The sequence below is a fragment of the Sphingomonas sp. BRN-1R genome (genome assembly GCF_057748035.1).
Genome location: NZ_CM173236.1, coordinates 4,285,367 through 4,340,773, shown reverse-complemented (window position 1 = coordinate 4,340,773; position 55,407 = coordinate 4,285,367). Strand labels below are relative to the sequence as shown.

Genomic DNA, 55,407 nt, shown 5'->3' with positions numbered 1-55,407 from the left:
AGCTTCACCGGACTTGCCGGTGCCAGCACCCCTGGTTTTGCTCTTCAGATCAATCAAGCCGTCAACGCCCCGAGCGCCAAGATGGTTCCTGCGGTCCTCGTCACCGAGACCTCCCAAGATTCCAGCCAGGACGCCAGCAATGCCGCCGCGGTCGATCGTACCGATCCCGCCGCCGTTCAGCCCGCTCCCAGCCCCACCTACGCCTCGCTCGACGAAGCCGTCGCCGCCCAGTCCGATTCGCTCGACGCCGGCGATGCCGCACGCAGCGACGACTTGCAGTGCCTTGCCGGCGCGATCTATTTCGAATCCAAGGGCGAGCCGCTCAGCGGCCAGCTCGCCGTTGCCGAGGTCATCATCAACCGCAGCAAGTCGGGCCGCTTCCCCGGCTCGATCTGTTCGGTGGTGACGCAGCGCGGCCAGTTCTCGTTCGTGCGCGACGGCCGCGTTCCCGAGATCGACGCGAACCGCAACTATCGCACCGCGCTCGCGGTCGCCCGGGTCGCGCTCAACGATGCGTGGGACAGCCCCGCGCCCAAGGCGCTGTTCTTCCACGCGCGCCACGCCAGCTTCAGCGCAAACCGCACCCAGGTCGCGATGATCGGCAACCACATTTTCTATCGCTGAACGCTCGGCCGGGTTTGACCCGTTCGTGAAATGTTCTAGGATCGGGGGATGCTCGCCGTCCCCGATGTCGCCCCCTCCGATCCCATAACCGCTCGCGATTCGCTGTGCGCCGCCGAGGTGGCACGCGGCACGGTGCGAATGCTGCTCCGCCACGATCTCGTCGCCATAGCCGAGGTGCCGCTCGATGGCGGGCGCCGTGCCGACCTGATGGCGCTCGATGCGCGCGGCAACGTCGCCATCGTCGAGATCAAGGTGTCGCGTGCCGATCTGCTCGGCGATTCGAAGTGGACCGATTATCTCGGCTGTTGCGACCGCTATTATTGGGCGGTGCCTGCGGGGTTCGACGCGTCGCCGCTGAACGGCGCGGCGTTCCTGCCAGAGCGCACCGGCATCATCGTCGCCGATCGCTATGATGCGGTCATCACGCGCGAGGCGCACACCACGCCCCTGCCCGCGCCGACGCGCAAGCGCATCACGCTCGCCTTCGCCCGCCGCGCCGCGCGCCGGCTGACCGTCGCGCTCGACCCGGAGGCGGACGGCGCGTTCTGAAGCGTTACAGCTTGGGGCCGGACACCGCGCGCCGCGTCGCCTTGGGCGTCTCGTCGATCAGCTTGGCGATCGCGGGCGAGCGCGTATCCTGATGCGCATAGTCGCGCGCCGACATGCCGGCGACGTTATCGGACTGATCGGGATCGGCCTTTTCACTCAGCAACGTGCGCACGGTGGCGAGATCGCGGTGCTGCACCGCTCGGATCAGCGGCGTCTCGCCGCTGTTGTTGGCGAGGTTGACGTTGGCACCCGCCTTCTTGAGGATTTCGAGAAGATCGCTGCGGCCGTTGCCGGCGGCGATCAGCATCGCCGTCTCGCCCTTGTTGTCCTTCAGGTTCGGATCGGCTTGGTTGGCGAGCAGATAGTTGAGATACTGCACATCACCGCGCTTGGTGACGATGTGGATCGCGCCCTCGCCAGTGTTGAAATCCTTGGTGTTGATGATCGTCTGCCCCGGTTTGGACAGGATCGCGATGACATCGTCGTTCTTTGCGTCGCGGATCGCCTGGAGGAATTTGTAACCGGGCGATTGGCTGAACTGGGCGGCCGCCGGTGCGGCGGGAAGCGCCAGAGCGGCGACGATGAGCGAGAACCCCGCGAGACGTGCGTTCATTGGTGGATTCGACCTTTTGCCTGTACGGTCCGGACTTGCGCCTGTGCCGCTATCAGATCAAGGCTGCCTGCATCATGAACACACATCTCCGCGCTTTCGTCGCGTCGCTGGCCGCCGTGGTGGCGGGATCGCTGCCGGCCGCCTGTTCGCCGCCCGCCGCCACGGCCGAGGCGCCGCTGGCCGGCGCGAAGATCGGCGGGCCTTTCACGCTGACCGATCAGGACGGCCACACCGTCACCGAGGCGCGCTTCGCGGGCAAGTACCGCGTGATGTACTTCGGCTACACCTTCTGCCCCGATGTCTGCCCGACCGACATGCAGACGCTCGGCGCGGGGCTGCGCGCGTTCGAGGGGCAGGATCCCGCGCGTGGCGCCAAGGTGGTGCCGGTGTTCGTCTCGGTCGATCCCGAACGCGACACGCCGGCGGTGCTGAAACCCTTCGTCACCGCGTTCCACCCGCGTATGGTCGGGCTGACCGGCAGCGCGGGGGCGATCGCGGCGGTCGCCAAGGAATATGCGGTGTTCTACCAGAAGCAGCCGCCTGCCCCCGGTGGCGGCTATATGATCCAGCATTCGCGCGTCGCCTATCTGATGGGCCCGCAGGGCAAGCCGATCGCGCTGATTCCGGTCGACAAGACGCCCGATGCCGTCGCGGCCGAGCTGGCGCGGTGGGTGCGGTGAGCAACCGGTTCTGGGAAGATACGCCGATCGAGAAGCTCGACCGCGCGCAATGGGAGGCGTTGTGCGACGGCTGCGGCAAATGCTGCCTGCACAAGCTGGAGGACGAGGAAACCGGCGAGCTGTTCCCGACCAACGTGTCGTGCCGGCTGCTCGATCGCAGCACCGCGCAATGTTCGGATTACCGGCACCGCCACGCCTATGTCAGCGAATGCGTGCGGCTCAACCGCGACAATGTCCACACGATCGACTGGTTGCCCTCGACCTGCGCCTATCGCCTGCGTGCGGCGGGCGAGCCGTTGCCGGGCTGGCATTACCTCGTCAGCGGGGATCGCGACGCGGTGCACCGCGCGGGCGAGTCGGTGCGCGGCTGGACGATCTCCGAGGATGACGCGGGCGATTTCGAAAACCACGTCATCGATCGGGAGCTATGAGCGAACCGCTCGAGGTGGTGCGCCACCCCAGGGCGCGGCGCGCGCGGCTGTCGGTCGATCCGGCGAGCGGGCGAGTGCGGCTGACCCTGCCGCCGCGTGCCCCCGTCAAGGCGGCGCTCAAATGGGCGGCGGAGCAGCAGGCGTGGATCGATGCACAGCGCGCCCGCCTGCCCAAGCCGCGCCCGTTCGTGCCCGGCGCGACGATCCCGATCGGCGGCGACCCGGTCACGATCGACTGGGATGGTGCGCGCGCGCGCAGACTCGCGCTGGACGGCGAGCGGCTGGTGTGCGGCGGCCCGATCGAGGGGCTTTCGCGCCGGATAGAAGTGTGGCTGCGGCGCGAGGCACTACGTGTACTGACGCTCGAAACCGCCGAATGCGCCGCGCGCGCGGGGGTGAGCGTCACCACCGTATCGGTCGGCGATCCGCGCGGGCGCTGGGGGAGCTGCGCGTCGAGCGGGGCGATCCGCTATAGCTGGCGGCTGATCCTCGCCCCTGCCTTCGTGCGCCGCTCGACCGTCGCGCATGAGGTCGCGCACCGCGTCCACATGAATCACAGTCCGGCATTCCACGCGCTTGCCGCGACGCTCGACACGCACGACCCCGCCGAGTCGCGCGCGTGGCTGCGTGCGCACGGTGCGGCGCTTCACTGGTTCGGGTGCGAGTCCGAATAGTTCGGCTGCGGCCGCGCCGGGGGCGGTGCGATCACCGGACGATCACCGCGCGGGCGGTTGGGCTGCTGATCGCGGCCGAGCACATGATCCATCCACTGCTGATCGAGCTTTTCGGGTTTCGGCTGTGAGTCCTCGTCGGGCGCGACTGACCCGTCGCCGACCGGATTGCCGTCCTCATCGACGCGCTGCCCGCGATCCTGGCGCGGCTGCGCGGCGCCGCCCTGCACGGGATTGCCGTCGTCATCGACGAACACGCCGTTGTCGGGGCCGCCGAAGTACGACTCCTCGTCGGGCTCGACGGTCATGTCGGGCAGCGTCACCTGCGTGTCGAACTGCTCGACCGGGCGCTGCGCGACCGCGACCGCCATGAAGTCGTGGAACGCGCGTGCCGGCGCGGTGCCGCCGTGGAGGCCGGCGATCGGCTTGGAATCGTCGCGGCCCATCCACACGCCGGTGGTCAGCCCGGAGGAGAAGCCGATGAACCAGCCGTCCTTGCTCGACGTGGTGGTGCCGGTCTTGCCCGCAACCGGGCGGCCGATCTGCGCGGCCTTGCCGGTGCCGGTGTTGACCGTGGTCTGGAGCAGATCGGTCATCTCGGCGGCGACATAGGGCGCGACGAGGACGTGGCTGGTGTCGATCTGTTGCGTGTAGATCGTCTCGCCGCCCGCCGTCACCTTGGTGATGCCATAAGGCGTCACCGCGACGCCCTTGTTGCCGACGCTGGCGAAGGCGCGCGTCATGTCGAGCAGATGCACCTCGGACGAACCCAGCACCATCGACGGATGCGTGTTGACCGGCGTGGTGATGCCGAAGCGCCGCGCCATGTCGGCGACGGTGCCGAAGCCGACTTCCTGCCCGAGCTTCGCCGCGACCGTGTTGATCGAATAGGCGAACGCGGTGCGCAGCGTCGTCTGGCCGATATTGTGGCGCGCGTCGTTGCGCGGGCTCCAGCCGTCAATCGTGATCGGCTCGTCCACCACCGCATCGTCGGGCTTATGGCCCGCTTCCAGCGCGGCGAGATAGACGAACAGCTTGAACGCCGAGCCCGGCTGACGCACCGCCGTGGTCGCGCGGTTGTAGATCGAGGAGACGTAATCCTTGCCGCCGACCATCGCGCGCACCGCGCCGTCCCGGTCGATCGCGACCAGCGCACCCTGCGCGCCGGCCGGCGCGTTGGTGCGCACGGCGGTGTCGGCCGCGCGCTGCATGCCGAGATCGAGCGTGGTCCACACCTCGAGCGGGCGGGTCGGCTCGTCGATCAGGGTGGCGAGCTGCGGCAGCGCCCAGTCGGTGAAGTAGCGCACGCTGTTCTGCTTGGGCTCGGGCGCGAACTTGACGTTCTGAACGCCGGCGTCGGCAGCCTCGCCGGGTGTGATCGCGCCGGTCTCCTCCATCAGCGAGAGCACCACGCCCGCGCGATCCTTGGCGGCGGTCTCGTCGGCGGTCGGCGAATAGACCGAGGGTGCCTTTACGAGACCGGCGATGATCGCGGCTTCGGCAAGCGTCAGGTGATCGGCGCCATGGCCGAAGAATTTGCGGGCGGCGGCGTCGATCCCGTACGCGCCACCGCCGAAATAGACCTTGTTGAGGTACAGTTCGAGGATCTGGTCCTTCGAGAATTTGCGTTCGAGCGCGAGCGCGAGGAATGCCTCGCGCAGCTTGCGGCTCACGTCGTATTTGTTCGACAGGAAGATCGTGCGCGCGACCTGTTGCGTGATGGTCGACGCGCCCTGCTGGCGTCGTCCGGTGCCGCGATTGGCGATGCCGACGCGGACCGCGCGCGCCAGGCCGACCGGATCGACGCCGATGTGCGAGCGGAAGCGGCGATCCTCGACGGAGACCATCGCATCGCGCATCACCGCCGGGATCTGATCGTAGCTCAGCCAGTCGCCATAGCTTGGCCCGAGCGACACGATGACGGTGCCGTCGGCGGCATGGACGCGAATCATCTGCCCGTTGGGCGAGGATTTGAGCTGTTCAAAGCTCGGCAACTGCGCACGCGTGACGTACACGGTGATGGCGAGCGCCGCGAGGGCAAGCGCGGCCAGCCCCACGCCGATCTGGATCAGCAGGACGAGACGCCGGCGCCACAGCGGCTTGGTGGAGCGCACGGGCGCGCGCGAACGGGGCGTGGAGGGTCTGGCCATGCGATACGCCCTTGCGATTACGCGCTTAACCGCAGCCGAACAAGCGGCTCTTGCGCGACTGCCCCGGAAGGAACCGTTTCGGCGTCGCTACCGACGCATCGCCGTTGTTTGCTGCGTTGCAATGTGAGAGGGCGATGTGCGAGGGCGACACGGTTCGCAGCAACTAGCGGGAAGATCGCAGCATGCAGATTACGATGATCGGCACGGGATATGTCGGACTGGTATCGGGCGCTTGCTTCGCCGATTTCGGGCATCGCGTGACATGCGTCGACAAGGACGCCGGCAAGATCGAGCGGCTTCACCAGAACATCATGCCGATCTACGAGCCCGGGCTCGATGCGCTGGTGGCGGACAATGTCGCGGCGGGAAGGCTGACCTTCACCACCGACACCGAAAGCGCGGTGGCGGACGCCGACGTGATCTTCATCGCGGTTGGCACGCCGTCGCGGCGCGGCGATGGCCATGCCGATCTCTCCTATGTCTATGCGGCGGTGCGCGAGGTCGCAGGCGCCGTGAAGAAGCCGGTCGTGATCGTCAACAAGTCGACCGTGCCGGTCGGCACCGGCGACGAGGTCGAGCGGATCGTGCGCGAAGTCGCGCCGGATGCCGACATCTGCGTCGTCTCCAACCCCGAGTTCCTGCGCGAGGGCGCAGCGATCGACGATTTCAAACGACCCGACCGTATCGTCGTCGGCACCGAGGATGCGCGCGCGCGCGAGGTGATGTCGGAGGTGTACCGGCCGCTGTTCATCAACCAGTCGCCGCTGATGTTCACGTCGCGCCGTTCGTCCGAGCTGATCAAATATGCCGCCAACGCCTTCCTCGCGGTGAAGATCACCTTCATCAACGAGATGGCGGACCTGTGCGAGGCGGTCGGTGCGAACGTCCAGGACGTGTCGCGCGGCATCGGGCTCGACAACCGCATCGGCTCGAAGTTCCTCCACGCCGGGCCGGGCTATGGCGGCTCGTGCTTCCCCAAGGACACGCTGGCGCTGCTCAAGACGGCGGAGGATTTCGAATCGCCGGTCAAGATCGTCGAGGCGACCGTGGCGGTCAACGACAGCCGCAAGCGCGCGATGGGACGCAAGATCGTCAAGGCGATGGGCGGCGAGATCCGAGGCAAGACGGTCGCGCTGCTCGGCCTCACCTTCAAGCCCAACACCGACGACATGCGCGATTCGCCCGCCATCGCGATTGCGCAGACGCTGATCGACGAAGGCGCGAAGGTGCGCGCCTACGATCCTGAGGGGATCGAGCAGGCCAAGCTGGTGATGAAGGAGGTCGAGTTCGCGACCGACGCCTATAGCTGTGCCGAGGGCGCGTCGGCGCTGGTGATCGTGACCGAGTGGAACGAGTTCCGCGCGCTTGACCTCACCCGCATGAAGTCGATCCTTGCCGAGCCGACGCTGGTCGATCTGCGCAACATCTACACGCCGGCGGAAGCGCGGCGGATCGGGTTGAACTACACGTCGGTCGGGCGCGGCTGAGCGCTTTATCCGTGTCGGAACTAAGAAGGGCGGCCCTGAGGGTCGCCCTTTTTGCTGTAGCCTAACTCTCCAACCGTTCGCCCCGAGCGAAGTCGAGGGGCAGACCGGAGCGCAGGTGCCTCGACTTCGCTCGGCACGAACGGTTCTGAGCTCGGGGCGGGCCCGCGTGAAACGCACGAAAAAAGGGCGCCCGCGAAAGGACGCCCTTTTTTCAAACCCGTACGACAGGCTCAGCCGTCGTAATCGGCGCCCAGATTCTGGTTGCGCGGCGGCGCAGCGGCGGTGAGGCGCAGCGCCTCCGCCGATGCCGCCAGCGAACCGACCTCGTCCGGCGCGTCGTCGTCGTCGACCTGGACCTTCTGCATGCTCGAGATCACCGATTCCTCGAGATGATCGGGGCGGACGCGCTCCTCGGCGATCTCGCGCAAAGCGACGACCGGGTTCTTGTCACGATCGCGGTCGAGCGTCAGCTCGGCGCCGCCGGAAATCTGCCGCGCGCGCTGCGCTGCGAGGAGCACCAGATCGAACCGGTTCGGAATCTTGTCGACGCAATCTTCGACGGTGACGCGCGCCATGAACGGCTTCCTTCGGGATAATGCTGGAGGATAAGCCCCGCGCCTTACGCACACCACGCCCCCGAGTCAAGAAATGCCGGATTCGTTACGCAGTGGATATTAGTCGCACACGCGGCGTTATGCGGCCGTGGAAACCGAAACCGAACACCGCCCCGCGCCCAATTCCGCCGATCCGCGCCACGACGTGGCGATGGCGGGGTCGCCTCCGCAGCCGACCTTCACCGTGGATGGCAATCGCCTGCGCATGCTCGTCACCGGGCCGGAGCGGCTCGACACGCTGATCGCGCTGATCGACGAGGCGAAGACCACGCTGCGCATGCTCTACTACATCTATGTCGACGATCGCGCCGGCGAGGCGGTGCGCGCTGCGCTGCTGCGTGCGGCACGGCGCGGGGTGAAGGTGTCGCTGATCGTCGACGGGTTGGGCAGCGAACATGCCGAGCAGCACCATTTCTTCGAACCCCTGCGCGAAGGCGGTGTCCACGTCTGCCGCTTCGTGCCGCGCCTGGGGCGGCGCTATCTGCTGCGCAACCACCAGAAACTCGCGCTCGCCGATGGCGAACAGGCGGAGACCGCGCGCGCGATCATCGGCGGGTTCAACGTCGAGGACGGGTATTTCGGCACCCCCGCCGAACAGGCGTGGCGCGATCTCGGATTGCTGGTGGAAGGCCCCGCCGCGCAGCGCATCACCGGCTATTTCGATGCGCTGTCGAATTGGGCACAGCGCCCCAAGCCGCCGCTGCGCGCGCTCGGCCGGGCGCTGTCGAACTGGAGCGAGCCGCAGGGCAATGCGCGCTGGCTGTTCGGTGGCCCGACCCGGCGGCTGTCGCCGTGGGCGCGCGCGGTGAAGAAGGACATGGACGCGGCGCGCGACATCGGCCTGATCGCCGGATATTTCGCGCCGAGCCCGGGCATGCTCAAGCGGCTCGACCGGGTGGGATTGCGCGGGCGGGTGCGGATCGTGCTGGCGTCGAAGAACGATCATGGCGCGGCGATCTGGGCATCGCGCTTCACCTATGCCGGGCTGCTGCGCAAACGCGTCGAGATCTACGAATACCAGCCGACCAAGCTGCACACCAAACTCTTCGTGATCGACGATACCGTCTATATCGGCTCGGCCAATTACGATGTGCGCAGCCTGTTTCTCAACCTCGAGATGATGCTTCGCATCGCGGACGCCGGTTTCGCCGCGCACGTCCGCAGCTATTTCGACGGCGAGGTGGCGGATTCGGAGCGGATCACCCCCGAACTCTATGCGCAGCGGACGAGCCCTTGGACCAAGGTGAAGCAGGCCGGCGCGTTCTTCGTGATGACCGTGCTCGATTACAACGTCACGCGCGGGCTCAACTTCGGGCGCGGGCGGCAGGAATGATCGGCCGGGTCGCGAACGACCCGGCCGAACGATTCATTTGGTGCCGATGAACGGCAGCGGCGCGCTCGCACCGGTATAGGTCGGCAGGCGACCGTCCCACTTCTCCACCGCGCGCAGGTTGACGATCTCGGGATTGGTGCGGATCGCCTCCGCCTCGACCTGGATCGCCTTGGCGTCGCCCTGCGCCTTGGCGACGCGCGCCTGCGCATCGGCGGTGGCGGTGGCGACGTTGGCCTGTGCGGCGAGCGCCTGTTGCTCGTTGGCGATCTTGGCGTTGATCTGCGCGAGCACCGCGTCGGGCACGACGATGTTGCCGGCCCAGTAGAGTTGCTCGATCTGCAAGCCGACCGGAGCGAAATAGGCCTGAACGTGGCGCAGCGCGGTCTGGATCAGTTCGCTTTTATGCGGGCCATAGATCTCCTCGACGCCGAGTTGCGCCGCGCGTTCGACCACCGCGTTGCGGATCGCGTTGCGCACCGGGCCGGCGATGATCGCGTCCATCTCGGTACGGTAGCGCTGGAACAGCACCGGCGCGCGCGTCGCATCGACGTGATAGGCGACCGCCACGTCTGCGGAGAGACCGAGGCCGTTCTTGTCCTGAAAGCTGAAGGCTTCGTCGGTGGCGTTCTGCTCGTTGGTCGAATGGGTCCAGGTGTAGGTGCGCGTGAACACCGGATATTCGTAGATGTTGGTGCCGGGAGGCGCGAAATACCAGCCGACCGGCAGCGGTTGCGATGCCACGCCCGCGCCGCTGCCGATATTGTTCACGCGAATGCCGACATAGCCCGGCTGAACCCGCGCGAACGCGCCCATGAGGAAGATCGCGACGATGCCGAGGGTGATGACCATCATCACCGTCGTGCCTGTACGCCGGACGGCGAGGCGGTGGAAAAGTCCGCCCCGGTTCCCGTCATCCTCGAACTGCATGTGTCACTCCTGTTCGTCCAGCAGCGTGCGGACGATCCGCGCAAAGACGCGCGCAAGACCCGACGGGACGAGCAGGACCAACAGGATGGAAAGCCAAAGGCCGGTCGACGTATGCGCATTGAACAGCGCAGGCGCGACGAAAAGCAACAGCCAGAAGGCGGCGACCACGATGAGGGTCGTCCCGATCCAAAGGCCCGTGTCACTCCGTCTGATGTCCTGTTCCAGTCTTCGAATGCTGCGTACGCATCTATACGCCTGTCCGGATCGCCCCAAAAGCGAATCCGCTCATCATGCAGTTTCCGCACGTTCGATTGTTTCGGACGCAGCATGACGGTTTCGCTCGCGAGGGCGACACGATCGGGTAGAACCGGCGCATGACCAGGACGATCTCCAAACGCGCGCGCTCGGTGTTGCGCCACTTTCTCCGGCAGGAGGCGGCAGGCGGCATCGTGCTGATGGCGGCAGCGGCGCTTGCACTGGGGATCGCCAACTCACCGCTCGGGCCGGGCTATTTCGCGCTGCTCCACTATGCCACCGGGCCGGTGCTCGCGCCGGCGGTCGGCGCGATGACGGTGCATCTGTGGATCAACGATGCGCTGATGGCGGTGTTCTTCCTGTTCGTCGGGCTGGAGATCAAGCGCGAGTTGGTCGATGGGCGGCTGAGCAGCCCCGCGCGGCGGCGGCTGCCGGTGATCGCGGCTGCGGCGGGAATGGCGGTGCCGGCGGTGCTGTTCCTGCTGGTGGCCGGCGGCGATGCGGCGCTTAGGCCGGGCTGGGCGATCCCGGCGGCGACCGACATCGCTTTCGCGATCGGGGTAATGGCGCTGCTTGGCGACCGCGTGCCGCCCGCGCTGAAGCTGTTCCTGACGACGGTGGCGATCGTCGACGACATGGGCGCGGTGGCGATCATCGCGCTGGTCTATACCCACGGCATCGACTGGATCGCGCTGGCCGGGGCAGGGGGGATGCTGCTGACGATGCTGGCGCTCAACCGGCGCGGGGTGGTGCGGCTCGCGCCCTATCTGCTCGCGTTCGTCGCTTTGTGGTGGCTGGTGCTGCTGTCGGGCGTGCATGCGACCGTCGCCGGGGTGCTCGCCGCCGCGCTGATCCCGATCACCCGTTCGCCGGGCAAGCCCGATGCGGCGGGCTCGCCGCTGCACCGGCTCGAACATGCGTTGTCGCCGTGGGTGGCATTCGGAATCGTGCCGCTGTTCGCCTTCGCCAATGCCGGCATCGCGCTTGGCGGGTTGCCCGCGCATGTCCTGCGCGCGCCACTGGTGATCGCCGTCACGGTCGGGCTGTTCTTCGGCAAGCAGGTGGGCATCCTCGGCGGGGTCGCACTCGCCGCACGGCTCGGCATCGCCGAGCGGCCGCATGGCGCGAGCTGGACCCAGCTCTACGGGGTCGCGCTGCTGGCGGGGATCGGCTTCACGATGAGCCTGTTCATCGGCGGGCTCGCCTTTCCCGGCGCCGCGGCGTTGCAGGACGAGGTGAAGATCGGCGTGCTGCTCGGCTCGGCATTGTCGGCGGTGGCGGGTTACGCGGTCCTGCGGTCGTCGAGCACCGCCAGGCCGAGCACGCCCAAGCCCGCCAGCGCAAGCGCCGCGCCGACCCAGCCGGTCGAGGTCCAGCCGTAACCGGCCGCGATCGCGATGCCGCCGAGCCACGGTCCAAGCGCATTGGCGGTGTTGAACGCGCTATGATTTAGCGCGGCGGCAAGTGCCTGCGCCTTGCCGGCGACGTCCATCAACCGCGTCTGCAACACCGCGCCGAGCGCGCCGGTGAAGCCGATCGCGAACACGTCGAGGCAGATGGACCAGAAATGCCCGGCGGCGAGCGGGTAGAAGGCGAGGCTCACCACGCTCCCGATCAGCAGCGCCGCCGCCGTCGGCATCAGCGCGCGATCGGCGAAAAGCGGCGCGATGATGTTGCCGACCGTCAGGCCGACGCCGAACACCGCCAGCACCACCGGCAGCATCGCCGCCGACACGTGCGTCACGTCGAATAAGGTCGACGCGAGATAGGTATAGACGCAGAACATGCCGCCGAAGCCGATCGCGCCGATGCCGAGCGTCAGCCACACCCGCTTGTTGGCCAGCGCGCCAAGCTCGGTAAGCGGGCTCACCCCCGGCTCGACCCGGTCGCGCGGCGCGAAAAGTGCGACGAGCAGCACCGTCAGCAGCGCGAGCATCGCGACCACCCCGAAGCCCCAGCGCCAGCCGACCGCCTGCCCAAGCCAGTTGGCAAGCGGCACGCCGAGGATCGTCGCCACGGTCAGACCCAGCATCACCCGCCCGACCGCCTGCGAGCGCTGGTTGGTCGGCACCAGCGACGCCGCCACGAGCGCGGCGATGCCGAAATACGCGCCGTGCGGCAGCCCGCTGAGGAAACGGAACAGCAGCATCCAGTGGTACGAGGGCGCGAGCGCGGACAGGCCGTTGAACAGCGCGAACGCGGTCATCAGCAGGATCAGCAAGGTGCGCCGCGACAGTTTCGCCGCCGCCACCGCGAGCAGCGGCGCGCCCACCACCACGCCGAGCGCATAGGCGCTGATGACATGACCGGCGGTCGGCGCGTCGATGTTCAGTCCCTTGGCGAAATAGGGGACCAGGCTCATCGTCGCGAATTCGGTGGTGCCGATCGCGAAACCACCCATCGCCAGCGCGAAATGAACGAGCGCGACAGGCGCGTTCGGGCGAACGGTGTCGACGGCGATAGGGCTGGCGGAGGCGTGCATGCGCTCCAAGTGGCGATGCTGCGGTGCAGCGTCAACCGCAGCGCGTGCAACCATTGTCGCGCGGGTGGCAATCGCGCGAACAGTATGCGACGCGCAGAGAATGCTGCCGTTCCTGTACCTCACCATCGCCGGCGTCTTCTGGGGACTGGGCTTCCCGCTCGGCAAGATTGCCCTGCACGAGATGGCACCCGCGCATATGGTGCTGCTGCGCTTCGCAGTCGCCGCGCTCGCCTCGCTGCCGTTCGCGCTGGGTACGCGGGAGGCGCGCGCGCTGTTCCGCTCGCCTGCGGTGGTGGGGGCGGGGATCTGCTACGGCGTGGCGTTCATGGTGCAGTTCGAGGGGCTGGCGCGCGTCACCGTCACGCTCGCGGCGCTGCTGGTCGGGGCGATGCCCGCGCTGATCGCGATCACCGCCTTCGTGCTGCGCGAGCGGGTGAGCCGGGCGTCGTGGGTGGGCGTGATCGGCGCGACCGCCGGCGCGGTGCTGATCGCGGGTAAGCCCGACGGCTCGGGTTCGCCGCTCGGCATCGCGCTGTCGCTGATCTCGCTGGCGATCTTTCTCGGCTGGCTGCTCGCGCTGCGCCGCGCGCCCAAGACGACGAACGCGATGGCGGTTCCCTCGGTCACGGTCGTCGTCGCCGCGCTGACCGTGCTGCCGCTCGCGCTGCTGCTCCACGGGGCACCGCCGCTGCATGTGTCGGCGGCAAGCTGGGCGGGAATCGTCGGGCAGGGGCTGCTCTCGACCTTCCTCGCCACCGCCGCCTGGAACATCGGCGCAGCACGCGTCGGCAGCGCGGCGGCGGGGGTGTTCATCAATATCGAGCCGCTGGTGGGTTCGATCCTCGGCATCGGCTTCTTCGGCGATCCGGCGGGCGCGACGATCATCGTCGGCGGGGTGATGATCATCGCCGGCAGCATCGTCACCGTGCTGGGCGAACGGCCGGGGCAGGGAGACCTGGCCGAGGCCGCGCACGGCCTCTCGATCGACTGACCTAGCCGAGCGCCGCGGTCAGCGTGGCGCGCACGCCGCGATGCGCAACGTCATATTCAACGATCGAGTGCAGGCTCTGCGCCATCGCCCGGATCAGCTTGGTGCCGACGCCGGTGCCACGTGCGGGCGCGGCGGTGTCCATGCCGATGCCGTCATCCTCGACGGCGAGGCGGAACTGATCGCCCTCGAGTTGCGACAGCGCGATGCGGACCTCGCCGGCCTGCATCGGATAGGCGTATTTGCAGGCGTTGCTGACCAGTTCGGTGACGATCACGCCGAGCGACACCGCGCGATCGGTCGCCAGCCGGATCGGCGCGGCATCGAGCGTCAGCGTGCGCGGCTCCGCCTCACTCGACCAGGTTTCGCCGAGTTCGTCGACCAGGGCACGCAGATATTCGCGCATGTCGACCTGCTCGACATCGTTGGTGGTGTAGAGCCGGCGGTGGACCTGCGCGATCGCGGCAATGCGACGCTGGGTATCCTCGAGCGCGGCGCGCGCGCTTTCGTCGGCGAGCGCGGTCGATTGCAACCGCACCATCGCCGAGACGATCTGGAGGCTGTTGGCGACGCGGTGGTTTACCTCGCGCAGCAGCGCCTCGAGCCGGGCGTTGCTTGCGCGCAGCATGTTCTCGGCGGCATGCTTGTCGCGTTCGAGCTTGGCGCGTTCGAGCACCTGCGCGAAGGCGGTGGCGAGCAGATCGAAGAAATCCGCGCCGACCGACTTCACCACATAATCCGCCGCCCCCGCCTTCAGCGCGGCAACCGCGATGCGCCCTTCTTCCGATCCGGTGACGTACACCACCGGCGGCGTCTCCGGCAGCTTGCCGAGTTCGGCGAGCGTCTCAAGCCCGTCCATGCCGGGCATGTAGTGATCGACCGCGATCAGATCGTATCGCTTCTGGCTGGCGAGTGCGACACCCTCCGCCCCGCCTTCCGCCACCGTGACGATGAAGCCATGACGCGCGAGCGTACGCGCGGCGAGCCGGCGCAAGCCGGCGTCGTCGTCGATGTAGAGCACATAGGAGGGCGGCGGCGTGTCGGCCATCAGTCGGCTTCGATCTCCGGCACCTGAATCACCGAGAGGAACAGGCCGAGCTGGCGGATCGCCTGCGCGAAGCTCTCGTAGTTGACCGGCTTGGTGATATAGACGTTGCAGCCGAGATCGTAGCAGCGCTGGATCTCGATCTTGTCGTCGGTGGTGGTGAGCACCACGACCGGCGTGCGTTTGAGCGCGGCGGTGCCCTTGATCTTGGCGAGGATGTCGGTGCCGCTCATGTCGGGCAGGTTGAGATCGAGCAGCACCAGCGCCGGGCCGTTGCGCGCCGGGCCTTCCTCATGGTTGAACAGGTAATCGAGCGCGGTGGTGCCGTCGGTGAAATGCTTGATCGCGTTAAGGATGCCGGCGCGACGGATGTTCTTCTCGATCAGGCGGGCATGGCCCTCGTCGTCCTCGATCATCACGATGCTGACGGAGCGGTGGTCGGTCATGCTGGGTCTCGCTCGCTTCGGTTCTTCTGGGTTTCGACATAGACCAGGGGCAGGTTGATCCGGAAGGTGGAACCCCGGCCAAGGTCTGACGCTACGTCGATAGTCCCGCCAAGCCGGTACGCCAAGGCACGGACGTGCGCCAGCCCGATCCCTTCGCCGGGCTGGTCCTGCGTGCCCGAGCGGCGGAACAGATCGAAGATGCGGGCATGGTCGGCGGCGGCGATGCCGCGGCCGTTATCCTCGATCTCGAAGATCGCGCGCAGCCCCTCGCGGCGGCCGCGCACGACGATGCGGCCGGGGCGTTTGGGATCGAGATACTTGATCGCATTCTCAACCAGGTTCGACAGGATCTGCTCCAGCGCGAGCCGGTCGCTGACGATGCCGACCATCGGCTCCTCCACGATCATCTCCGCGCCGCGATCGTCGAGCAGATGCTGGAGGCTGGCGCGGATCGTCGTGGCGAGCGCGGCAGTGTCGAGCGGTTCGGGCGCGATCACGCGGCGGCCCTGACGCGACAGCTTGAGGATCGCGTTGATGAGCCGATCCATCTTCTGCGTGGAGGTGCGGATGAAGCCGATCGCCTCGGGCAGATCCTCGCGCGCCGCCAGCCGCGCATCCTCGGTGACGATGCCGGGGGCCTCCGTCTCGGCGCGTTCGATCAGTTCGGCGATCGTCGCGGTCGCGGTCTCCAGCTCGGCGGTGAACCCCATCACGTTGACCAGTGGCGAGCGCAGATCGTGGCTGACGATATAGGCGAAGCGCTGCACCTCCTCGTTGGCGCGGGTCAGCTCGGTGGTGCGCTCCGCAACCAGCTCCTCCAGCGAATCGGCGAAATCGCGGATCTGATCGCGTGAGCTGGCGAGGTCGCGCGTGTAGCGCAGCACCGTCGCGATTGAGAGCAGAGCGACGAGCGCGAGCAAGACCCCGGCGACCGCGAGCACGCCGTAGAAGGCGCGCACCGCATCGCGCTGCTCGGCATCGCGAATCGTCAGCAGGCGCGTTTCCTCGTCGCCCATCCGCGTCAGCAGGGCACGCAGCCGGAACATCCGCCGCGCCGCCTTCTCCGCGGTGAAATCGCGCACCGCATCGGCTGCCTTGCCGTTCGCGACCAGCGTGTTGGTATGGGTGCGCTGTCCGAGCAGATCCGCCACCAGCGGGCGCAAGGTCGCGACGTTGGCGCGCTGGACGGGGTTATCCGACGTGAGAGTGGCGATATGGTCGATTTCGGGGCTGGTCTCCCTTGCGGCAAGATCGTAATTGCGGCGATAGTCGAGATCGCCGGTCAGCAGATATCCGCGCCGCGCTGTCTCGCCCTGTTCGATCAGCGTGCGCGTGCGCGCGATCGCGAGCTTCACCGTGTAGGTGTGGTTGACCGCGTCGGTATGCGCCTGGTTGCGCATCGTCGTCCACACCGCCGCCACGCCCGCCACGAGCAGCGCGGCGAAGCCGATCGTCATACAGGCGATCAACAGGCGGCCGATCGACTCCTGCGTTCCGCCGAACACCCGTATGACACGTCCCATCATCGCGGGCGGTGGTAGAGCGCACCGCCGCAAAACACCAGTGACCCGAAATTGATGCAGATCAAGGCTGTTGGCCTACAGCAAGCGCTCCTGCAACGTCTGCCGGCCGACGAAGCCGCCACCCTGTCGCCGCGCCAGTTCGGTCTCGGCGGTGAAGCGCACGTCGATATCGCGATCACCAAGGAACTTGGCGAGCGATTCGTCCTCGATCTCGTGCCATTCTTTGCCGCGATCGGGGCCATAGCGCACGCGCGGCAAGAGGCCGGGCATATTGGACCATTCCAGCAACTGCGCCACGCTCGCCTCGTTGAGCATGTCGCGCAGGTGGAAGGCGGTGACATAGGCGTCCGGAAAGGCACGGTGCGCGGGCAGGCCGCGTTCGTGTTCGATTCCCTCGGGCTTGCGCCAGTAGCGCAGCACCTGATTGGAGAAGCTCGGCGCATCGGGCCACAGCCGCATCGCGCATTTCCAGGTGCAGATCCATTCGGCGCTGCGGGTGAGTGCGGGGGTGCAGAATTGCTGCTCGAAATCGGCGCGGTGCGCGGCAAGCGCGACGCGGCGCGGCCACGGATCGAGCGCCTGGCGCGCGACATCGTGCCACATCGGCGCATCGGCGACCTGTTCGTCGAGGATATGGTGGATCGCCTGCGTGATCGGCGGCATCGACCGGCCGGGATTGACCAGCCGCGAGCCGCCTTCGCCGACCAGTTCCCAGCGGCCGTCGGGTTGCAGCGCGACGTCCTGCCAGCCGATCTCGCACACGCCATGCGCGGGCGGGGCGGGGCCGGTGGTTTCGAGATCGACGACGCGGATCATCGCGGGGGGCGGGGGAGGAGGCATGGTGCCTAGGTGGCGGCTCGTGTGCCGAAAAGCCAGACCCTAGCGCGCCCGCGACACCCCGCTCGCGGCGAGGTGCGCGTCGATCTGCGCGAGCAACCGGTCGAGCCCGGCGGCGTCATGCGCTTCCGCGCGCGCGGTCAGCATGTCCTGCGTGTGTGAGGCGCGCAGCAGCCACCAGCCGTCCGCCGTATCGACGCGCGCCCCGTCGGTGCGATTCACCGCCGCGCCTTCGGCTTCGAGGCGAGCGAGCACTTCCTCCACCACCGCGGACTTGCGTGTGGCAGGCACAGCGAAGCGCAGTTCGGGCGTGTTGACCATCGATGGCATCGCGTCGCGCAACGCGCTCAGCGTGCGGCCGCTGGCATGCACCGCCGCGATCAGCCGGACGGCGGCATAGTGCGCATCGTCCGCGCCGCCGAAATCGCCGCCGAAATAGATATGGCCGCTCATCTCGCCGCCGATCGGCGCACCGGTTTCGCGCATCTTGGCCTTCATCAGGCTGTGGCCGGTCTTCCACATCACCGGTTTGCCGCCGAGCGCGCGGATGCGATCGAACAGCGCGCTGCTCGACTTGACGTCGCCCAGCACGGTCGCGCCGGGCGTCTCGGCGAGCGCGGATTCGACCAGAATGGACAGGACCTGATCCGCCGCGATCACCCGCCCAAGCGCGTCGACCACGCCGATCCGGTCGCCGTCACCATCAAAAGCCACTCCGAAATCGAGCTGCTTGGCCGCGACCAATGCCTTGAGATCGGCCAGATTCGGGTCTTCGGAAGGATCGGGATGATGGTTGGGAAAATTGCCGTCGACATCGGTGAACAGCAGGTGATGCTCACCCGGCAGACGCTGCACGAGTTGCTCGATCACCGGGCCGGACGCGCCGTTGCCGGTGTCCCAGCCGATCCGGTAGGCGCCGCCGGTGTGGCCGGCCAGCAGCCGCTCGACATAGCCGCCCAGCACCTCGGCCTGCGTGACGCTTCCCGCCCCCTCGATCCAGTCGCCCGCCTGCGCCAGTGTGCCGAGGTGCTGAAGGTCGCGCCCGAAAAACGGCGCGTGCTGCAACACGAACTTGAAGCCGTTCTGATCGGCGGGATTATGGCTGCCGGTTATCTGTACGCCGCCATCCACCTCTAGCGTGCGTTCGGCGAAGTAGAGCATCGGCGTCGGCCCGAGCCCGATCCGCACGACATCCACCCCGCTCGCGGTAAGCCCGCCGACCAGCGCCGCTTCGAGCGCCGGCGAGGACAGTCGCCCGTCATACCCCACCGCGACGCGCGCGCCGCCGGCACGCCGCACGCCGGTCGCGAAACCACGCCCGAGCGCATAGGCGTCGGCTTCGCCCAGCGTCTCACCCACCACACCCCGCACGTCATATTCGCGCAGGATCGACGGGTCGAAACGGTGCGTCACCGTTTGAGCAGCACGTCGCGCGCGGCGTTGATCCGCCGCGCCAGCTCCGCCGAACCGCCGCGATCGGGATGCACCGCCGAGACGAGGCGGCGGTGCGCGGCGCGGATCGCATCCGCATCCGCGCCCGCGCCAACCCCGAGGATCGCGCGCGCTTCCTGCTCGTCGATGCGCGGAGCCGCGGGCTTACGCCGCAGATAATACCAGCCGAACGCGAGCAACGCCGCGAGGACGAGGAACTTCGCCACTATGCGACCAGCGAGACGGCGGGATCGGGCAGCGACAGCGCGTTCATCATCTCGCGCAGTTCCTGCCGCGCGGCGACGTGGCTCAGCCCCATTTCGCCGAACGCGCCGGCATCGAGCATGGTCAGCCCCTGCGGGAACAGCTCGCGGTAGATCACGCGCTCGCCCAGCCCCGGAATGATGCGGAAACCGACCCGCTTGGCAAGCTGGTCGAGCGCGGAGGACACGCGGCGCATGTTGCGCGCCTCGATATGCTGGACGCGGTTGCGCAAGACCACCCAGTCGATCGTCACGCCGTCGGCGCGCGCGCGGACCTTGCGCGCATCCCAGATCAGCTCGGCATAGAAGCTCGGCCGCGTCACCTTGTAAGTGTCGGGGTCGACCTGGCCGATCAGATCGAAGTCGACGAAACTGTCGTTCATCGGCGTCACCAAGGTGTCGGCGCGCTGCGCGGCGAGCCGTGCGAACGGGTCGTCGCGGCCCGGCGTGTCGATGACGAGGAAGTCGCTGCCTTCGGACAGTTCCTCGAACAACGCCTCGAACTTCGCGTCGGTCACGCCGTCATGCGTGGCATGGCGTGGCGTGACGAGATCGCGCCCGGTGCGCTTGGCGGTGGTGGCGCGATTGTCGAGATAGCGGCCCACCGTACGCTGGCGATGGTCGAGATCGAGCGCGGCGACCCGGCCGCCCTTCGCGGCGAGCGCGATCGCGACGTGGACCGCCGTGGTCGATTTGCCCGTGCCGCCCTTTTCGTTGGCGAACACGATGATGTGCGGCTTTTTTGCGTCGCCCGGCAATGTCTTATGATCCCCTTGTTGCCCGTATCGGCCATCGCCCATAGAAGGCGCGGCCATTCTTACCGGAGGCTCGACGCCCGTGCAAACCATCCGTCAGATCGCGCCGTTGCGCGATGCCATCGCCGCCTTCCGCGCCGCCGGAGAGAGTGTCGCGCTGGTGCCGACGATGGGCGCGCTCCACGCCGGGCACATGGCGCTGATCGAGGCGGCCAAGCGGCCCGGCCGGCGGATCGTCGCGTCGATCTTCGTCAATCCGCGTCAGTTCGGCGCGGGCGAGGATCTGTCGCGCTACCCCCGCCGCGAGGGCACGGATTCGCAGATGCTCGCGCGCGCCGGCTGCGACGTGCTGTGGGCGCCACCGGTGGAGGAGATCTACCCGGACGGTTTCGCGACCAACATCTCGGTCGGCGGAGTGAGCGAGGGACTCGACGGGGCGGCGCGGCCGGGACATTTCGACGGGGTTGCCACCGTCGTCGCCAAATTGTTCAATCAGGTGCGGCCTGACGTGGCCTTGTTCGGCGAGAAGGACTTCCAGCAGCTCGCGGTGATCCGCCGCATGGTCGCCGATCTCGACTTCGGCATCGAGATCATCGGCGTGCCGACCCAGCGCGAGGACGACGGGCTCGCGCTGTCGTCGCGCAACATCTATCTCGACGAGAGCGAGCGGGTGCGCGCGGTGGCGCTGCCGCGTGCGCTGGGCGTTGCGGCGCGCGAGATCGGCCGGGGGGGCGACGTCTCCACCGCGATCGCGGGCGCGCACGACATGCTGAGCGCGGCAGGGTTCGCGATCGACTATGTCGCGCTGGTCGATGCCGAGACGCTGACCGAACATCCCGAGCCCGGCCGCCCGTTGCGCCTGCTCGCCGCCGCGCGCCTCGGCGCGACGCGGCTGATCGACAATATCGCGGTCGAGATGCAGACCGCCTGACAGCACGCCCGAATCGTTACGCGATAGTATCGATTCGGGCCGCTGAGGATCTCGGCCCTGCTCATCTTGCGATTCGCCCAGTCGAGCACACGTAATCGTGCGGAGTTGCTTGGCCGCGCGAAAAGACCGACTCGCGTTTTGGCGATCCTCCTGCGCGGAAACCCGGTCAGGGCTTATGCTTAATCGCCGTTAACCGATTTTTTAACGATCATGCGCGACACTGGCGTCACACAGATGATCGAAAAATCGGGGATACACGGAACATGGGCAGCAGCCTGAAGAGTGCGCAGTTTCTCATCGACAGTCGCGTCGCCGATGCGGCGCGCGGCGATGCCAACGCGCTGTACGATCTCGGCATGGTCTATTCGAGCGGCGCGTCGGGCGTCGGCATCGATCTGGTCGAGGCGCACAAGTGGTTCAACCTCGCCGCCGTCGCCGGCAGCGAGGAAGCGATGGCCTGCCGCAGCGAAATCGCCGAGGACATGTCGCCGCGCGAAATCGCGGTGGCGCAGAAGGCCGCACGCGCCTGGCTCGCGCTGAGCAGCGCCCGCCCGCGCCACGCGGCCTGAGGTTCGGCCGACCCAATACCCAACCGTTCGTGCCGAGCCCTTCGGCTGGCTGGCAGGCCAGCCGCTCAGGATACACTTCGGCCAACGGCCGAAGTCGAGGCACCTGCGCTCGGGGCCAACCCTCGACTTCGCTCGGGACAAACGGTTTTCGGGACGCTGCCGCACATCCACCGTTCGCACTGAGCGCAGTCGAAGTGCGCGCCACCAGCGCGCCGCCTCGATCATGTCCTTCGACTGCGCTCAGGACGAACGGGTGATGCGGTAAGCAGTTACGCCTCTTTGGCGGCCTTCGCTGCCGGCTTCTTGGCAGGCGCCTTCTTCGCCGCCGCTTTCGCCGGAGCCTTTGCCGCCGCCGCTTTCTTCGGGGCAGCCTTCTTGGCCGGCGCCTTCTTCTTGGGCTTGGCCGGAGCCGCCGCCGCGCGCGCGTCGATCAGTTGCGCGGCTTCCTCAAGCGTCAGCGCATCCTTCTCGATTGACTTGGGCAAGGTGGCGTTGGTTTCGCCATCGGTGACATATGCGCCGTAGCGGCCCTCCATCAGCTTGATCTCGGCCTCGGTGCGCGGATGCTTGCCGAGCACCTTCAAGGGTTCGCGCGCAGCGCCGCGCTGCGGACGCCCGCCACCCGCCGCCGCTTCCGCCAGCTTGACGACCGCCGCGTTCATGCCGGTCTCGAACACCTCCTCGGTCGAGGTGAGGCGCGCATATTTGCCGGCATGTTGCAGATACGGACCATAACGGCCGATCGAGGCGGTGATCGGCTCGCCTGTCTCAGGGTGCGTGCCGATCGTGCGCGGCAGCGACAGCAATTTGATCGCCCATTCGAGATCGAGTTCGGGCACATCCTTGGGGATCGAGGCGCGCTTCGCCTCCTTGCCGTCGCCGAGCTGGATGTACGGGCCGAACCGCCCCGACTTGCGTTCGACCGGCAGGCCGGTGTCGGGATCGTTGCCGAGGATCTCGTTTTCCAGCGCGCTGCCGTCCTCCGCCGCACCACCCTGGCCGAAGCGGCGGGTGTATTTGCAGTCCGGGTAGTTCGAACACGCCACGAACGCGCCGAACTTGCCGCCGCGCAGCGCGAGCTGGCCGATGCCGCAGCTCGGGCACAGCCGGGGATCGCCACCATCGGCGCGCTCGGGGAACAGATAGGGCGCGAGGAACTTGTCGAGTTCCGCCGTCACTTCCGAAGGCTTCTGCTCCATCACCTCGCTGGTGCGCGGCTTGAAGTCCTTCCAGAACGCCTCCAGCACCGCCTGCCACTCGGCGCGGCCGCCCGATACCTCGTCGAGTTCGTCCTCGAGTCCCGCCGTGAAATCATAGCCGACATAGCGTTCGAAGAAGCGTTCGAGGAACGCCGTCACCAGCCGCCCGCTCTCCTCGGCGAAGAAGCGGTTCTTCTCGGTGCGGACGTAGCTGCGGTCCTTGAGCGTCTTGATGATCGACGCGTAAGTCGACGGCCGGCCGATGCCGAGTTCCTCGAGCCGTTTAACGAGGCTGGCTTCGGAGAAGCGCGGCGGCGGCTGGGTGAAATGCTGCTCGGCGTCGACCGCTTTCTTGGCGGGCGCATCGCCCTCGCGCAGGCGCGGCAGGCGGCGCGCGTCCTCATCCGCGCTGTCGTCGGTGCCTTCCTCGTACAGCGTCAGGTAGCCGGGGAACAGCACGACCTGGCCGGTGGCGCGCAGCGCGGTGCGGTCGGTGCCCTCGGCGAGCTCGACCGTGGTGCGTTCCAGCCGCGCCGACGCCATCTGGCTGGCGAGCGCACGCTTCCAGATCAGATCGTACAGCCGGCCGTGATCGCCCGAGCCGGCGCGATCCTTGCCGAAATCGGTCGGGCGGATTGCCTCATGCGCTTCCTGCGCATTCTTCGCCTTGGAGGTGTAGTGGCGCGGCTTGTCGGGCACGTAGCTCGCGTCATAGCGGTTGGCGACGGCGAGGCGCGCGGCCGAGATCGCGCTCGAATCCATCTGCACGCCGTCGGTCCGCATGTAGGTGATCGCGCCGTCTTCGTAGAGGCTCTGCGCGATCCGCATCGTGTGATCCGCCGAGAAGCCGAGTTTCCGCGATGCCTCCTGCTGGAGCGTCGAGGTGGTGAACGGCGGCGGCGGGTTGCGCGTGGCGGGCTTGGTCTCGACCGATTGCACGGTGAAGTGGCCCGCCGCGACATCGGCCTTGGCGCGCATCGCGGTGGCTTCGTCGCCGATCGACAGCCGGTCGATCTTGTCGCCGTTCCAGCGGGTCAGGCGCGCGGTGAAGGGCGTGCCGTCCTGCTCCATCTGCGCGGCGACCGACCAATATTCCTGCGCGCGGAATGCTTCGATCTCGCGCTCACGCTCGACGATCAGCCGCAGCGCGACCGACTGTACACGCCCGGCCGACTTCGCGCCGGGCAGCTTGCGCCACAGCACGGGCGACAGCGTGAAGCCGACCAGATAATCGAGCGCACGGCGCGCCCGGTAGGCGTCGATCAGATCGGTATCGAGTTCGCGCGGATGCTTCATCGCCTCCGTCACGGTCGCCTTGGTGATGGCGTTGAACGTCACGCGCTGCACGTCCTTGGGCAGCGCCTTGCGGTTCTTGAGCACCTCCTGGACGTGCCACGAGATCGCCTCGCCCTCGCGATCCGGATCGGTCGCGAGGATCAGACGGTCGGCACCCTTGGCGAGATCGGTGATCGCCTTGAGTTGCTTGGTCTTGTCGGCGTAGTTTTCCCACTCCATCGCAAACCCCTCGTCGGGGTTCACCGACCCATCCTTGGGCGGCAGATCGCGGACGTGGCCGTAGCTCGCCAGCACGCGGTAATCGGAGCCGAGGTACTTCTCGATGGTTTTCGCCTTGGCCGGCGATTCGACGATAACAAGCTGCATGGCGTTCGGTCACATCCTTACGTGTACGCGCGAGGGTGAAAGGGTCGGCCGGGTGGCGTCAAGTGGGGTGCCGATAGCGGCGGGCGCGGCGTTCGTCGCGGCGGATGATCGCCTTGACTCTTGGATGGCGCGCCGCTAACCGCCCGCCTTCGCATTTGGTCCCGCACCCCGGTGAAGCGGTGGCCCCGACATGTGTCGGCGCGATGACCGGGTATCGATCGGCTTCCCGCCGGTCTTGTTGTTGGCACTTGTTTAGGAAATATCATGTCGAAGCGTTCCAGCGCCAAGCATAAACTCGATCGCCGTATGGGCGAGAACATCTGGGGCCGTCCCAAGTCCCCGGTGAACAAGCGTGAGTACGGCCCCGGCCAGCACGGCCAGCGCCGCAAGGGCAAGGTTTCGGACTTCGGTCTTCAGCTCCGCGCCAAGCAGAAGCTCAAGGGCTATTACGGCGACGTCACCGAGAAGCAGTTCCGCGCATGCTACCATGAGGCAGCACGCATGAAGGGCGATACCAGCCAGAACCTGATCGGCCTGCTCGAACAGCGTCTCGACATGATCGTGTACCGCGCCAAGTTCGCGCCGACCGTGTTCGCCGCGCGCCAGCTCGTCAGCCACGGCCACGTCCGCGTCAACGGCGTGAAGTGCAACATCGCCTCGCGCCGCGTGTTCGCCGGCGAGGAGATCACGCTGGGTTCGAAGGCGCAGGAAATGGCGCTGGTGATGGAAGCGCAGGCCCTGTCCGAGCGCGAGATCCCCGATTATGTCGCTCCAGATGGTGCCGCCAAGGTCACCTTCACGCGCGTTCCGACGCTCGACGAAGTGCCCTATCCGGTGAAGATGGAACCGAACCTGGTGGTCGAGTTCTACTCGCGCTGATCGAGATTTAGCGAAGCTAAATCGAGCATTTTTAGCGCGAGCGGCCGGCGGCGCTACAGCGCCGACCGACGGCGCGGACTTCGCCCGCGACGCGATCCGAAAAGAAGAGGGCGGCCCGCAACGGCCGCCCTTTTTCGTTGCCGGCCCGTTTCTCGATCGTTTCCGCACGGCAACACATCTTTTCACACGTCCGCTTCGGCCAGACAGGAACATCCCGGCACCGGTCACGTTGCGCGTGCGTAAGGAGTTCCGAATGCCTCAAAACAGATCACGCCGCCCCTGGTTCACAGGAGGTGTATTCCTCCTCGTAGGGATCATCCTCGCTCTCGGCGGCGTGTATCTGGCGGCACTGGGCGGTTCGCTCTACTATCTCATCGCCGGTCTTGGCGTCGCCGCGACTGGCGCGCTGCTGCTGCGCCGCGACGTGTCGGCGCTGTGGCTGTACGGGCTCGTGCTGCTCGGCACGGTGCTGTGGGCGATCGCCGAAGTCGGCTTCAACGGCTGGAGCCTCGAACCGCGCCTCGTCGCGCCGATCGTGCTCGGCCTATGGCTGCTGATGCCATGGGTGCGACGCTCGCTGAGCCCGGCCTCGACCAGCCCCGCCAAGCGTTACGCCGCGTTCGCACCGGGCCTGACCGCCGCGCTGGCGATCCTCGTGCTGATCGTCGGCTTCCTCCAGCCGGTCGGTGTCGACGGCACCGCCGCCCAGCGCAACGTCGCGGGGCAGGTCGACAACAGCGTGCCCGCGAGTGACTGGTGGTTCTACGGTCGCACGCCCAAGGGCGACCGCTTCTCGCCGCTCGCGCAGATCAACGCGGGCAACGTCGGCAAGCTTAAGGTCGCGTGGACGATGCACACCGGCGACACGATGCGCCCCGGTGAGGATGTCGGCGGCACCGATGCCGGCCACGAATTCAACTTCGAAGCGACGCCGATCAAGGTCGGCGACACCATGTACGTCTGCACCGGGCATAGCTGGGTCGAGGCGATCGACGCCGCTACCGGCAAGATGAAGTGGAAGTTCGATCCGCACGCCAACACCAACCCCGACGTGTACCTCGCCTGCCGCGGCGTAGCCTATTACGCCGCCCCCGCCGACAAGGCGACCGATTGCCCGACGCGGATCATCGCGCCGGTGCTCGATGCGCGCGTGATGGCGCTCAACGCCGTCACCGGCAAACCGTGCGAGGATTTCGGCACGCACGGCTTCATCGACCTCAAACAGTATCTCGGCCATGTGCCGGCAGGTTTCCACTTCGTCACATCGCCACCGCTGGTGCTGCACGATCGCATGATCCTCGGCGGCTGGGTGTATGACAATCAGGCGCGCGGCGAGCCTTCGGGCGCGATCCGTGCGTTCGATCCGATGACCGGCAAGATCGTCTGGGCGTGGGACGTCGGTCATCCCGATCAGGTCGTGCATCCCGGCGACGATACCGTACTCACGCGCGGCACCCCCAATGCCTGGGGCGTCTATACCGCCGACCCTGAGCTCAACATGGTGTACCTGCCGCTCGGCAACGCCACCCCGGACTATTTCGGCGGCGGCCGTCGCCCGTTCGACGATGCTTACAACTCCTCGATCGTCGCGCTCGACATCACCACCGGCCAGCCGAAGTGGCACTTCCAGACCACGCACCACGACGTGTGGGATATGGATCTGCCGGTCGGCCCGTCGCTGGTCGATCTGCCGATCGGCGGCAAGCTCGTGCCCGCGCTGGTGCAATCGACCAAGCGCGGCGAGTTCTTCGTGCTCGACCGTACCAACGGCCGGCCGCTGGTGCGCACGGTCGAGAAGCCGGTGCCGCAGGACGGCGTGCCCGGCGAACGTCTCTCCCCCACGCAGCCTTACCCGGTCGGCATGCCGTCGTTGACGCCCGCCGATCTGGTCGAAAACCATCTGTGGGGTGCGACGCCGATCGACCAGATGCTGTGCCGCATCCAGTTCCGCTCGGCGGCCTATGAGGGACAGTTCACCCCGCCGCATACCAAGCCGACCATCGTCTATCCCGCGTTCGACGGCGTGATCGACTGGCATGGCGCCTCGATCGACCCGACGCGCAAGCTGCTCGTCGCCAATTCGAACTACATCCCGTTCATGATCACGATGAAGCCGCGCGCGCCCTATGAGAAATCGGGCAAGGTGCCGGCCTGGAACGGGCAGGGTAACGAGCCCAAGATCGCGACCGGCATCGCTCCGCAATATGGCACGCCCTATATCGGCATGGTCCACCCGTGGCTCAACCCGATCGGCGTGCCGTGCAACCCGCCGCCATGGGGCACGCTCACCGCGATCGATCTGACGACGCAGAAGATCGTGTGGCAGCACGCGCTCGGCGATACGCGCGCGACCGGGCTGTTCGGCACGCACGCCAACCTGCCGATGAAGACCGGCATCTTCAACATTGGCGGCAACATGATCACCGCCGGCGGCCTCGTCTTCATCGGCGCGACCGCGGACGACATGTTCCGCGCGATCGACCTCAACACCGGCAAGACCGTATGGAGCGACGGTCTGCCCGCAGGCGGCAACGCGACGCCGATGAGCTATGCGGTGAACGGCAAGCAGTTCATCGCGATCGCCGCCGGTGGCCACGGCGGGCTCGGCACCAAGACGGGCGATGCGGTCATCGCCTACGCGCTGCCCAACGGCTGAGGTGCGCCGCCCGCACCCCTCAAGGTGCGGGCGGCAGCTTCAGGTTGGTGCGCAGGAACGCGTCCATCTTGTCGAGCATGGCCGCGCGTGCGCCGCTGTCGTCGAGCTGATGGTCGAGCCCGTGGAACTCGGTAAACTCGACGCGCTTGCCTGCACCCTTCAGGCGTGACGCCATCAGCCGCGATTCGCCGATGCCGACGTTGCGGTCCTGATCGCCGTGGAACAGCAGCACCGGCGCGACGAAGCGGTCGGCATGCTGCGCGGGGGAGCCGGCGAGAATATGCGGACCATGCCCGATCTGCGCGTCGACGATCGTGAAGTTGGTGAAGTCGCGATGTTCCTGCCGCGCCGACTCGAGATCGGTGACGGGCGCGACCGCTACGATCGCCTTGAACAACTGCGGATCGACCACGGCGGATTGCAGCGCCGCATAGCCGCCGTACGACCAGCCGACGATCGCCAGCTTGGCGGGATCGGCAATGCCCTGCTTGACCAGCCAGCGCCCGCTGTCGTTGACGTCGCCGATCGCGATCGGCCAGGATTGAAAGCCGTTCTTCTCGAAAAAAGCCATGCCATAGCCGGTCGAGCCGCGAAAATTGGGCTGGAGCACCGCATAGCCGCGATTGGCGAAGAACTGCGCCAGCCAGTCGAACCCCCATTCGTCGCGCGCATCGGGGCCGCCGTGCGGCATGACGATCGCGGGCAAGCCCTTGCCGTCACTGCCTGGCGGCAGCGTCAGATAGGCGGGGATGGCGGTGCCGTCGGCGGCGGTGACGCTGATCGCCTTGACCGGGGCGAGCTTCGTGCTGGTCAGCGCCTGCCGCACCGGCAGAACCTCGGCCAGCTTGCGGGTGGCCTTGTCGTACAGGTAGTAATGGCCGGGATCGACATCGCTGCCGGCGAACATCAACAGCTTGCTCTCGTCCGCGCTTGCATCGACGATGTTGACCAGCGGCAGCCCCGGCAGCGCCTTGGCGAGTGACGCCGCAAGAGTCTTGAGTTCGGGATCGAAATAGACCGTCTGGCGCTTGTCGGTCGCGAAGCTGGCGCCAACCACGCGGCGTTGGCGGCCGATCTGCACGACGCCGTCGACATCGACATCGGGCCGGGCGAGCACGACGTCGCGCTTGAGCGTCCCGTCGAGCGCCACCGAATAGAGCGCGGTGCGTCCGTCCACCGTGTCGAACCCGTAGGCGAGGTTGCGGTCACGATCGACCGCGACCGGATCGAAGCCGATGCTGGTGCTGCCGGTCTGCTTGACCGTGCCCAGCACCTTCCACTGACGGCTGTCGGCCATGCGGTACAGGACGCTGGCCGTGTCCTTCATATAGCCGCCGTTGGACGAGCCGCGTGTCTCCATGATCCTGACGGTGCCGTGCCCGTCGGTGATGTAATCCTCCGCACCGATGCGCGGCGGCTCGACGTTGATACGCTTCAGGGTGACGGTATCGACCCGGTCCACGCCGTATCCCTCGCGCGTGTTGGCGAGATTGGTGCCGGTCGTGTTCTCAGGGATATAGGTGTGCGTCATCAGCACGCTCCCGTCTCCGGCGTCGGTCTGCCAATCGATCACGTCGCCGCCGTCGGTCGCGATGCCGAGCGAGCGATCGGTGTTGCGCGCGCTGAGCATCGTGATCTTCTGCCCATCGGCGTTGACCGCGACCATGCGGGTATAGCCGAGCGAATAGCGGCCGTCGCTGACGATCATGTATATGGTGCAGACCAGCCGAGTGTCGGTCGTCCAGCGACACGATTGCAGCCGGTCGGGGTTGCCGGACGAACTCAGCACCGCCTTGAGCGCGCCGGTCGCGACCGTGGCGATCACCACCGCCGCGCCGCGATCGCCATTGGGCTGGATAAAGGCGATCTGCTTGCCATCGGGCGACAGGCTGATCTGGCCGATGCCCTCACGCGCGCCAAACCGTGTGGCCGCGTCGCTCGCCGCCTCCGCTTGCGCTGCGATCGCCGCCAGCGCCATTACGGCGTATGTTCCCCGTTTCATGCAACCTCCCCCAAGGTGGACGGCGGCATAAGCGGCGGAACACGCGGCGTAAAGTGGCGCGAACGCAAACCGGCCCGCGCATCCTCGGACACGCGGGCCGGTTTCACGTGGAACGAAGAAGAAGGTTCAGCGCGGCGCGACGGACAGTTTGTAGATCGACTCGCTGTGATATGGCTTGCCCGGATCCACCCGCGCCGAGACGAAGTCCGGGTGGTTGGGTGAGTCCGGGAACTTCTGCGGCTCGAGCGAGACCGAGTCACCCATGCGATAGACGTGGCCGTGCTTGCCGACGAAGGTGCCGTCGAGGAAGTTGGCGGTATAAACCTGCACACCCGGCTCGGTGGTGAGCAGTTCGAGCACGCGGCCCGAAGCCGGATCTTCGAGCCGCGCGGCGAGCTGCGGCGTCGCGGTGAGCCCCTTGTCGAGCGCGAAATTGTGGTCGTAGCCCTGGCCGAAGCGGATTTGCTCGTCGCGGCCGTCGCGGATGCCGTCGGCGATGACGCGGGGCGCGCGGAAATCGAACACCGTGCCCGCGACCGCGCGACGTTCGCCGGTCGGGATCAGGTGCGCATCGACGGGCGTGTAAACGGCAGCGGGCACCATCAGCGTGTGGAAGGTCGCGCCGGCGGGTGATCCCTCACCCGCGAGATTGAAGAAGCTGTGGTTGGTCATGTTGACGACGGTCGGCCTGGTCGTCTTCGCATCGTAGCTGATCCTGAGTGCGCCGCCTTCGTCCAGCGCATAGGTGACGGTCGCATCGAGTGCGCCGGGATAGCCGGCGTCACCGTCGGGACTCGACAGCGCCAACACCACCGAGGCGACCGGCCCCGACTTGACGGCCACGATCTTCCACAGCTGCTTGTCGAAGCCCTTGCCGCCGCCATGCAGCGAATTGGTCTTGTCGTTGAGCGGAAGTTGATAGCCTTTGCCGTCGATCGAGAAGCGGCCGCCGGCGATGCGGTTGGCGTAGCGGCCGATCGTCGCGCCGAAGTAATTGGGGTGGCCCTGATAGGTGGCGGCATCGTCATAGCCGAGCGCGATATCGGCGAGCTTGCCGTCGCGGTCGGGGGCGATCAGCGCTTGCAACGTCGCGCCGTAGTTGAGGATGCGCGCCGAGATGCCGTGCGCGTTGGAGAGCGTCACCGCCTCGACCGGCGAACCGTCCGCGAGCTTGCCCGCCGCTTCGCGTTTTGCATCGGCCGCGTCGGCGGTGCAGGCGGTGAAAGCCGCGGCCACGGCAAGAGCCGCCACGCCGGCGCGCCAGATCATCAGCATCCTCTATATCCCTTCATGACGGCCGCAACCGACGCGGTTTGCATGAGAAAGCGTATAGTCGGACAAGAATCCCGCGGGCAAGAGGTCGGCTAGTCGGGCTTGCGCATCGCGCTCGCGGTGTCTTCCAGCGCGAGATCGACCAGCACGCGCATCGCCGCGCTGGCGGCGGCGGCGTCACCCGCAGCGATCGCATCATAGACGCGGGCGTGATCGGGAATCGGGTTGCGCGGCAGTTCCCGCGCGCGCTGCTTGTACTGCGTCGTCCAGCTCACCGCCGCGCCGATGCTCGCCGCCAGCACCATCATCGCGTCGTTTCTGGTCGCGCGCAGGATCGCGTCGTGAAAGTCGCGATCGGCGGCGCGACCCGCTTCGGTGGCGAGCGAATGGCGGCGCATGCGGCCGAGCGCCTCCTTCATCAGCCTGAGATCGTCACGGTCGCGCCGTTCCGCCGCGAACCCCGCCGCTGCGGGCTCGACCACCGCGCGCAATTCGAACAGGTTGCGCACGAATTGCGGGTCGGGTTCGCCCGCGAACGCCCAGGTCAGCACATCGGGATCGAGCAGGTTCCAGCGCGCGCGGGGCAGCACGCGCGTGCCCGCCTTGGGGCGACTCTCGACCAGCCCCTTCGCGGCGAGCGCGCGGATCGCCTCGCGGTAGGCGCCGCGCGATACGTCGAGCGCTTCGGAGAAATCCACCTCGCTCGACAGGATATCGCCCGGCGCATAGGCGCCCGACACGATCGCGATGCCGAGCTTGTGCGCGATCGCGCCGTTCAGGCGCCGCCCGGTGCCGCGCGGCGCGCGTTCGGCCGATTTGTCTTCGCCTTCGTCTGTGCGATCGGTCATCCGTGTCTCCCGTCCCGGCCTTAACAGCCGGCGCACGGTTTCAAAACGCGAGATTGCGTTTGACGGGGCTCGCAAATAAGTAGGAGTAAACCCTCAACGGGTACAGCCGGCGTGTTTTGGAAGACTGTTCATGCCAGCGCGGGCGAGATCGCGAACCGCGCGGCCGCCTAGAGCCAGATGACGATCAAAGGGAGGATGAGAATGCGCAAGGTCCTGCAAACGATACTGGCCGGTGCGGCGCTGGTCGCCGTCGCCACCGCCGGTGTGGCGCAACGCGCGCCCAAACCGGTGACGCCGCCGCCCGCCGGCACCGCCGTCGCCACGCTGCACGCCGATGCGCCCGGGCCGGTGTATGACCACCGCATCTTCACCCAGTTCGCCGAGCATCTCGGCAACGGCATCTACGGCGGCCTGTGGGTCGGCAAGGATTCCAAGATCCCCAACACGCGCGGCTTTCGCAACGACGTGGTGGCTGCGCTGAAACAGCTCGGCGTGCCGGTCGTGCGCTGGCCGGGCGGGTGTTTCGCGGACGAATATCACTGGCGCGAAGGCATCGGTGCGCCCGCCAAGCGCCCGGTCAAGGTCAACACGCACTGGGGCGGCGTGACCGAACCCAACGCGGTCGGCACGCATGAGTTCATGGACCTGATGGACCAGCTCGGCTCCGAACCCTATATCTCGGGCAACGTCGGCAACGGCACTCCGCGCGAGATGGCCGAGTGGGTGGAATACATGACCGCGCCCGCCGGCAGCTTGGCCGACGAGCGTGCGAAGAACGGCCACAAGGCGCCGTGGAAGGTCCCGTATTTCGGTATCGGCAACGAGCTATGGGGCTGCGGCGGCAACATGCGCGCCGAATATGCGGCGGACGAGACCAAGCGCTACGCCACCTTTGTCGTCGCGCCCAAGGGCACCAGGATCCTCAAGATCGCATCGGGCGCCAATTCCGACGACTATACGTGGACCGAGACGATGATGCGCGAGGCCGCCGGCCAGATCGACGGCGTGTCGCTGCATTATTATTCGGTGCCCGGCGGTGGATTTCCGCCGAGCGCATCCTCGACCGAATTCGACGAGGCCGGCTGGGCCGACACCTTGTTCCAGGCCGAGCATATGGAAGAACTGGTGGCGAAGCACGCCGCCGTGATGGACAAATACGATCCCAAGAAGCGCATCTTCCTCGCGGTCGACGAATGGGGCACCTGGTACAAGGATGATCCGGGGACGCACGTCGGCTTCCTGCGCCAGCAGAACACGCTGCGCGATGCTTTGGTCGCGGCGATCCACCTCGACATCTTCGCGCATCATGCCGACCGCGTGCGGATGTCGGCGATCGCGCAGATGGTCAACGTGCTCCAGGCGATGATCCTCACCGATGGCGCGAAGATGGTGAAGACGCCGACCTATTACGTCTATCAGATGTACAAGCCATACATGGACGCGACGGTGTTGCCGCTCGATCTCAACGCGCCGTGGTACGGCAAGGACCGGTGGACGATGCCGCAGGTGAGCGCCTCGGCGGTGCGCGACAAGGCGGGCAAGGTCCATGTCGCGCTGTCCAACCTCGATCCGAACAAGGCGATCACGGTCAGCGTCTCGCTCGCCGGGCTGTCGGCGAGCGCGGTGTCGGGGCAGATCCTGACGGCGGAAGCGATGAACGCGCACAACGATTTCGCCACGCCCGACGTGGTCGCTCCTGCCGCCTTCACCGGCGCGCGGATCAACGGCACGACGCTCAGCGTCGCGCTGCCGGCGAAATCGGTGGTGATGCTCGACCTGCAATAACGGGTGAGGGTGAGGACCATGCGGAAAGCCGCTCTCGGCATGGCAGCGCTGGCACTCGCAGGGATCGCGAGTGCCCAGCAGCCCGCCGCCACGACGCTTAACGACCGGCTGAGCGGCGATCTCGTGCCGACGCACGATCCGGTGATCGCGCAGCAGGGCGGCACCTATTACGTGTTCGGCACGGGGCTGTCGGCGAAGACCTCGCCCGATCTCGTCCACTGGACCAACGCCAAGCCGCCGCTCACCGCGCTGCCCGATTGGGCGACGAAGGCGGTGCCAGGTGCGAAGGGCATGTGGGCGCCCGACATCTCGTATGAGAACGGGCGCTGGCGGCTCTATTACGCGGTATCGACCTTCGGCTCGAACCGTTCGGCGATCGGGCTCGCCACCAGCCCGACGCTCGATCCCGCCGCGCCCGGCTACGGCTGGCGCGACGAGGGGCTGGTGCTGATGTCGATGCCCGCCGACGATTACAACGCGATCGACCCTAACCTCGCGGTCGATGCGCAGGGCCGGCAATGGCTGAGCTTCGGCAGCTTCTGGAGCGGGCTCAAGCTGGTCGAACTCGATGCGAAGACCGGCAAGCCGCTCCACCCCGGCGCGGCGCCGATCGCCATCGCGCACCGCCCCGCGCCGGCGGGTGCGCCCGCGCCGGTCGAGGCGCCGTTCATCCTGCGCCACAGCGGGTATTATTGGCTGTTCGCCAGCTATGATTACTGCTGCAAGGGCGTGAACAGCACCTATTACACCGTCGTGTCACGCGCGAAGGCGATCACCGGCCCGTACCTCGGCAAGGACGGCAGCAGCATGCTGAACGGCGGCGGCACCGTGTTCCTGCGCGCCGATCTGCCCGAAAAGGGGCGGTTTCGCGGGCCGGGCCACCCCGGCTTCCTGCACGATACCGATGGCACGGATTACGTCGCCTACCATGCCTATGACAAAGACAATAAAGGCGCACCGACGCTCAGGATCGCCCCGATCCGCTGGGGTGTCGACGGCTGGCCGCACGCGGAGGAATGACCATGCAGAATTTGACTCGTCGCGGCTTCGTCGGTGCCGCCGCCGCGCTTGCCGCCACGCCCGCGCTGGCGCGGGGCGCGGCCAAGCCCGTCATCACCAACCCGCTGGTGAAGAACCGCGCCGACGCGCAGGTCTTCCGCCACACCGACGGCAGCTATTACATGACCGGATCGGTGCCCGAATACGACCGGCTGGTGCTGCGCCGTTCGAAGACGATCGCTGGCCTTTCCACCGCGCCCGAGCGCGTGCTGTGGCGGCATGAGAAGACCGGTCCGATGTCGGGCTTCATCTGGGCGCCCGAACTCCACCTCGTCGATGGCCGCTGGACGATGTACTATGCCGCCGGCCCGAGCGGCGGCGGTGACGACGTGTTCCACATCCGCACCTATGCGGTGGTGTGCGACGGGCCGGACCCGATGACGGGCAATTGGAAGGTCCTCGGCCAGCTTCAGACCGACTGGGACAGCTTCACGCTCGATTCGACCTCGTTCGTCCACAAGGGGCAACGCTACCTCGCCTGGGCGCAGCGCGAGGCCGGAATCGACACCAACAGCAACCTCTATCTCGCACCCTTGAAGACGCCGCTCACGCTCGCCGCCAGACAGGTGCGGCTGTCGGTGCCGACGCTCGACTGGGAGGTGCGCGGCTACAAGGTCAACGAAGCGCCCGCCGTGCTGGCGCGGAACGGCCGGCTGTTCATGACCTATTCCGCCAGCGCGACCGACGCGCGTTACTGCATGGGCATGCTCACCTGCCGCGCCGATGCGGACATCATGGACCCGGCGAACTGGACCAAGTCGCCCGTGCCGGTGTTCGAATCCTCACCCGAGCATCATGTGTTCGGCCCCGGCCACAACAGCTTCACCACCGATGAGCGCGGCCGCGATCTGCTGGTCTATCACGCCCGCGACTATGCCGAGATCAAGGGCGATCCCTTGTTCGACCCCAACCGTCACACCCGCGTCCAGCCGTTCCGTTACACGGCGGATGGCGTGCCCCATTTCGGCGCGCCGGTCGCCAATGGCACACTCCGTCTATAAACGACCCGACACTCGGTTGCGCGGGTGCGAGCGCGCTGCCAGAACGGACGCACGTCGTTTCGGGGGGGATTGTGATGCGCGCTGCTCTGCTTGGCCTGTCGTTGCTTGCCGCGCCGGCGATCGCGCAGACACCCGCCATCTCGGTGCAGACGCTGAAAAACGTCACGCAGACGCTCTCCTCCGACGCGTTCGAGGGCCGCAAGCCGACCACCCCGGCTGAGGACAAGACCACCGCCTATATCGTCGAGCGGTTCAAGGCGGCGGGGCTCAAGCCCGGCGTCAACGGCGACTGGTTCCAGCCGGTGCCGCTGGTCGAGATGACCGCCACCAACGTCGCGCCGCTGACCATCACCGGCGGCAAGACGCCGTTAAGCCTCGCCTATCGCACCGACATGGTGGTGAAGACCTACCGCGTCGCGCCGCATATCGCGGTGAAGGACAGCGACGTCGTGTTCGTCGGTTACGGCATCAACGCGCCCGAGCGCGGGTGGAACGACTATGCCGGGCTCGACGTGAAGGGTAAGACGGTGGTGATCCTCGTCAACGATCCCGACTGGCAGAGCCCCGCGCGCACCGGCCTGTTCGAGGGCAAGGCGATGACCTATTACGGTCGTTGGACCTACAAATACGAGGAAGCCGCGCGGCAGGGCGCGGCTGCCGCGATCATCGTCCATGATACCGAGCCCGCCGCTTATGGCTGGGGTGTCGTCCAGTCGAGCAACACCGGCGCGCAGCTCGAACTCGACGAGCCGGGCGATCACATGAGCGAGAGCGCGGCGATCGGCTGGATGCAGCTCGACAAGGCCAGGGCGCTGTTTGCCAGCGCGGGCAAGGACTTCGCGAGCCTGAGCGAGGCGGCCAGGCACAAGGGCTTCCGCGCGGTGCCGCTGGGGGTGAAGGCGTCGGTGTCGTTTGACAACACGATTCGCCGGCAGGCCTCGAAGAACGTCGTCGGTATCCTGCCCGGCACCGCCAAGCCGAACGACTATGTGTTGTATTCGGCGCATTGGGATCACCTCGGCCATTGCGATCCGGTCAAGGGCGATGGCATCTGCAACGGCGCGCTCGACAATGCGAGCGGTGTCGCCGGGCTGGTCGCGCTGGCCGAGGCGCAGGTGAAGGCGGGGCCGGCGAAACGGTCGATCGTGTTCCTGTCGGTGACGGCGGAGGAGGCGGGGCTGCTCGGTTCGCGCTATTATGCCGAGCATCCGGTCTATCCGCTCAGCGCGACGGTCGGCGGCGTGAACATGGACGTGCTCAACGTGAAGGGGCGCACCCATGATTTCGAGATTACCGGCGCGGGCAAATCCGAACTGGAAGACATGATGAAGACGCTGGTCGAAGCGCAGGGCCGCGTCGTCAAGCCCGAGCCCAACCCGGAGCGCGGCAGCTATTTCCGTTCGGACCATTTCAGCTTCGCCAAGCTGGGCGTGCCGATGTTCGACGGAGCGGCGGGCGAGGATCTCGTCGTCGGCGGCGTCGCGGCCGGCCATGCCGCCACGCTCGACTATATCGCCAACCGCTACCACAAGCCGCAGGATGGATATGATCCCAACTGGGATTGGTCGGGTGCGGTCGAGGATCTCACCCTCTATTACCGGCTCGGCCGCGAACTCGCCGATGGCGACCAGTGGCCGAACTGGTACAAGACCGCCGAATTCCGCGCGATCCGCGACAAGGATCGTGGCGGCGCGCACTAAGGAATCCGTCATGCCGAACATTCTCCCTCCCGCCGAATGGGCGCCGCACACGGCCGTCTGGATCGGTTTCCCGAGCCACCCCGATCTGTGGGAGGACGATCTCGAACCCGCACGCGAGGAGGTCGCCGCGTTCGGCCGCGCGGTTCATGCCGGGGGCAAGGGCGAGCGCGTCATCCTCGTCGCCGCCGATGACGAGGCGGCGCGGGCGGCGGTGCGCGTGGCGGGCGATTTCGCCGAGATCGTCGTGCAGCCGTTCGGCGACATCTGGCTGCGCGACACCGGGCCGATCCTGCTGTCGGACGGCAGCGCGCGCGCGTTCACCTTCAACGGTTGGGGCGGCAAATACGATCTGCCCGGCGACGACGATGTCGGCCTGCGCCTCGCCGGTTCGATCGGCGCGCCGGTCGAACGGCGCGATTGGGTGCTCGAAGGAGGCGCGATCGACGGCGACGGCGCCGGCCGTGTCGTCACCACCCGGCAATGCCTGCTCAACCCCAATCGCAATCCGGCGCTGTCGCAGGATGATATCGCGGCGCGGCTGAAGACCGACCTCGGCTTCCGCGAGATCGTGTGGCTCGGCGACGGGTTGCTCAACGACCATACCGACGGCCATGTCGACAATCTCGCGCGCTTCGTCGCGCCCGGCGTCATCGCTATCCCTGAGGCGACCGAGAACGATCCCAACTGGCTGGTCTATGCGCATGCCGCCGATGCCGCCGCGGCAGCGGGTCTGGAGGTCAAGCGCATCCCCTCGCCCGGCCGCGTGCTGCGCGACGACGAGGTGATCCCGGCGAGCTACATGAACTTCTACATCGGCAACGCCGCCGTGGTGGTGCCGCTGTACGGCGCGCCCAACGACGAGGCTGCGGTCGCGGCGATCCAGGCGCTGTTCCCGACGCGCGATGTGGTGGGGCTGCGCGCCGACGCGATCCTGACCGGCGGCGGCAGCTTCCACTGCATCAGCCAGCAGATTCCGGCCTGAGTGGTTCGCGCGGCTGAGCCGCCGCGCGTCCGTTGCTCCGGCCCCACCACGAACGTCACTCCAGCGAACGCTGGAGTCTTTCGTGGTGACGCGATCCGGCCGCCGCGAGAGACCCCAGCTTGCGCTGGGGTGACGATGGGTGCGCGGGCGCGGGAGCGCGCGCCCTTGCGATCAGTGGCGGAAGTGGCGGACGCCGGTGAACACCATCGCGAGGCCCGCCGCATCGGCGGCGGCGATCACCTCGTCGTCGCGGATCGAGCCGCCCGGCTGGATCACCGCCGTCGCACCCGCCTCCACCGCCGCGAGCAGCCCGTCGGCGAACGGGAAGAACGCATCCGACGCGACTGCCGAGCCGATCGTGCGTGGGGCCGCCCAGCCGGCCTTCTCGGCGGCGTCCTTGGCCTTCCATGCGGCGATGCGTGCCGATTCGAGCCGGTTCATCTGGCCTGCGCCGATGCCGGCGGTCGCACCGTCCTTGGCATAGACGATCGCGTTGGACTTGACGTGCTTGGCCACCGTCCAGGCGAAGCGGCAATCCGCCAGCTCGGCCTGCGTCGGCGCACGCTTGGTGACGACCTTCATGTCGGGTGCCGACGCATTGTCGCGGCCCTGCACCAGCCAGCCGCCGGTGATCGCCTTCGCCAACAGCCCGCCACGGGCGGGATCGGGCAACGCGCCGGTCAGCAGCAGCCGCAGGTTCTTCTTGGCGGCGAACAAAGCGAGCGCCTCTTCGTCGGCATCAGGTGCGATCACGACTTCGGTGAAGATGCCGGTGATCGCGCGTGCGGTCGCGGCGTCGAGCGGGCGGTTGAGCGCGATGATACCGCCGAACGCCGACACCGTGTCGCACGCGAACGCATCGGCATAGGCTTGCTCGATCGTGGCGGCGGTGGCGACACCGCACGGGTTGGCGTGCTTGACGATGACAACGCTCGGATCGGCATCGCGGAACTCGCTGATAAGATCGAGCGCGGCATCGGCATCGTTGAAATTGTTGTACGACAGCTCCTTGCCCTGCACCTGCCGCGCCTGGCCGACGCCATTGGCGGACGGCTTGTACGTCGCGTAGAACGCGGCTTGCTGGTGCGGGTTCTCGCCGTAGCGAAGCGCCGAGCCGAGCGTCAGCGTGACGGGCAGCACCTGCGGGAACGAGTCGCGCTGATCGACGAAGGCGAACCATTGCGCGATCGCGCCGTCATAAGCGGCGGTGAGCGCGTAGGCCTTGGCGGCGAGGCGCTTGCGATCCTCCAGCGTGGTGCTGCCGCCCGCGACCAGCGCATAATCGGCGGGATCGGTGACGATCGCGACATAGGCGTGGTTCTTCGCGGCCGAGCGCACCATCGACGGGCCGCCGATGTCGATATTCTCGATCACCTCGTCACGCTCCGCTCCTCGCGCGACGGTTTCCTCGAACGGATAGAGATTGACCACGACCAGATCGATCGCGCCGATGTCGTGCTCCTGCATCGAGGCGGCATGCGCGGCATCGTCGCGCACCGCGAGCAGCCCGCCGTGGACCTTGGGGTGAAGCGTCTTGACGCGACCGTCCATCATCTCCGGGAAGCCGGTGAGGTCGGAAATGTCGCGCACCGTCAGGCCGGCATCGCGGAGCGCCTTGGCGGTGCCCCCGGTCGAAACCAGTTCGACGCCCGCCTGCACCAGCGAACGGCCGAGATCGACGATGCCGGTCTTGTCGGACACGGACAGCAGGGCGCGGCGGATGGGGATGGTGGTCATGGGCGAACTCCGAGGGACAGTTTGCGCTCCCCTTACAGCATCGCCATGCTGGCGAAAGTCGGGATGGCCCGAAATCCCCGTTCGTCCTGAGTAGCTGCCGAGTAGCCCGCAGGGCCTATCGAGGCGGCGTATCGAAGGACAGGCCCTGCGCGAAACTTGTGCTTCGATACGGGCTCTCGATACGGCTTCGCCTACTCGATCCCTACTCGGCACGAACGGAGTGGCGCGAAATCACCCCGCCCGTTTCAGCACCCAGCCGACATTCGCGCCGCCCGCCGGCGTTTCGCCCGTGATAACGAGCTGGAAGGTCGATTGCGGCCGCCCGTCGCCGTCGATCCACAGGCTCGGCTCGACCGCCAGCGCGCCGCCCTTGCAGCGGAACTGCCACAAAGCACCGCCGGGCAGCCGCAGCAGCGCCGCCATGCCGTCGGCGGTCGGCGACACCTCCACCCCCGCGCCGAGGTGGAAGCGGATGACGAAGCCGGTCGCGGCGATCCGCCCGCGCTTCTTCGCGGGCAGCAGCATGTCGTCGCCGCGCAGCTCGCGCCCGTCGCCGGTGAGGATGAGCTGGCGGCGGTGGAGGAAGCCAAAGCGCCGGGCGTAGCCGTCGTGGCTCGCCTCGACCCGGCTGGCGTTCTCGCTCTCCTGCCGCGCGAGTTCGACCTCGCCGACCCCGCGTCCCAGCGTGCCGTCGGGGTGGACGGCGGTCGAGTTGCTGTCGCCCATCGCCAGCGTCGAGTGTGCGGCGGTGGTGCGCAGCCCTTCCGCCAGCGCGACCGGCACCTGCGCGACCCCGGCGCGCGCACCGCCGCAATTGACGACGATGCGGTGTGGCCCGTCGGAAAACTCGAACGCCAGCGTGGACGCGCAGCCGCCCTTCACCATCCGCGCGACCGGCGGCGGGGCGGCATCGAACACCAGCACGGCCTGCGCGGCGGCAAGCCGCTGATAGCCCCATTCGCGCGCCTGCCGCAGCGGCCGCGTGCGCACGCCGGTCGCCGCGACGATCTCGGCGACACGGTCCCCCGACACCGGCCCGCCACCCTGCCAGCTCGACAGTCCGCCGTCACCCAGACACACGCCGAGCAGCGCAGGTACGAGCCGCGCGAGCGTCTCGGCGACCAGTTCGGGCGGCTCGATCCGGCGCGCCTCATAGACTTCGCGCAACTGCGTGAGCAACATTAGGACGTCGAGCTGCGCGGCCGGGCTGCGCGACACCACGCCGCCATCCTCGAACACCGAAACGGAGAGTGCGCGCGCCAGCGCCGCCTCGCTGGCCAGCCGACGCGGATCGCCACCGGGCAACAGCATGCCGCCCGCCACCACGCCGCACAGCGTCGCCACCCGCGCCGCGCCGGGCGCGACCTTCTCCGCACCGCGATCGAGATGCCGCGTGCCGCGTGCGAAGGTGTTGAGCACCTTGCTGCGATAGACCAGATCGGTCGAGGACAGGATCAGCGGCGCGTGCGCCGACCACGCCAGAATGCGCCGCGCGCACAGATCGGGGCGCCATGCCGGCTCGCTGATGGTATCCGCGTGCGCGGCGAGCCATTGCCGCATGATCGCCTCGGCGACGGGCACGCCCTGCACGCGCGTCGCCACGGTGGACAGGTCGCGCAGCCAGCCGGCGCCGTGCAGATAGTCGGCGAAGTCGGCGGAGAAATCAGGCTTGGCGAGGTTGAGCGACTCGATCGTGCGGGTTTCGCCACGAAACATCACCGAACCGCCGAGCAGCGCGCGCCCGCGCTTCACATCGCCAAGGAACGGATCGTCGGGCACCGCCAGCAGCTTGAGCGGATGCCGGCCCTTCAGCCGCATGCCGTGCAGCGGCGTGCGCCACGTCAGCCGATGGAATTGCTCGCTCACGCGTTCGGCGAGCGAGAGGCCCTTGTCACCGCCGGCGCGGACCAGCCACTTGCCGCCCTCGACCGGCTCGAGGCGTTCGAGATCGAAGGTGTCGTCCACCTCAAGGCGAGGTGCGTCGCTCACGCGCCCCGCAGCGCCCGGATGTTGTCGGCATAATGCTCCGGCCCGCCCCGAAAGGTGGCAGTGCCCGCGACCAGAGCGTCCGCACCCGCCGCGATCGCGTCGCGCGCGGTCTCGACGTCGATGCCACCGTCGACCTCGAGATCGACGCGGTAGCCGCCCTTGTCGATCATCGACCGCACCGCCGCGATCTTGCGCAGCGCGCTCGGGATGAAGCTCTGCCCGCCGAAGCCGGGGTTCACGCTCATGATGAGCACGAGATCGACCGAGTCGATGAGATATTCGAGCGCCTTGGCCGGCGTCTGCGGGGTCAGCACCACGCCCGCGCGCTTGCCGAGCTTGCGGATGTGCTGGAGGCTGCGGTGGGTGTGCGGCCCGGCCTCGATATGGATGCTGATCGTATCCGCCCCCGCCTCGGCGAACGCGTCCAGATAGGCATCGACCGGCTGGATCATCAGGTGGACGTCGAACGGCTTGGTCGTGTGCGGGCGCAGCGCCTTCACCACTTGCGGGCCGATCGTGATGTTGGGGACGAAATGCCCATCCATCACGTCGACGTGGATCCAGTCCGCCCCCGCCGCGTCGATCGCGCGGACCTCCTCGCCCAGCTTGGCGAAGTCGGCGGAGAGGATCGAGGGCGCGATGCGGACGGGATATGCCATGCCGGAATCTGTAGGCATGGCCGCGACCACCCGCAAGCTACGTATCAACCGCGATGGTTAAGCGCGGCGTAACCGCGCGATGAAGAAGCCGTCGTTGCCGCCGGGCGAAACCTGCCCCGGCAACAGCCGCACCCAGCCGCGTTCGTGCGGGGCGACGCCGGCGGGGAGTTCGTCGGCATGCACCGGATCGAGGGTGAAGTCATCCCGTTCGGCAAGGAACGCCTCGATGCGTGCTTCGCCTTCCTCGCGCTCCAGCGAGCAGGTGGCATAAACGAGCGTACCGCCCGGCTTGACCCAGCCCGACGCGCGCGCGAGCAGCTTGGCCTGCGTGGCGGCCATCTGCGCGATCACCGAGGGGCGGGTGCGGTACAGCACGTCGGGGTGGCGGCGGAAGATGCCGGTTGCGCTGCACGGTGCGTCGAGCAGCACCGCGTCGGCGCTTTCCTGCGGGCTCCAGTGCAGCACGTCGCCGGTGATGACGCGCGCCTTGGTATCGGTGCGTTCGATGTTGGCGCGCAGCCGGGTGAGGCGCGCTTCGGACGCGTCGACCGCGATTACCGACCAGCCGGCGGCGGCGAGCTGCATCGTCTTGCCGCCGGGCGCGGCGCACAGATCGAGCGCGGTGCCCGTGCCCCCCTCGCTTTTAGGCCCGATCAGGCGCGCGGGCAGCGAGGCGGCGATGTCCTGCACCCACCACGCGCCTTCCTCGAAGCCGGGCAGTTCGGGGACATGCGCCGATTCGAGCCGGACATGCCCGGGCAGCAGCGAGGTGCCGCCGAGTCGCTCGGTCCATTCCGCGGTCGCGGCGGGATCGGCGAGCGTCAGGTCGAGCGGCGGCGGTGCTGCGATCGCGTTCTCCGCCGCCTCGATCATGTCGTCGCCCCAGGCGGCGTGCCAGCGGATCGCTACGGGATCGGGCAGCGCGGGGATCTCGGGCAGCGTATCGCCCCGGCGGGAGAGCGCACCGAATACGCCGTGGACGAGCTTTTTCGGCCCGCCGTCGACCAGCGGCAGCACCGTCGCGATCGCGGCGTGCGCGGGCGTGCCGAGGGACAGCACCTGCACCAAAGCGATGCGCAGCACGAAGCGCGCCTTGGCATCCTCGGGCAGCGCGCGCGGCGTCGCCGAATCGATCAGCGCGTCGAGATCGGGCAGGCGGCGCAGCACCTCCGCCGCAATCGCGTGGGCGAGCGCACGATCGTCGGCGCGCTCGATCCCGGCGGTGGCGCGGCCGAGCGCAGCCTCAAGCGGCAGGCCCTGCCGCAGCACCGCATCGAGCAATTTTAGCGCGGCACGGCGCGCGGGGACGCCGGGCGGATCGGCGGGTCTGGTGGAGCGTTGGTCGGACACGGGGCTTGAACTCTCATGCTGCGCGCGCGATCTCGTGAGACCCCGCATCAAAGGAACCTTCCATGAGCCGCCGACCGCCGCATGTGAAGCCACCCGCCTATCTTTCGCCCAACGTGCCCGTGCCCGCGCCCGAGCCGAAGCGCGAAACCAAGGATCCGCTCAACCTCGATCCGACCCGCTATGGCGACTGGACGCTCAAAGGCATCGCGGTCGATTTCTGAAGGCGTCAGCCGAGCAGCGCCTCGCCCGCATAGGGCTTGCGGTGCGCACGGAAGGCGAGCGCACCGCCAGTCACCGGCAGCAGCACCGCGCAAAGCTGCATCCACAGCGGATGCGGCAGCGTCGCCACGGTCACGATGGCGGCGACGATCACCACCGCGACCACAACCCAGCCGACGATGTAGCGATCGCACACGCGCAGCCCCAGCCACGCACCGCCGAACGCGCCGAGCAGCCAGCCGATCACGACCAGCAGCTTGGCGGGCACGGGCATGTCGTTGACGACATCCGCCAAAGTGGCGGCATCGGCGGACTCGAGCGCGGGAAGCGGATAGAGCGACGTTTCGACCCACTCCACCCCGGCGACGATCGCCAGTGCGGCGACCACGCCAAACAGGATTCCGAGGACGGTGCGCATTGGATCTCCGCCGGGGCTGCGGCGGGGAGGCTATAGCGTTTCGGTGCGGCGCGGCAATCAGCCGTGCGCGCGGGTGCCACGGTTTTGCGCAAGCCGTTCGCCATGCGCCTGACAGGCGGCGGAGACGACCGGGTAGTCCAGGTCGCTGTTGCGCGCGAGCACCGCCGGCATCGCTGCCTGGCATTGTTCGATGGAATGATATTGCACACTCTCGATACGCGCCTGCGCGCACTGTGCGCTGGCATCGCCGCAACCCATGATCGCCATGACGTAGAAGAGCGGTTCCATAGCGTTTCCGTCTCTGTCTGAAGGTTCGGACTCAACTGTCCGGTGTCATTGGTAAAATCCATGGACCGGCCGAGTTGTTCCATGAACGCTTTGGATTCGGCTTGACTATGCCTACATCCGCTGTCGATGCCCCCCGAAACCTTCACCTCCGATACGCGCGAACGCCCGCTGCTGCCGACGCTCCGGCGTTTCCTGCCCTATCTGTGGCCCGCCGACGCGCCGATGCTGCGGCTGCGGATCGTCGCGGCGATGCTGCTCGTCCTCGCTTCCAAGCTGGTGCAGGTGTATGGCGCGCCGTTCGCGCTCCAAGGCGCGATCGACGGCATGGCCGGGCACCGCCCCGCGCCGGACCTGACGCAGCTCGTCGGGCTGATGGTGATCGGCTATGCCGCCGCGCGCTTCGGCTCGGTGGTGTTCGACAACCTGCGCAACGCGGTGTTCGAACGCGTCGGGCAGGATGCGACGCGGCGGCTGGCGGCGACGGTGTTCCGCCATCTCCACCAACTCTCGCTGCGCTTCCACCTCGAACGCCGCACCGGCGCGGTGACCAAGGTGGTCGAGCGCGGCACCAAGAGCATCGACACGATGCTCTACTTCCTCTTGTTCAACATCGCGCCGACCGTGCTCGAACTCGCGCTGGTGCTCGGCATCTTCTGGACCAAGTTCGGCGTGTGGCTGGTGGTCGGCACGGTGGTGATGGTGGGCGCGTACATCTGGTTCACGCGAGTCGTCACCGACTGGCGCTCGTCGCTGCGCACGCGGATGAACGATCTCGATACCGGCGCGGTCGCACATGCGGTCGATTCGCTGCTCAACTTTGAGACGGTCAAATATTTCGGCGCGGAGGAGCGCGAGGCCAAGCGCTACGACCGGGCGATGACGCTCTATGCAAATGCGGCGGTATCGTCGGAGAACTCGCTGGCGTGGCTCAACATCGGGCAGGCGGCGATCACCAACATGATGATGGCGGGCGGCATGCTGCTCGTCGTGATCGGCTGGAGCCAGGGGCGCTTCACCGCCGGCAACGTGGTGCTGGTGTCGACCCTGCTCAGCCAGTTGTTCCGCCCGCTCGATCTGCTCGGCATGGTGTATCGCACGATCCGGCAGGGCGTGCTCGACATGGGGGCGATGTTCGATCTGGTCGATACGCCCTCCGAAGTGACCGACGCGCCGGGCGCGCCGGCGCTCAGCGTTGCGCGCGGACATGTGCGGTTCGAAGGCGTGCGCTTCGGCTACGACGCCGGGCAGCCGATCCTCAAGGGCATCGACCTCGACATCCCGGCGGGCGCGACGCTCGCGGTGGTGGGGCCGTCGGGCGCGGGCAAGTCGACGCTCGCGCGGCTGATGTACCGTTTCTACGATCTCACCGGCGGGCGCATCACCATCGACGGGCAGGACATTTCGGCAGTCACGCAGCCGTCGCTACGCGCCGCGATCGGCATCGTGCCGCAGGATACCGTGCTGTTCAACGACACGATCGGTTACAACATCGCCTACGGTCGCGAGGGCGCGGGCGAGCCTGAGATCGAGGCGGCGGCGCGGGGTGCGGCGATCGCCGGCTTCATCGAGCGCCAGCCGCAGGGCTACCAAACCCGCGTCGGCGAGCGTGGGCTGAAGCTGTCGGGCGGCGAGAAGCAGCGCGTCGCGATCGCGCGGACGTTGCTCAAGAACCCGCCGATCCTGATCCTCGACGAAGCGACCAGCGCGCTCGACAGCCGCACCGAGGGCGAGATCCTCGATACGTTGCAGGCGATCGAGCAGGGCCGCACCACCATCGTCATCGCGCACCGCCTCTCCACGGTAGTCCACGCCGACGAGATCGTCGTGCTGGAAGCGGGCGAGGTTAAGGAGCGCGGCACGCATGCCGAACTGCTCAGGCAGAACGGGCTGTATGCGGAGATGTGGAACCGACAGGCGCAGGAACGCGCCGACGCGGACGAAAACGGAGCGCTGGCAGCCGAATAAGTGCCAGCGCTCCGGCGAAGGGCGTGACGATCTGCGCGCGCCAGCCATGCGGGTGCGCGACTTCGTCGCCAACTCCGAAGGCGAGCCGTTCCCGCTTCGCAGCGGGCATGTGCAGCGTACCGAACAGCCGGTCGAAGATCGCGAGCGTATTGCCGAGATTGGTGTCGAAATGTTTCGGATCGGCGGAATGATGGATTTGGTGATGCGCCGAGCCGAGCAGCCAGCGCCCCCAACGCGGTCCAAAGGTGATCCACAGATGCGAATGCTGAATGTTGGTGAACACGACCGAGACGAACAACGCGAGAATACTGGTTCCGCCGATCAGAATCGGTTTCGTGTCCGGGCCGAGCAATCGTGCCGCGAGCGCGGTGCTCATTCCCATCACCGCTGCGATGATGTTGGCGAACACGATCGTATCGACCGGATGAACGCGGAAGTTGGTGAGCAGCGACAGGCTGTCGGCGGCGTGATGGACGCGGTGAAATTGCCACAGCAACGGCACTTTGTGGCTGAGCCAGTGATCGAACCAGTAGGCGAATTCATAAGCGACGAACAGGCCGACCGTCACGACCACCGCGCCGAGCGGCATCGGCAACAGCGGCGCGGCTGGCGCTCCCAGCAGGTCGGTGAGCAGCCTGCCGGCCGTCGCAGCGATCTGAGCCGTTGAAAACACGGCTCCGCCGATCACCAGTCCGGAGAAAAAGAGGCTGAACAGCAGATAGCCGATGTCAGTCCGACCCGAAGCGCTTGTGGCGAGGCGATCGGGAAAGAGCGCCCGCCGCCACACCTTGAATGCCGGCATGTGCCGACGCCCGCGCGGCACCGCCAGGAACGCGGCGAGCAGCAATGTCAGGATGAGGTTGCCGAAGCACAGCGGCGATCCGACCGCGAGGAACGTGCCGCCGAGTTGGTTGATCCAGAAATGCCACACGCGCAGCGCGGCGGTTGCGACCATCCCGTCCATGTCGCGAGTCTAGCCATGGCCGGTTGAAGACGCCGTTAACGCGGCTTCAGACCAGATCGCGATATTCGGGATGCCGCTCGATATAGGCGGCGACGAACGGGCATTGCGGCACCACCTTCAGCCCGCGGTCGCGCGCGGAATCGAGCCCGGCCTTGATGAGCTTCGACGCGACACCGCGCCCCTCGATCTGCTTGGGGACGACGGTGTGGGTGAACACGATCGTGTCGCCCTCCATCTGATAGGCGGCGACGGCGCGGTGACCGTCGACGACGAGTTCGAACTCATATTCGGCGCGATTATCGGTGACGTCAGGCATGCCATGCGCTGTCGCACAAAAGCCGCGCGCCTGAAAGTCAGGCCGCGCGCCCCGCCTCGATCCGCGCGCGTGCCGACAGGAACGGCCCGCGCGGGTCGCGCGCTGGGGCGAAGTGGCCGAAGCCGACCGGGGCGGGCATGTCGACATAGACGCCCTCCATGCCGCCGCTCATCCGGTACGCCTCGTGCCAGAAGCCGGCGCCGCCGCTGTCGCGCAGGAAGTCGCGCCACCAGGTCGCGTGCGGCTCGCTGCGGGTGAAGCGTTCGAGGCTCTCGTAATCGCGCCAATATTGCCGCATGCCAACATGGGTGAGCGAGAAGAAATAGTGTTCGTGGAGCAGCAGACCGTCGGGCCGATCGCGCTGGATGGCGCCGAGCCCGCGCCCGATCCGCAGCATCGCCAGCACCCCGCGCCAGCGCCGGATGCGAAAGCCCAGCATCACCACCATCAGATCGGGCGTGGCGGAAAGATCGACCGACTCGCGTTTGACCGGTTTTTGCATGGCACATCTCCAATGTGTATGCCGTAAACATAAACGAACAAGTGTACGATGTAAACATGGTTGAGAACTATCATCATGGTGCGCTGCGTGAGGCGCTCGTCACCGCGGCACTTGGCCTGCTCGATGCGGGCGGCAGTGCGCCGAGTCTTCGCGAAGTTGCGCGTGCGGCGGGCGTGTCGGCGATGGCGCCTTACCGCCATTTCGCCGATCGGGGTGCGCTGCTCGGCGCGGTGGCGGATCGCGGCTTTGCAACCTTGCGCGAGGCGCTGCTCGCCGCCGACGCGGCCGAAACCCCGCGTGCCGCGCTGATCGCGCAGGGGCGCGCGTACGTCGATTTCGCGCTCGCCCGCCCAGCGCTGTTCCGGCTGATGTTCTCGGGCGAGAAGACCGGCGGCATGCCGGAGGGCGAGACCGCCTACACCGTGCTCGCCCGCCGTGTTGCGGGGATCGCGCCCGCGCGTGCCGAGGTCGCCACGCTCGCCGCCTGGGGAATGGTCCACGGCCTCGCCACGCTGTTGCTCGATACGCGCATCGGCGCGCTGCCGCCGGCTGCGGTCGACGCCGCGCTCGACCTGCTGGTTGATGGGATCGAATCATAGGGGGCGTAGCGCTTGTACGCCCGGCGCGTTACGCGTAACGTAACGCAATGAACGTCCAGCGCCCCCTCACAGGTGCCGAGCGCGCCCGGCGCTGGCGCGCGGCGATGCGCGCCAAGGGCCTGCGCCCCAAGGTGTTCTGGGTGCCCGATACCTCCAGCCCGGAGTTCATCGCCCGCGCCAAGCGTGACACCGAGGCGTTGAAGCAATGGTATCGCGAGCATGAGGACGAGTTTCTCGACGTGACCTCGATCCAATATTGGCCGGACGAAAACGACTGACATGACGATCGAACCGCAGCGCGGCGATGTCGTCATCGCCGCGACGGGTAGTGGCTTCGGTGGCAAGCCGCGCCCGTTCGTCGTGATCCAGTCGGATGCCTATCCGACCTCGACCATCATCCTCGCCGGGTGCAGCACGATGCTCGACAGCGAGCCGATGTTGCGTCCGCTGCTGGAACCAAGCCCGGCCAACGGCCTCTCGCAGCCCTGCCGCGTCATGATCGATATTCTGGTGACGAGCCCGCGCGCGAAGATCAGCCATGTCGCCGGCCGCTTGAGCCCGGCGCAAATCGAAGAGGTCGATGGCGCGCTGCTGGTTGTGCTAGGGCTGGCCGCATCACGATGATCGATCCGCTTCCCATCCTCGAACAGACCTTCGGCTTCCGCGGCTTTCGCGGCGTGCAGGAGTCGGTGGTCAGCCGGGTGCTGGCCGCCGAGAACACGCTGGCGGTGATGCCGACGGGCGCGGGCAAGTCGTTGTGCTACCAGCTTCCCGCCGTCGCGCTGGAGGGCACCTGCATCGTCGTCTCGCCGCTGATCGCGCTGATGCACGACCAGTTGCGCGCCGCCACCGCGATCGGCATCCGCGCCGCCACGCTCACCTCGGTCGATACCGATCAGATGGAGACGATCGCGCGTTTCCGGCGTGGTGAGCTCGACCTGCTGTACGTCGCGCCCGAGCGAGCCTCGAACGAGTCGTTCCGCAACCTGCTCGGCCAGTCGAAGCTTGCCCTGTTCGCGATCGACGAGGCGCATTGCGTTTCGGAATGGGGGCATGATTTCCGCCCCGATTACCGGCTGTTGCGCACGATGCTCGATGCGTTTCCGGACGTGCCGCGTCTCGCGCTGACCGCGACCGCCGACGCGCATACCCGCGCCGACATCCTCGAACAGCTCGGCATCCCGCACGACGGCATGATCGTGGCGGGGTTCGACCGGCCCAACATCCAGTACCGGATCAGCCCCAAGGACAATATAACCCGTCAGATCGCCGATATCGTCGCCGAGAATCCGGGGCCGGGCATCGTCTATGCGCAGACCCGCAAAGGCGTCGAGCAACTCGCCGAGCGGCTGGCCGCGACCGGGCGGAAAGTGCGGCCCTATCACGCCGGGCTAGATCCGGCGGTGCGCGCGCGCAACCAGGCGGCGTTCGTCGCGTCGGAGGATATGGTGATCGTCGCCACGGTCGCGTTCGGCATGGGCATCGACAAGCCCGACGTGCGCTTCGTCGCGCATGCCGGCCTGCCCAAGTCGATCGAGGGCTATTATCAGGAAACCGGCCGTGCGGGCCGCGACGGCGATCCGTCGATCGCGCATCTGTTCTGGGGCGCGGAGGATTTCGTACGTGCGCGCCAGCGCATCGCCGAGGTCGAGCCGCATCGTCAGCCCGGCGAGCGCGCGCGGCTGACCGCGCTCGGCGCGCTGGTCGAGACGCCGACCTGCCGCCGCCAGATCCTGCTGCGCCATTTCGGCGACCCCGCGCCCGACAATTGTGGCAACTGCGACAATTGCCTGAGCCCGCCGGGTGCGATCGATGCGACGGAGGTGGCGAGGAAATTCCTCTCCGCGGTGTTTCGCACGGGCCAGAGCTTTGGTGTCGGCTATATCGAGAGCATCCTGACCGGCCAGTCGACCGAACGCAGCCTGATGAACGGGCACGAGGCGCTCGGTGTGTTCGGCATCGCCTCCTCGCCGGAAGAAGCCGCGCTCATCAAGCCGGTCAGCCGCGCGCTGCTGCTGCGCGATGCGCTGCGCACCAACGATTTCGGCGGGCTCGAGTTCGGCCCCGAAGCGCGCGGTATCCTCAAGGGTGAGACGGCGGTGTCGCTGCTCGTCCCGCCCAAGCGCGAGCGCCGTCGCGGTCGTGGTGGCGCGGCGGAGAACCCGGCGGGCGATCCGCTGTTCGAGGCGCTGCGCACCAAGCGGCGCGAGCTTGCGGCGGCGGCGAGCGTGCCGCCTTATGTCATCTTCCACGATTCGGTGCTGCGCGAGATGGCGACGCTCAAACCCACCAGCCGCGCCGCGCTCGCCCACATCACCGGCGTCGGGGCGCGCAAGCTCGAGACCTATGGCGACGCCTTTTTGGAGGTGTTACGCGGATGAACGAGAGGACTGCCATGCTACGCAAAATCGATGATTCGGTCTCGGTCTCGCCCCAGATCACCCCCGATGAGGTCGCGGAGATCGCCGCCGCCGGCTTTGTCGCGATCGTCAACAACCGCCCGGACGGAGAGGATGCCGGCCAGCCCGAAGGTGCGGCCGTCCGCGCGGCGGCGGAGGCGGCGGGGCTGTCCTATACCGAGATCCCGGTGACGCAGGCCGGCTTCTCGCACCCGCAAATCGACGCGATGGTTGAGGCGCTCGACAGCGCGGGCGGGCCGGTGCTGGCCTATTGCCGCTCGGGCACGCGGTCGTGCAACCTGTGGGCGCTCGCGCAGGCCAAGCAGGGGCGCGACCCCGACGTGCTGATCGCGAAAGGACGCGAGGCGGGCTACGACCTGAACGGCCTGCGCCCGCTGCTCGAGGCGCTGTCCGGCCGCGCCTGATGGAGCTGCCGCTCGATCTGCGCTGGTATCAGCTTGCGCTGGCGGTGCTGGCGCTGGTCGCGCTCGGCCTGCTCGCGCGCAAGCTGCGGCGCGATGAGAGCAAGATCACCAGCGACGACAAGGCGCGCGAGCTCGCCGAGGAGCGGCTCGCCGGCTTCATCGCCCGCGCCGCGCTGCTGAGCGGCGACGCGAGCGCGGCGATCGTCGCGGGCAACGGCACAATCGCGGTGCTGCGCCGCGTCGGCGTACGCGTCGAGGCACGCCGCCTGCTCGCCCCGCTCGCGCTCAGCGCCTCGATCGAGGGCGTGCGGATCGACACGGGCGAAAGCGTGCTCGGCCAGGTGACGCTGTTCGGCGTGTTGGAAAGCGACGTGCGCCGCATCGAGGGGATCGCCCAGGCGGGGAACGTGGTGGATATCCGGCAGTTCCGGGCGTCTTGAGCGGGGGCCGGAGGCTGATAGTCTAATGGCGGGGGCGGTGGAAAGCGACCGCCTGACGTCCTTCGTCACCCCGGTCTTGTGCCGGGGTCCACCATTCGGCAAGCCATGTCGCATGACGATCGAGCGAACGCCATGCGTCTATATTCTCGCCAGCAAGTATAATGGCGCTATCTATGTGGGTGTCACCTCGAACCTGCACAGTCGCATTGCCCAACATCGCGACGCCGTAATGGGTGGTCACACCGCGCGCTACGGCATCGATCGGCTGGTATATTATGAGGTCGCCGACACTATGGACGCCGCGATCGCACGAGAGAAACAGTTGAAGCGATACAGGCGCGAATGGAAACGTAATCTGATCGAGCGCGAGAACCCGGCTTGGAATGATCTCGCGGTGGGTTTGGGATTCGAGCCGATAACACGTCCGCTAGTCTGATCGTGGACCCCGGCACGAGGCCGGGGTGACGAATGTTCTTCAAGACCGCAATCGAAGCGAAGTCGGGTGCGTTCAACACGCCTCAATCATCCTCATCCTCATAGCCATGCAGCGCGAGCGCCTTGGCGCGAATCTGGTGGGTTGCGCACCAATGGACCAGCGCTTCCTCGCGGCCGTGCGTGACCCACACCTCCTGCGGGGCGAGTTCGCGCAGCGTGTCGGTCAGTTCGTCCCAGTCGGCGTGATCGGACAGGATCAACGGCAGTTCGACGCCGCGCTGCACCGCGCGCTGGCGCACGCGCATCCAGCCCGACGCCATCGCGGTGATCGGATCGGGCAGGCGGCGCGACCAGCGGTCTCCCAGCGCCGAGGGCGGGGCCATCACGATATGCCCGGCCAGCTCGGCCTTGCTCGCACCCGCCACCGGGCGCAGCTCGCCGAGGTCCACGCCGTGCGCGACATAGAGGTCGCACAGCCGCTGCAACGCGCCGTGCAGGTAGATCGGATCGTCATGCCCGCGCACGCGCAGCTCGGCGATGACGCGCTGCGCCTTGCCGAGCGCATAGGCGCCGACCAGCACGCACCGTTCGGGATTGGCGCGCAAGGCGGCGGTCAGCTTGTCGATCTCGTCGCCGGTTTCGGGATGGCGGAACACGGGCAGGCCGAAGGTCGCCTCGGTGATGAACACGTCGCACTTGGTCGGCTCGAAGGGCGCGCAGGTCGGATCGGCGCGGCGCTTGTAATCGCCCGAGACGATGATGCGCTCGCCCCGGAACTCGAGCACGATCTGCGCCGAGCCGAGCACATGCCCCGCCGGCACGAAGCGCGCGGTCACGTCGCCGAACCGCACCGTCTCGCCGTAAGGAACCGGATGCGCGTTCTGCTCGCCGTAGCGCGCATCCATGATCGCGAGCGTCTCGGGCGTCGCCCACACGGCGCCGTGGCCGCCGCGTGCGTGATCGGCATGGCCGTGCGTGACGAGCGCGCGCTCGACCGGCTGCGACGGATCGACCCACACGCCGGCAGGGTGCACGAAAATGCCGTGCGGTTGCGGATCGATCCAGTCGCCGAGCTTTGCCATCGTCCCTATATGGGTGGGATGCGGCTTGGTTCCCACTGTCTTGCGATGTCACCCGCGCGGTGACTCTTCCTGCTCCTCTCGAGCAATGGTTCGCGCAGCGCGGCTGGGCGCCACGGCGGCATCAGCTCGAGATGCTCGACGTCGGGCGCGCGGGGCGGCACGGGCTGCTCGTCGCGACCACCGGTGCGGGCAAGACGCTCGCCGGTTTCCTCCCCAGCCTCGTCGATCTGATCGAGCGCCCGAGCGAGGGGCTCCACACGCTCTACGTCTCGCCGTTGAAGGCGCTGGCGACCGACGTGCAGCGCAACCTGCTCACCCCTATCGAGGAGATGGGGCTCGACATCGGCGTCGAGACGCGCACCGGCGACACCTCGTCCGATCGCAAGGCGCGCCAGCGTGTGCGGCCGCCGCAGATCCTGCTGACCACGCCCGAATCGCTCAGCCTGCTGCTGTCCTATCCCGACAGTTTCACGATGTTCGCCAGCCTGCGCACGATCGTGGTGGACGAGGTGCATGCCTTCGCCACCGGCAAGCGCGGCGATCTGCTGTCCTTGTGCATGGCGCGGTTGCAGGCGATCGCGCCGGGGCTGCGCCGGGTCGCATTGTCGGCGACGGTGGCGGACGCCGATGGCTACCGCGCGTGGCTCGCGCCCGATGGCGACATAGATCAGGTCTCGCTGGTGCAGGGCGAGCCCGGCGCGGCGCCCAACATCGCGATCGTGCTGCCGGAGGGGAAAGTGCCGTGGGCGGGCCATTCCGGGCGCTACGCCGCCGCGCAGGTGATGGCGGAGATCGCCGCGCACCGCACCACCATCGTGTTCTGCAACACGCGCAGCCTCGCCGAGCTGATCTTTCAGGATCTGTGGAAGGTCAACGCCGACAGCCTGCCGATCGGCGTCCACCACGGCTCGCTCAGCCTCGAGGCGCGGCGCAAGGTCGAAGGGGCGATGGCGGACGGCAAGCTGCGCGCG

Annotated in this window: 54 protein-coding genes and 1 pseudogene (2 of these 55 only partly in view); 28 read left to right on the top strand and 27 right to left on the bottom strand. The window is 67.5% G+C overall.

Features of this window, described 5'->3' with window-relative positions:
• Positions 1 to 624: the 3' portion of a cell wall hydrolase gene (locus AC3ANX_RS20305; RefSeq protein ID WP_488335017.1), read on the top strand. The gene continues 45 nt to the left of window position 1, outside the view; the window shows 624 of its 669 coding nt (coding positions 46-669); its start codon lies beyond the left edge, outside the window; its stop codon occupies positions 622 to 624.
• 48 nt (positions 625 to 672) lie between these two features.
• Positions 673 to 1,173, top strand: a complete 501-nt coding sequence (locus AC3ANX_RS20300) for an MmcB family DNA repair protein (RefSeq protein ID WP_488335016.1) — start codon at positions 673 to 675, stop codon at positions 1,171 to 1,173.
• Between the two features lie 4 nt (positions 1,174 to 1,177).
• Here the strand turns inward: AC3ANX_RS20300 and AC3ANX_RS20295 are convergent, their stop codons facing one another.
• Positions 1,178 to 1,786: an ankyrin repeat domain-containing protein gene (locus tag AC3ANX_RS20295; protein WP_488335015.1), complete on the bottom strand. Its 609-nt coding sequence runs from the start codon at positions 1,784 to 1,786 to the stop codon at positions 1,178 to 1,180.
• 74 nt (positions 1,787 to 1,860) lie between these two features.
• Here AC3ANX_RS20295 and AC3ANX_RS20290 point away from each other — a divergent pair, with 74 nt between their 5' ends.
• Genes AC3ANX_RS20290 through AC3ANX_RS20280 form a run of 3 tightly spaced genes read left to right on the top strand, consistent with a single transcriptional unit; the run spans position 1,861 to position 3,571 of the window.
• Positions 1,861 to 2,466, top strand: coding sequence for an SCO family protein (locus tag AC3ANX_RS20290; protein WP_488335014.1), 606 nt, complete (start codon positions 1,861 to 1,863; stop codon positions 2,464 to 2,466).
• Positions 2,454 to 2,897 (top strand): YcgN family cysteine cluster protein, encoded by a 444-nt coding sequence (locus tag AC3ANX_RS20285; RefSeq protein ID WP_488335013.1) that lies wholly within the window; start codon positions 2,454 to 2,456, stop codon positions 2,895 to 2,897. The genes AC3ANX_RS20290 and AC3ANX_RS20285 overlap by 13 nt, the downstream gene beginning before the upstream one ends.
• On the top strand, positions 2,894 to 3,571 hold the full coding sequence (locus AC3ANX_RS20280; RefSeq protein WP_488335012.1) for a M48 family metallopeptidase: 678 nt from the start codon (positions 2,894 to 2,896) through the stop codon (positions 3,569 to 3,571). Before AC3ANX_RS20285 ends, AC3ANX_RS20280 begins: the two co-directional genes overlap by 4 nt.
• On the opposite strand, the gene AC3ANX_RS20275 is transcribed toward AC3ANX_RS20280, so the two are convergent.
• Complete coding sequence (locus AC3ANX_RS20275) at positions 3,544 to 5,718, bottom strand: transglycosylase domain-containing protein (RefSeq protein ID WP_488335011.1); 2,175 nt, start codon at positions 5,716 to 5,718, stop codon at positions 3,544 to 3,546. The genes AC3ANX_RS20280 and AC3ANX_RS20275 overlap by 28 nt on opposite strands.
• A gap of 182 nt (positions 5,719 to 5,900) precedes the next feature.
• Here AC3ANX_RS20275 and AC3ANX_RS20270 point away from each other — a divergent pair, with 182 nt between their 5' ends.
• Positions 5,901 to 7,205 (top strand): UDP-glucose dehydrogenase family protein, encoded by a 1,305-nt coding sequence (locus tag AC3ANX_RS20270; RefSeq protein WP_488335010.1) that lies wholly within the window; start codon positions 5,901 to 5,903, stop codon positions 7,203 to 7,205.
• Between the two features lie 230 nt (positions 7,206 to 7,435).
• Here the strand turns inward: AC3ANX_RS20270 and rpoZ are convergent, their stop codons facing one another.
• A complete protein-coding gene (gene rpoZ, locus AC3ANX_RS20265) occupies positions 7,436 to 7,780 on the bottom strand; it encodes a DNA-directed RNA polymerase subunit omega (protein WP_488335009.1) in 345 nt (114 codons plus the stop codon).
• A 190-nt stretch (positions 7,781 to 7,970) separates the two neighbouring features.
• Between rpoZ and AC3ANX_RS20260 the strand changes: the two genes are divergently transcribed.
• Positions 7,971 to 9,152, top strand: a complete 1,182-nt coding sequence (locus tag AC3ANX_RS20260; RefSeq protein ID WP_488337019.1) for a phospholipase D-like domain-containing protein — start codon at positions 7,971 to 7,973, stop codon at positions 9,150 to 9,152.
• A gap of 33 nt (positions 9,153 to 9,185) precedes the next feature.
• On the opposite strand, the gene AC3ANX_RS20255 is transcribed toward AC3ANX_RS20260, so the two are convergent.
• Both AC3ANX_RS20255 and AC3ANX_RS20250 read right to left on the bottom strand, forming a co-directional pair.
• Positions 9,186 to 10,079, bottom strand: coding sequence for an SPFH domain-containing protein (locus tag AC3ANX_RS20255; RefSeq protein ID WP_488335008.1), 894 nt, complete (start codon positions 10,077 to 10,079; stop codon positions 9,186 to 9,188).
• A 3-nt stretch (positions 10,080 to 10,082) separates the two neighbouring features.
• On the bottom strand, positions 10,083 to 10,247 hold the full coding sequence (locus AC3ANX_RS20250; RefSeq protein WP_488335007.1) for a hypothetical protein: 165 nt from the start codon (positions 10,245 to 10,247) through the stop codon (positions 10,083 to 10,085).
• Between the two features lie 206 nt (positions 10,248 to 10,453).
• Between AC3ANX_RS20250 and nhaA the strand changes: the two genes are divergently transcribed.
• The gene (nhaA, locus tag AC3ANX_RS20245) at positions 10,454 to 11,716 is read left to right on the top strand and encodes a Na+/H+ antiporter NhaA (protein ID WP_488335006.1); all 1,263 of its coding nucleotides are present in this window, start codon (positions 10,454 to 10,456) and stop codon (positions 11,714 to 11,716) included.
• On the opposite strand, the gene AC3ANX_RS20240 is transcribed toward nhaA, so the two are convergent.
• Positions 11,617 to 12,816 (bottom strand): MFS transporter, encoded by a 1,200-nt coding sequence (locus AC3ANX_RS20240; protein WP_488335005.1) that lies wholly within the window; start codon positions 12,814 to 12,816, stop codon positions 11,617 to 11,619. The two genes, nhaA and AC3ANX_RS20240, sit on opposite strands and share 100 nt — an antisense overlap.
• A 100-nt stretch (positions 12,817 to 12,916) precedes the next feature.
• Between AC3ANX_RS20240 and AC3ANX_RS20235 the strand changes: the two genes are divergently transcribed.
• Complete coding sequence (locus AC3ANX_RS20235) at positions 12,917 to 13,807, top strand: DMT family transporter (RefSeq protein WP_488335004.1); 891 nt, start codon at positions 12,917 to 12,919, stop codon at positions 13,805 to 13,807.
• Position 13,808: 1 nt separating this feature from the next.
• On the opposite strand, the gene AC3ANX_RS20230 is transcribed toward AC3ANX_RS20235, so the two are convergent.
• The 7 genes from AC3ANX_RS20230 to AC3ANX_RS20200 all read right to left on the bottom strand — a co-directional run bounded on the left by AC3ANX_RS20230 (position 13,809) and on the right by AC3ANX_RS20200 (position 20,107).
• Positions 13,809 to 14,852, bottom strand: a complete 1,044-nt coding sequence (locus AC3ANX_RS20230) for a sensor histidine kinase (RefSeq protein ID WP_488335003.1) — start codon at positions 14,850 to 14,852, stop codon at positions 13,809 to 13,811.
• Positions 14,852 to 15,295 (bottom strand): response regulator, encoded by a 444-nt coding sequence (locus AC3ANX_RS20225; RefSeq protein WP_488335002.1) that lies wholly within the window; start codon positions 15,293 to 15,295, stop codon positions 14,852 to 14,854. Before AC3ANX_RS20225 ends, AC3ANX_RS20230 begins: the two co-directional genes overlap by 1 nt.
• Positions 15,292 to 16,821 carry a sensor histidine kinase gene (locus tag AC3ANX_RS20220; protein WP_488335001.1) on the bottom strand — a complete coding sequence of 510 codons (1,530 nt, stop codon included), beginning with the start codon at positions 16,819 to 16,821 and terminating at the stop codon, positions 15,292 to 15,294. Before AC3ANX_RS20220 ends, AC3ANX_RS20225 begins: the two co-directional genes overlap by 4 nt.
• Before the next feature lie 72 nt (positions 16,822 to 16,893).
• Positions 16,894 to 17,634, bottom strand: a complete 741-nt coding sequence (locus AC3ANX_RS20215) for an exonuclease domain-containing protein (RefSeq protein ID WP_488335000.1) — start codon at positions 17,632 to 17,634, stop codon at positions 16,894 to 16,896.
• A 63-nt stretch (positions 17,635 to 17,697) separates the two neighbouring features.
• Positions 17,698 to 19,068 (bottom strand): phosphoglucomutase/phosphomannomutase PgmG, encoded by a 1,371-nt coding sequence (pgmG, locus tag AC3ANX_RS20210; RefSeq protein ID WP_488334999.1) that lies wholly within the window; start codon positions 19,066 to 19,068, stop codon positions 17,698 to 17,700.
• A complete protein-coding gene (locus AC3ANX_RS20205; RefSeq protein WP_488334998.1) occupies positions 19,065 to 19,313 on the bottom strand; it encodes a DnaJ domain-containing protein in 249 nt (82 codons plus the stop codon). Before AC3ANX_RS20205 ends, pgmG begins: the two co-directional genes overlap by 4 nt.
• A complete protein-coding gene (locus AC3ANX_RS20200) occupies positions 19,313 to 20,107 on the bottom strand; it encodes a division plane positioning ATPase MipZ (RefSeq protein ID WP_488334997.1) in 795 nt (264 codons plus the stop codon). The genes AC3ANX_RS20205 and AC3ANX_RS20200 overlap by 1 nt, the downstream gene beginning before the upstream one ends.
• 79 nt (positions 20,108 to 20,186) lie before the next feature.
• Between AC3ANX_RS20200 and panC the strand changes: the two genes are divergently transcribed.
• Positions 20,187 to 21,035, top strand: coding sequence for a pantoate--beta-alanine ligase (panC, locus tag AC3ANX_RS20195; protein ID WP_488334996.1), 849 nt, complete (start codon positions 20,187 to 20,189; stop codon positions 21,033 to 21,035).
• A 263-nt stretch (positions 21,036 to 21,298) separates the two neighbouring features.
• Entirely contained in the window at positions 21,299 to 21,604 is a 306-nt protein-coding gene (locus AC3ANX_RS20190) for a hypothetical protein (protein WP_488334995.1), read from the top strand.
• Between the two features lie 269 nt (positions 21,605 to 21,873).
• Here AC3ANX_RS20190 and topA read toward each other — a convergent pair whose 3' ends face one another.
• On the bottom strand, positions 21,874 to 24,465 hold the full coding sequence (gene topA / locus AC3ANX_RS20185; protein ID WP_488334994.1) for a type I DNA topoisomerase: 2,592 nt from the start codon (positions 24,463 to 24,465) through the stop codon (positions 21,874 to 21,876).
• 264 nt (positions 24,466 to 24,729) lie between these two features.
• Between topA and rpsD the strand changes: the two genes are divergently transcribed.
• Both rpsD and AC3ANX_RS20175 read left to right on the top strand, forming a co-directional pair.
• Positions 24,730 to 25,344, top strand: coding sequence for a 30S ribosomal protein S4 (gene rpsD / locus AC3ANX_RS20180; protein WP_488334993.1), 615 nt, complete (start codon positions 24,730 to 24,732; stop codon positions 25,342 to 25,344).
• A gap of 253 nt (positions 25,345 to 25,597) precedes the next feature.
• Entirely contained in the window at positions 25,598 to 28,000 is a 2,403-nt protein-coding gene (locus AC3ANX_RS20175; protein WP_488334992.1) for a membrane-bound PQQ-dependent dehydrogenase, glucose/quinate/shikimate family, read from the top strand.
• A 19-nt stretch (positions 28,001 to 28,019) separates the two neighbouring features.
• Here the strand turns inward: AC3ANX_RS20175 and AC3ANX_RS20170 are convergent, their stop codons facing one another.
• From AC3ANX_RS20170 to AC3ANX_RS20160, 3 genes are all read right to left on the bottom strand, one after another.
• Entirely contained in the window at positions 28,020 to 30,002 is a 1,983-nt protein-coding gene (locus AC3ANX_RS20170) for an alpha/beta hydrolase family protein (protein ID WP_488334991.1), read from the bottom strand.
• Between the two features lie 126 nt (positions 30,003 to 30,128).
• Entirely contained in the window at positions 30,129 to 31,271 is a 1,143-nt protein-coding gene (locus AC3ANX_RS20165; protein ID WP_488337018.1) for an aldose epimerase family protein, read from the bottom strand.
• Positions 31,272 to 31,366: 95 nt separating this feature from the next.
• Positions 31,367 to 32,122: a FadR/GntR family transcriptional regulator gene (locus AC3ANX_RS20160; RefSeq protein ID WP_488334990.1), complete on the bottom strand. Its 756-nt coding sequence runs from the start codon at positions 32,120 to 32,122 to the stop codon at positions 31,367 to 31,369.
• Positions 32,123 to 32,323: 201 nt separating this feature from the next.
• On the opposite strand from AC3ANX_RS20160, the gene AC3ANX_RS20155 reads away from it, so the two are divergent.
• The 5 genes and pseudogenes from AC3ANX_RS20155 (at position 32,324) to AC3ANX_RS20135 (ending at position 38,649) form a co-directional block, all read left to right on the top strand.
• Positions 32,324 to 33,907 (top strand): alpha-N-arabinofuranosidase, encoded by a 1,584-nt coding sequence (locus AC3ANX_RS20155; protein ID WP_488334989.1) that lies wholly within the window; start codon positions 32,324 to 32,326, stop codon positions 33,905 to 33,907.
• An 18-nt stretch (positions 33,908 to 33,925) separates the two neighbouring features.
• The gene (locus AC3ANX_RS20150; protein WP_488334988.1) at positions 33,926 to 34,927 is read left to right on the top strand and encodes an arabinan endo-1,5-alpha-L-arabinosidase; all 1,002 of its coding nucleotides are present in this window, start codon (positions 33,926 to 33,928) and stop codon (positions 34,925 to 34,927) included.
• A 2-nt stretch (positions 34,928 to 34,929) separates the two neighbouring features.
• Positions 34,930 to 35,958, top strand: a pseudogene (locus AC3ANX_RS20145) (glycoside hydrolase family 43 protein); the annotation flags it as partial.
• Positions 35,959 to 36,041: 83 nt separating this feature from the next.
• Positions 36,042 to 37,667 (top strand): M28 family metallopeptidase, encoded by a 1,626-nt coding sequence (locus AC3ANX_RS20140; protein ID WP_488334987.1) that lies wholly within the window; start codon positions 36,042 to 36,044, stop codon positions 37,665 to 37,667.
• A gap of 10 nt (positions 37,668 to 37,677) precedes the next feature.
• Positions 37,678 to 38,649 (top strand): agmatine deiminase family protein, encoded by a 972-nt coding sequence (locus AC3ANX_RS20135; protein WP_488334986.1) that lies wholly within the window; start codon positions 37,678 to 37,680, stop codon positions 38,647 to 38,649.
• A gap of 171 nt (positions 38,650 to 38,820) precedes the next feature.
• Here AC3ANX_RS20135 and purH read toward each other — a convergent pair whose 3' ends face one another.
• The 4 genes from purH to AC3ANX_RS20115 all read right to left on the bottom strand — a co-directional run bounded on the left by purH (position 38,821) and on the right by AC3ANX_RS20115 (position 44,384).
• Complete coding sequence (gene purH, locus AC3ANX_RS20130; protein ID WP_488334985.1) at positions 38,821 to 40,386, bottom strand: bifunctional phosphoribosylaminoimidazolecarboxamide formyltransferase/IMP cyclohydrolase; 1,566 nt, start codon at positions 40,384 to 40,386, stop codon at positions 38,821 to 38,823.
• A gap of 231 nt (positions 40,387 to 40,617) precedes the next feature.
• The gene (locus tag AC3ANX_RS20125; RefSeq protein WP_488334984.1) at positions 40,618 to 42,375 is read right to left on the bottom strand and encodes a heparinase II/III family protein; all 1,758 of its coding nucleotides are present in this window, start codon (positions 42,373 to 42,375) and stop codon (positions 40,618 to 40,620) included.
• Positions 42,372 to 43,034, bottom strand: coding sequence for a ribulose-phosphate 3-epimerase (gene rpe, locus AC3ANX_RS20120; protein WP_488334983.1), 663 nt, complete (start codon positions 43,032 to 43,034; stop codon positions 42,372 to 42,374). The genes AC3ANX_RS20125 and rpe overlap by 4 nt, the downstream gene beginning before the upstream one ends.
• Positions 43,035 to 43,091: 57 nt before the next feature.
• Complete coding sequence (locus AC3ANX_RS20115; protein WP_488334982.1) at positions 43,092 to 44,384, bottom strand: RsmB/NOP family class I SAM-dependent RNA methyltransferase; 1,293 nt, start codon at positions 44,382 to 44,384, stop codon at positions 43,092 to 43,094.
• A 62-nt stretch (positions 44,385 to 44,446) separates the two neighbouring features.
• On the opposite strand from AC3ANX_RS20115, the gene AC3ANX_RS20110 reads away from it, so the two are divergent.
• The gene (locus AC3ANX_RS20110) at positions 44,447 to 44,605 is read left to right on the top strand and encodes a DUF1674 domain-containing protein (RefSeq protein WP_488334981.1); all 159 of its coding nucleotides are present in this window, start codon (positions 44,447 to 44,449) and stop codon (positions 44,603 to 44,605) included.
• A 5-nt stretch (positions 44,606 to 44,610) separates the two neighbouring features.
• Here the strand turns inward: AC3ANX_RS20110 and AC3ANX_RS20105 are convergent, their stop codons facing one another.
• Entirely contained in the window at positions 44,611 to 45,021 is a 411-nt protein-coding gene (locus AC3ANX_RS20105; RefSeq protein WP_488334980.1) for a hypothetical protein, read from the bottom strand.
• 57 nt (positions 45,022 to 45,078) lie between these two features.
• Positions 45,079 to 45,309: a hypothetical protein gene (locus AC3ANX_RS20100; protein WP_488334979.1), complete on the bottom strand. Its 231-nt coding sequence runs from the start codon at positions 45,307 to 45,309 to the stop codon at positions 45,079 to 45,081.
• Between the two features lie 126 nt (positions 45,310 to 45,435).
• On the opposite strand from AC3ANX_RS20100, the gene AC3ANX_RS20095 reads away from it, so the two are divergent.
• Positions 45,436 to 47,274 (top strand): ABCB family ABC transporter ATP-binding protein/permease, encoded by a 1,839-nt coding sequence (locus tag AC3ANX_RS20095; RefSeq protein ID WP_488334978.1) that lies wholly within the window; start codon positions 45,436 to 45,438, stop codon positions 47,272 to 47,274.
• Here the strand turns inward: AC3ANX_RS20095 and AC3ANX_RS20090 are convergent.
• The 3 genes from AC3ANX_RS20090 to AC3ANX_RS20080 form a co-directional block, all read right to left on the bottom strand.
• Positions 47,183 to 48,121: a sterol desaturase family protein gene (locus AC3ANX_RS20090; RefSeq protein WP_488334977.1), complete on the bottom strand. Its 939-nt coding sequence runs from the start codon at positions 48,119 to 48,121 to the stop codon at positions 47,183 to 47,185. The genes AC3ANX_RS20095 and AC3ANX_RS20090 overlap by 92 nt on opposite strands.
• 163 nt (positions 48,122 to 48,284) lie before the next feature.
• A complete protein-coding gene (locus AC3ANX_RS20085; protein WP_488334976.1) occupies positions 48,285 to 48,554 on the bottom strand; it encodes a GNAT family N-acetyltransferase in 270 nt (89 codons plus the stop codon).
• Positions 48,555 to 48,591: 37 nt separating this feature from the next.
• On the bottom strand, positions 48,592 to 49,056 hold the full coding sequence (locus tag AC3ANX_RS20080; RefSeq protein ID WP_488334975.1) for a monooxygenase family protein: 465 nt from the start codon (positions 49,054 to 49,056) through the stop codon (positions 48,592 to 48,594).
• A 56-nt stretch (positions 49,057 to 49,112) separates the two neighbouring features.
• Between AC3ANX_RS20080 and AC3ANX_RS20075 the strand changes: the two genes are divergently transcribed.
• The 7 genes from AC3ANX_RS20075 to AC3ANX_RS20045 all read left to right on the top strand — a co-directional run bounded on the left by AC3ANX_RS20075 (position 49,113) and on the right by AC3ANX_RS20045 (position 53,355).
• On the top strand, positions 49,113 to 49,655 hold the full coding sequence (locus AC3ANX_RS20075; protein WP_488334974.1) for a TetR/AcrR family transcriptional regulator: 543 nt from the start codon (positions 49,113 to 49,115) through the stop codon (positions 49,653 to 49,655).
• A gap of 47 nt (positions 49,656 to 49,702) precedes the next feature.
• Positions 49,703 to 49,933: an antitoxin MazE-like protein gene (locus tag AC3ANX_RS20070; protein WP_488334973.1), complete on the top strand. Its 231-nt coding sequence runs from the start codon at positions 49,703 to 49,705 to the stop codon at positions 49,931 to 49,933.
• Between the two features lies 1 nt (position 49,934).
• Entirely contained in the window at positions 49,935 to 50,279 is a 345-nt protein-coding gene (locus AC3ANX_RS20065; protein WP_488334972.1) for a type II toxin-antitoxin system PemK/MazF family toxin, read from the top strand.
• Positions 50,276 to 52,036, top strand: coding sequence for a DNA helicase RecQ (gene recQ / locus AC3ANX_RS20060; protein WP_488334971.1), 1,761 nt, complete (start codon positions 50,276 to 50,278; stop codon positions 52,034 to 52,036). The genes AC3ANX_RS20065 and recQ overlap by 4 nt, the downstream gene beginning before the upstream one ends.
• Positions 52,037 to 52,050: 14 nt before the next feature.
• Complete coding sequence (locus AC3ANX_RS20055) at positions 52,051 to 52,479, top strand: protein tyrosine phosphatase family protein (RefSeq protein WP_488334970.1); 429 nt, start codon at positions 52,051 to 52,053, stop codon at positions 52,477 to 52,479.
• Positions 52,479 to 52,919, top strand: coding sequence for a hypothetical protein (locus AC3ANX_RS20050; RefSeq protein WP_488334969.1), 441 nt, complete (start codon positions 52,479 to 52,481; stop codon positions 52,917 to 52,919). Before AC3ANX_RS20055 ends, AC3ANX_RS20050 begins: the two co-directional genes overlap by 1 nt.
• A 112-nt stretch (positions 52,920 to 53,031) precedes the next feature.
• Positions 53,032 to 53,355, top strand: a complete 324-nt coding sequence (locus tag AC3ANX_RS20045; RefSeq protein WP_488334968.1) for a GIY-YIG nuclease family protein — start codon at positions 53,032 to 53,034, stop codon at positions 53,353 to 53,355.
• A gap of 82 nt (positions 53,356 to 53,437) precedes the next feature.
• Here the strand turns inward: AC3ANX_RS20045 and AC3ANX_RS20040 are convergent, their stop codons facing one another.
• Positions 53,438 to 54,436 carry a ligase-associated DNA damage response exonuclease gene (locus AC3ANX_RS20040; protein WP_488334967.1) on the bottom strand — a complete coding sequence of 333 codons (999 nt, stop codon included), beginning with the start codon at positions 54,434 to 54,436 and terminating at the stop codon, positions 53,438 to 53,440.
• A 131-nt stretch (positions 54,437 to 54,567) separates the two neighbouring features.
• Here AC3ANX_RS20040 and AC3ANX_RS20035 point away from each other — a divergent pair, with 131 nt between their 5' ends.
• Positions 54,568 to 55,407, top strand: partial view of a ligase-associated DNA damage response DEXH box helicase gene (locus AC3ANX_RS20035; RefSeq protein ID WP_488334966.1) — the 5' end (the start) only. 1,494 nt of this gene lie beyond the right edge of the window; 840 of the gene's 2,334 nt are visible here — the first part of the coding sequence; it begins with the start codon at positions 54,568 to 54,570; its stop codon lies beyond the right edge, outside the window.

Excerpts from the sequence above, each read along its gene's own strand:
- AC3ANX_RS20300 (WP_488335016.1), top strand. The coding sequence starts at position 673 with ATGCTCGCCGTCCCCGATGTCGCCCCCTCCGATCCCATAACCGCTCGC.
- AC3ANX_RS20295 (WP_488335015.1), bottom strand. The coding sequence starts at position 1,786 with ATGAACGCACGTCTCGCGGGGTTCTCGCTCATCGTCGCCGCTCTGGCG.
- AC3ANX_RS20290 (WP_488335014.1), top strand. The coding sequence starts at position 1,861 with ATGAACACACATCTCCGCGCTTTCGTCGCGTCGCTGGCCGCCGTGGTG.
- AC3ANX_RS20280 (WP_488335012.1), top strand. The coding sequence starts at position 2,894 with ATGAGCGAACCGCTCGAGGTGGTGCGCCACCCCAGGGCGCGGCGCGCG.
- AC3ANX_RS20275 (WP_488335011.1), bottom strand. The coding sequence starts at position 5,718 with ATGGCCAGACCCTCCACGCCCCGTTCGCGCGCGCCCGTGCGCTCCACC.
- AC3ANX_RS20270 (WP_488335010.1), top strand. The coding sequence starts at position 5,901 with ATGCAGATTACGATGATCGGCACGGGATATGTCGGACTGGTATCGGGC.
- rpoZ (WP_488335009.1), bottom strand. The coding sequence starts at position 7,780 with ATGGCGCGCGTCACCGTCGAAGATTGCGTCGACAAGATTCCGAACCGG.
- AC3ANX_RS20260 (WP_488337019.1), top strand. The coding sequence starts at position 7,971 with ATGGCGGGGTCGCCTCCGCAGCCGACCTTCACCGTGGATGGCAATCGC.
- AC3ANX_RS20255 (WP_488335008.1), bottom strand. The coding sequence starts at position 10,079 with ATGCAGTTCGAGGATGACGGGAACCGGGGCGGACTTTTCCACCGCCTC.
- nhaA (WP_488335006.1), top strand. The coding sequence starts at position 10,454 with ATGACCAGGACGATCTCCAAACGCGCGCGCTCGGTGTTGCGCCACTTT.
- AC3ANX_RS20240 (WP_488335005.1), bottom strand. The coding sequence starts at position 12,816 with ATGCACGCCTCCGCCAGCCCTATCGCCGTCGACACCGTTCGCCCGAAC.
- AC3ANX_RS20235 (WP_488335004.1), top strand. The coding sequence starts at position 12,917 with ATGCTGCCGTTCCTGTACCTCACCATCGCCGGCGTCTTCTGGGGACTG.
- AC3ANX_RS20230 (WP_488335003.1), bottom strand. The coding sequence starts at position 14,852 with ATGGCCGACACGCCGCCGCCCTCCTATGTGCTCTACATCGACGACGAC.
- AC3ANX_RS20225 (WP_488335002.1), bottom strand. The coding sequence starts at position 15,295 with ATGACCGACCACCGCTCCGTCAGCATCGTGATGATCGAGGACGACGAG.
- AC3ANX_RS20220 (WP_488335001.1), bottom strand. The coding sequence starts at position 16,821 with ATGATGGGACGTGTCATACGGGTGTTCGGCGGAACGCAGGAGTCGATC.
- AC3ANX_RS20215 (WP_488335000.1), bottom strand. The coding sequence starts at position 17,634 with ATGATCCGCGTCGTCGATCTCGAAACCACCGGCCCCGCCCCGCCCGCG.
- AC3ANX_RS20190 (WP_488334995.1), top strand. The coding sequence starts at position 21,299 with ATGGGCAGCAGCCTGAAGAGTGCGCAGTTTCTCATCGACAGTCGCGTC.
- topA (WP_488334994.1), bottom strand. The coding sequence starts at position 24,465 with ATGCAGCTTGTTATCGTCGAATCGCCGGCCAAGGCGAAAACCATCGAG.
- rpsD (WP_488334993.1), top strand. The coding sequence starts at position 24,730 with ATGTCGAAGCGTTCCAGCGCCAAGCATAAACTCGATCGCCGTATGGGC.
- AC3ANX_RS20175 (WP_488334992.1), top strand. The coding sequence starts at position 25,598 with ATGCCTCAAAACAGATCACGCCGCCCCTGGTTCACAGGAGGTGTATTC.
- AC3ANX_RS20170 (WP_488334991.1), bottom strand. The coding sequence starts at position 30,002 with ATGAAACGGGGAACATACGCCGTAATGGCGCTGGCGGCGATCGCAGCG.
- AC3ANX_RS20165 (WP_488337018.1), bottom strand. The coding sequence starts at position 31,271 with ATGATCTGGCGCGCCGGCGTGGCGGCTCTTGCCGTGGCCGCGGCTTTC.
- AC3ANX_RS20160 (WP_488334990.1), bottom strand. The coding sequence starts at position 32,122 with ATGACCGATCGCACAGACGAAGGCGAAGACAAATCGGCCGAACGCGCG.
- AC3ANX_RS20155 (WP_488334989.1), top strand. The coding sequence starts at position 32,324 with ATGCGCAAGGTCCTGCAAACGATACTGGCCGGTGCGGCGCTGGTCGCC.
- AC3ANX_RS20150 (WP_488334988.1), top strand. The coding sequence starts at position 33,926 with ATGCGGAAAGCCGCTCTCGGCATGGCAGCGCTGGCACTCGCAGGGATC.
- AC3ANX_RS20140 (WP_488334987.1), top strand. The coding sequence starts at position 36,042 with ATGCGCGCTGCTCTGCTTGGCCTGTCGTTGCTTGCCGCGCCGGCGATC.
- AC3ANX_RS20135 (WP_488334986.1), top strand. The coding sequence starts at position 37,678 with ATGCCGAACATTCTCCCTCCCGCCGAATGGGCGCCGCACACGGCCGTC.
- purH (WP_488334985.1), bottom strand. The coding sequence starts at position 40,386 with ATGACCACCATCCCCATCCGCCGCGCCCTGCTGTCCGTGTCCGACAAG.
- rpe (WP_488334983.1), bottom strand. The coding sequence starts at position 43,034 with ATGGCATATCCCGTCCGCATCGCGCCCTCGATCCTCTCCGCCGACTTC.
- AC3ANX_RS20110 (WP_488334981.1), top strand. The coding sequence starts at position 44,447 with ATGAGCCGCCGACCGCCGCATGTGAAGCCACCCGCCTATCTTTCGCCC.
- AC3ANX_RS20105 (WP_488334980.1), bottom strand. The coding sequence starts at position 45,021 with ATGCGCACCGTCCTCGGAATCCTGTTTGGCGTGGTCGCCGCACTGGCG.
- AC3ANX_RS20100 (WP_488334979.1), bottom strand. The coding sequence starts at position 45,309 with ATGGAACCGCTCTTCTACGTCATGGCGATCATGGGTTGCGGCGATGCC.
- AC3ANX_RS20095 (WP_488334978.1), top strand. The coding sequence starts at position 45,436 with ATGCCCCCCGAAACCTTCACCTCCGATACGCGCGAACGCCCGCTGCTG.
- AC3ANX_RS20085 (WP_488334976.1), bottom strand. The coding sequence starts at position 48,554 with ATGCCTGACGTCACCGATAATCGCGCCGAATATGAGTTCGAACTCGTC.
- AC3ANX_RS20080 (WP_488334975.1), bottom strand. The coding sequence starts at position 49,056 with ATGCAAAAACCGGTCAAACGCGAGTCGGTCGATCTTTCCGCCACGCCC.
- AC3ANX_RS20075 (WP_488334974.1), top strand. The coding sequence starts at position 49,113 with ATGGTTGAGAACTATCATCATGGTGCGCTGCGTGAGGCGCTCGTCACC.
- AC3ANX_RS20070 (WP_488334973.1), top strand. The coding sequence starts at position 49,703 with ATGAACGTCCAGCGCCCCCTCACAGGTGCCGAGCGCGCCCGGCGCTGG.
- AC3ANX_RS20065 (WP_488334972.1), top strand. The coding sequence starts at position 49,935 with ATGACGATCGAACCGCAGCGCGGCGATGTCGTCATCGCCGCGACGGGT.
- recQ (WP_488334971.1), top strand. The coding sequence starts at position 50,276 with ATGATCGATCCGCTTCCCATCCTCGAACAGACCTTCGGCTTCCGCGGC.
- AC3ANX_RS20055 (WP_488334970.1), top strand. The coding sequence starts at position 52,051 with ATGCTACGCAAAATCGATGATTCGGTCTCGGTCTCGCCCCAGATCACC.
- AC3ANX_RS20050 (WP_488334969.1), top strand. The coding sequence starts at position 52,479 with ATGGAGCTGCCGCTCGATCTGCGCTGGTATCAGCTTGCGCTGGCGGTG.
- AC3ANX_RS20045 (WP_488334968.1), top strand. The coding sequence starts at position 53,032 with ATGACGATCGAGCGAACGCCATGCGTCTATATTCTCGCCAGCAAGTAT.
- AC3ANX_RS20040 (WP_488334967.1), bottom strand. The coding sequence starts at position 54,436 with ATGGCAAAGCTCGGCGACTGGATCGATCCGCAACCGCACGGCATTTTC.